This is a genomic window from Streptomyces sp. NPDC090994 (genome assembly GCF_044768905.1).
Lineage (GTDB): Bacteria > Actinomycetota > Actinomycetes > Streptomycetales > Streptomycetaceae > Streptomyces.
Map to the genome: position 1 here is coordinate 55278 of NZ_JBIVWS010000019.1, position 55755 is coordinate 111032.

The following is a 55755-nucleotide window of genomic DNA, read 5'->3' on the forward strand; positions in this document are numbered from 1 at the left end:
TGCCGGGCCAGCCCCAGGTAGTCGTTGCTCGCCAGGTCGAGGAGCGGGTCCCCGGCCGGGCGGGGACGCAGACTCCGCAGCAGCCCGGAGCGTCGGCGCAGTTCCCGCTGCGGGTCGATCCAGTCGAACGCCATGGGACCGTCCTTCCGGGTGATCTGCGAGCAGAGGTTTGTAGACAGTGAACAGACACTAGCGGCCCGGCAAGGGGCTCACGGTGTGGCAATCCCCACAGGTCGAACCGGACGTGTTGTGGAAACCCTCCTTTCGCCGGGGGCCGTTGATGGGCCAGGATCGCCTGCCATGGACCTGAGCGCATTGCTGAACACGCTGGTGGACAAAGGCCTGCGGCGCGAGCCGCCGACCCGCGAGGAGGCGCTGGCCGTCCTCGCCACGTCGGACGACGATCTGCTCGACGTGGTGGCCGCGGCCGGCAAGGTGCGCCGGCACTGGTTCGGCCGCCGGGTGAAGCTCAACTACCTCGTCAACCTCAAGTCGGGCCTGTGCCCCGAGGACTGCTCCTACTGCTCGCAGCGGCTCGGCTCGGGGGCGGAGATCCTCAAGTACACCTGGCTGAAGCCCGACCAGGCGTCCGAGGCCGCCGCCGCGGGGGTCGCCGGGGGCGCCAAGCGGGTGTGTCTGGTGGCGAGCGGGCGCGGGCCCGCCGACCGGGACGTGGACCGGGTCTCGGAGACCATCGCGGCCATCAAGGAGCGGCACCAGGACGTGGAGGTCTGCGCCTGCCTTGGCCTGCTCTCCGAGGGCCAGGCGGAGCGGCTGCGGGAGGCGGGCGCCGACGCCTACAACCACAACCTCAACACGTCCGAGGCGACGTACGGGGACATCACGACCACGCACACGTACGCCGACCGGGTGAACACGGTGCACAAGGCGCACGCCGCCGGTCTGTCGGCCTGCTCCGGGCTGATCGCGGGCATGGGCGAGAGCGACGAGGACCTGGTGGACGTGGTGTTCTCGCTGCGCGAGCTGGACCCGGACTCGGTGCCGGTGAACTTCCTGATCCCGATGGAGGGAACGCCGCTGGCCGCCGAGTGGCACCTGACTCCGCAGCGGTGCCTGCGCATCCTGGCGATGACGCGGTTCGTCTGCCCGGACGTGGAGGTGCGGGTCGCGGGCGGGCGCGAGGTCCATCTGCGCACCCTGCAGCCGCTCGCCCTGCACCTGGCCAACTCCGTCTTCCTCGGCGACTACCTCACCAGCGAGGGCCAGGCGGGACGGGCGGACCTGGAGATGATCGCGGACGCCGGGTTCGAGGTGGAGGGCGCCGGCGAGGCGACCCTGCCCGAGCACCGGGCGGGCGGTGAACGCACCGATCTGGTGGCCGTACGCCGTCGCGGTGCCGGGACGGACCTCGCGCCCAATGCCTGACCTGACGCTGGACGAACTGCTGGACCTCGACCGGCGGCACGTGTGGCATCCGTACGGTCCGATGCCCGGCCGGCGCGACCCGCTGGTCGTGGCGTCGGCGGACGGGGTGCGGCTGCGGCTCGCCGACGGCGGCGGTGAACTGGTCGACGGCATGTCCTCCTGGTGGTCGGCCGTGCACGGCTACAACCACCCGGTGCTGAACCGGGCGGCGCGCGAGCAGCTGGGGCGGATGAGCCACGTGATGTTCGGCGGGCTCACCCACGAACCCGCCGTACGGCTGGCGAAGCTGCTGGTCGACCTGGCGCCCGACGGTCTGGAACACGTCTTCCTCGCCGACTCCGGTTCGGTGTCGGTGGAGGTCGCGGTGAAGATGTGCCTCCAGTACTGGCGTTCGCTCGGCCGGCCGGCGAAGCGGCGGCTGCTGACCTGGCGCGGCGGCTATCACGGCGACACCTGGCAGCCGATGTCGGTGTGCGACCCCGAGGGCGGGATGCACGGGCTGTGGGCGGGGCTGCTGCCCCGCCAGGTCTTCGCGGACGCCCCGCCGGCGCAGTACGACGAGACGTACGCCGCCCGGCTGCGGGCGCTGGTCGAGCGGCACGCCGGCGAACTGGCGGCGGTGATCGTCGAGCCGGTGGTGCAGGGGGCGGGCGGGATGCGGTTCCACTCCCCCGCGTATCTGCGGGTGCTGCGCGAGGCGTGCGACGCGCACGGCGTGCTGCTGGTGTTCGACGAGATCGCGACCGGCTTCGGGCGTACGGGGACCATGTTCGCGGCGGAGCATGCGGGGGTGGCGCCGGATGTGATGTGCGTGGGCAAGGCCCTGACCGGCGGTTATCTGACGATGGCGGCCACGCTGTGCACCTCCCGGGTGGCCGAGGGCATCTCGCGCGGCGAGGTGCCCGTACTGGCCCACGGGCCGACGTTCATGGGCAATCCGCTGGCGGCGGCCGTGGCCTGCGCCTCGATCGGGCTGCTGCTCGGGCAGGACTGGCGCGCCGAGGTCGGGCGGATCGAGACGGGGCTGCGGGACGGGCTGGCGCCGGCCGCGTCGCTGCCGGGGGTGCGGGACGTACGGGTGCTCGGCGCGATCGGCGTGGTCCAGCTCGACCACGAGGTCGACATGGCGGCGGCGACGGCTGCGGCCGTGCGCGAGGGCGTGTGGCTGCGGCCGTTCCGCGACCTCGTCTACACGATGCCGCCGTACGTCACGGACGACGCGGACGTGGCCCGGATCGGCCGCGCGGTGTGCGCGGCGGCGCGGGAGGGGTGACGTGGCCGGACGAGGCAGACCCGGCGGCGCCGGCGGACAGGAGGACGACATGACCGTGCTCATGATCACGGGGACCGGCACGGAGGTCGGGAAGACGGTGGTGACCGCCGCCGTCGCCGCGGCGGCGGTGGCGGCCGGCCGGTCGGTGGCGGTGCTGAAGGCCGCGCAGACGGGGGTGGCGCCCGGTGAGCCCGGGGACGCCGAGGAGGCCGGGCGGCTGGCGGGTCCGGTCACCATCGCGGAGCTGGCCCGCTATCCCGAACCCCTGGCGCCCGCGACGGCCGCGCGGCGGGCCGGGCTGGCTCCCGTGCGGCCGGACGACGTGGCCGACGCCGCGGAGAAGCTGGCCGCCTCCCACGACCTGGTGCTGGTGGAGGGGGCGGGCGGGCTGCTCGTACGGTTCGACGCGGCGGGCGGCACGCTGGCGGACGCCGCCGGGACGCTGGGCGCCCCGGTGCTGATCGTGGCGCCGGCCGGTCTCGGCACCCTGAACGCGACGGAGCTGACGGCCCGTGAACTGCGCGCGCGGGGGCTGGTGCCGCTGGGCGTGGTGATCGGCAGCTGGCCCGCGCGTCCGGACCTCGCCGCGCGCTGCAACGTCACGGACCTGCCGGACGTCGCCGGCGCACCACTGCTGGGCGCGGTGCCCGCGGGGGCCGCCGCCCGCGCCCCGGCCGGTTTCCGGACGGCGGCACGGAGCTGGCTGGCACCGGAGGTGGGCGGCACCTGGGACGCGGAGGAGTTCCGGAGGCGGGAGGGGGCCTGAGCGGGTGTGCGGTGTGCTGGTCGCGACGGCCCGCGGCATCCGTCCGTCGGCACCGGGACCGCCCGCGCGGCCCGGGCGAAGAGACGGCCTGGGCAGGGGTGCGGGGCGCCGGTACGGGGGACAATCGCGGTAACGCGTCCGCGTCCCTCGGCGAGGGAGGTCCCATGCCGTTCTGTTCCGCCCGCGACCCGGCCAGGCCACGGGACGCCGTGCACCACCCGTGGTTCGCGCGCCGCTACGCCCGGCTCAGCGTGACCGCCGAGACCCGGATGGGCATGGGGCCGATCCGCGACCGGCTGCTCACCGGACTCTCCGGGCGGGTGATCGAGATCGGCGCGGGCAACGGCCTCAACTTCGCTCATTACCCGCGTACCGTCTCCGAGGTCGTCGCCATCGAGCCGGAGCGGGTGCTGCGGCAGCTGGCGGTGGAGGCGGCGCTGCGCGCGGAGACCCCCGTCGACGTGGTGCCGGGCACCGCCGAGGCGCTGCCGGTCAAGAGCGAGGGGTTCGACGCGGCCGTGGTCTCCCTGGTGCTGTGCAGCGTCCGTGACGTGCCCCGGGCGCTGGCGGAGCTGCGGCGGGTGCTGCGGCCCGGCGGCGAGGTGCGGTTCTTCGAGCACGGGCGGGGCGGCGGCCGGCTGATGACCCTCACCCAGCGTGCCCTGGACCGGACGGTGTGGCCGCCGCTGGCCGGCGGCTGCCATGTGTCGCGGGACCCGCTCGCCGCGCTGCGCGAGGCCGGGTTCACGCTGGGCCCCTACCGGCGGACCCTGATGCCGGAGAGGGGCCCGCGGCTGCCCACGTCGTACTGCGTACTGGGCACCGCCTGGCGGGCGGGGACCGGCCCGTCGGCACCGCGCTGAGCGGCGGGACGCCGTACGGCCGCGAAGACGTCGCCCCGTGCAGCCGTACGGTCAGGGCACGCCCCGGGCGCCGCCGCCCGTGCCGGCCTGGCGCTCTGCCCGGGGCACCCGGGGCGCACCCGGCGGTGTGACGAGCCCCGCGGGGCGTCGCGGACGGACGTCCTGGCCGTCGCCGGGACCGGATGATTGACTCGGCACAATCTCAAGTCGCCGAGTAATCAGGAGAGTTCATGTCGCGTCCGTTCCGTTTCGGTGTCAACCTGACCGTGCCGGCCCCGGCCGGGGAGTGGCGTGACAAGTGCCGCCGGGCTGAGGAGCTGGGGTACGACGTGCTGCTGGTCCCCGACCACCTGGGCATGGTGGCGCCGTTCCCGGCGCTGGTCGCGGCGGCGCAGGCCACCGAGCGGCCACGGCTGGGCACGTTCGTGCTGAACGCGGGTTTCTGGAACCCGGCGCTGCTGGCCCGCGAGGCGGCGACCACCGACGCGCTGACCGGCGGCCGGCTGGAGCTGGGGATCGGGGCGGGGTACGTGCGGGCGGAGCACGACACGGCCGGGCTGCCGTTCGGCTCGCCGGGTGAGCGGGTGGACCGTGTGCGGCACACGGTGCGGGAGCTGAAGCGGCTGCTGGAGTCCGCCGACCACCAGCCGCGTCCCGCGCGGCAGCGGGTGCCGCTGCTGATCGGCGCGGGCGGTCCGCGCATGCTGGAACTGGCCGCCGAGCACGCCGACATCGCGGCGTTCACCGGGGCGCGTGCGGTGCCGGGGAGCACAACGGGGCAACTGGTGCCGAGCACCGCCGAGGAACTGGACGCGAGCGTGGCCGACTACCGCGCGCGGGCGGCGGACGCGGCGGCCACGGAGCTGAACCTGCTCATCCAGGTGGTGCTGGTCACCGAGGACCGCGAGGCCGCCGTCCGCCCGTTCGCGGAGCACGTACCGCACCTGACCACCGCGCAGACGCTGGAACTGCCCACCCTGCTGGCCGGAACCGTCGAGGAGATCACGGATCAGGTGCGGGCGCAGCGCGAGCGGTACGGCTTCTCGTACCTGACCGTGCTGGAGCCGTACATGGAGGCCTTCGCCCCGGTGGTGCGGGCGCTGCGCGGACAGTGACCGCCGCCGTCCACATACCGGAAACCGCTGGTCACCCGGCTGCGCGGCTGATGGGATCGGTTCATGATCGACCTTCATGTACGGGCCGCCGGACCCGAGGACCTGGACACCGTGCTGGCCTTCTGGAAGGTGGCCGCCGAGGGCACCAGCATCAGCGACGACCGGGCGGGCGTCGAACGCCTGGTCGCCCGCGACCCCGAGGCACTGGTCCTGGGCGAGATCGACGGCGAGCTGGCCGGCACGGTGATCGCCGGCTTCGACGGCTGGCGGTGCCATCTGTACCGGCTCGCGGTGCACCCGGACCGGCGCCGCCAGGGCGTCGCCACGGCGCTGCTGACCGCCGCCGAGGCACGCTTCGTCGCCCTCGGCGGGCGGCGCGGGGACGCGATGGTGCTGGTGCGCAACGAGCGGGCGCAGCACGCGTGGCGGTCCGCCGGTTACAAGCCCGAGGAGCAGTGGCGGCGCTGGGTGAAGCACCTCGCCTCCTGAGGGGCCTCGGCTGCTCGGCTCCCCGGCCTCATCCGGCCCGGGGCGGGCACTCGCGCGACCATGACGGACTCCGAGTACCTGTCCACGGACCCGCCGCCCGGCGTGCGACAGCGCGCGGGCCGCCCCGCGCTGCCCGATCATGGGACGACAGACGATCACGTCACGACGGGCGATCGCGGGACGGAGGTGAACCGGTGACCGAAGTGCTCCTGCTGCTGGTGGCCGTCCTGCTCGCGCTGGCCTGTGGCGCCTTCGTCGCGGCCGAGTTCTCCCTGACCACCGTCGAACGCGGTGCGCTGGAACGGGCCGCGGCACGCGGGGAGCGCGGCGCGGCGGGCGCTCTGAAGGCCGTACGGAATCTGACGTTCCAGCTGTCGGGCGCGCAGCTCGGCATCACAGTGACCAATCTGGTGGTCGGCATGCTGGCCGAGCCGTCGATCGCCGCGCTGCTGGCGGGCCCGCTGCGGGACCTGGGCGCCGCGCCGTCGACCGCCTCGTCGATCGCGCTGGTGATCGGTACGGCGCTGTCCACGGTGGTGCTGATGGTGGTCGGCGAGCTGGTCCCGAAGAACTGGGCGATCTCGTCGCCGGCCGCCGTGGCCAAGCGGGTGGCGACCCCGCAGCGCTGGTTCAGCGCCGCTTTCCGGCCCTTCATCACCCATCTGAACAACACGGCCAACCGTCTCGTACGGCGTCTCGGTGTGGAGCCCGCCGAGGAGCTGGCGTCCGCGCGCGGGCCGCAGGAGCTGGCGGCGCTCGCCCGGCACTCGGCCAGGGAGGGCTCGCTGGAGGCGGACACCGCCGAACTGTTCGTGCGGACACTGAACCTCGCCGACCTCACCGCGGAGCACGTGATGACGCCGCGCGTCCAGGTGATCGCCCTGGAGGCCGGCGCGAGCTGCGCGGACGTGGCGAACGCGACGCGGGCGACCGGGCTGTCCCGGTTCCCCGTCTACCGGGACACCCTGGACGCGGTGGTGGGCACCGCGCACATCAAGGACGTCCTGGCGGTGCCCGCCGAGCGGCGGTCCGAGGTGCCGGTCTCCGAGCTGATGCGCGATCCGCTGCTGGTGCCGGCCACGCTCACCGTCGACCGGCTCCTGGACCGGCTCTCCGGGCGGCGCACCATGGCCGTGGTGATCGACGAGTACGGCGGCACGGCGGGCGTGGCGACGCTGGAGGACATCGTGGAGGAGGTCGTCGGCGAGGTGCGGGACGAGCACGACCCGCACGAGACGCCCGAGCTGGCCCCGGCCGGGACGGACGAGCACGGGCACCCGCTGTTCCGGGCGGACGGCTCGGCCCGGGTGGACCGGCTGACGCGGGTCGGGCTGCGGGTGCCGGAGGGGCCGTACGAGACGGTGGCCGGGCTGGTCGCGGCCGAGCTGGGCCGTATCCCGGCGGTCGGCGACCGGGTGGAGGTGGCGGGCTGGCGCCTCGACGTCGTGGACGCCACGGGCCGCCGGGCCGCCGTCGTCCTGCTGCGCGCACCGCTCACGGACGAGCGGACCGGAAACGCCGGTTCCGGTCCAGGGAACGAGGAGGCCGGGCGGTGACCGTCGTACAGCTGCTGATCGGTCTGCTGACGCTGGTCGTCAACGCCTTCTTCGTGGGCGCGGAGTTCGCGCTGATCTCGGTGCGCCGCAGCCAGGTGGAGCCGCACGCCGAGGCGGGCGACCGGCGGGCGGAGCGCGTGCTGTGGGGGCTGGAACACGTGTCGGCGCTGATGGCGGCGGCCCAGCTCGGCATCACGCTGTGCACGCTGGTCCTCGGCATCGTCGCGGAACCCGCCATCGCTCATCTGCTGGAACCGGTGTTCCACGCGATGGGGGTGCCGTCCGGGGCCGGGCACCTGGTCTCCTTCGTGCTGGCGCTGGCCCTGGCGACGTATCTGCACATGCTGCTGGGCGAGATGGTGCCGAAGAACATCGCGCTGGCGGAGCCGGTGCGCAGCGCGCTGCTGCTCGGTCCGCCGCTGGTGGCCCTGTCCCGGGCGCTGCGTCCGGTGATCTTCACGGTCAACGCGTTCGCCAACGCGCTGCTCAAGCTGTTGCGGGTCGAGGCGCGGGACGAGGTGTCGGCGTCCTTCACCGACACCGAGCTGGCCGAGATCGTGAAGGACGCGAGCGAGGCGGGGCTCATCGACGACCGCGCCCAGGAGCGGCTGCACGACGCGCTGGAACTGGGCCGGCGGCCGGTGCGCGACGTGGTGCTCCCCTTGGAGCGGGTGGTGCACGCGCGCGTGGGCGTCACCCCCGAGCAGTTGGAGCGGCTGTCGGCCGAGTCCGGGTTCTCCCGGTTCCCGGTGGTGGACGACGGGCGGCGGATCGTCGGTTACCTGCATGTGAAGGACGCCCTGGACGCCTCCCCGCGCGGCGCGGCGTTCCGCCCGGGTGACATGCGTCCCATCGCCCGGGTACGGGAGAGCACTCCGCTGGACGACGTACTGACGGCGATGCGCGCGAGCCGCACCCATCTGGCGGCCGTCCTGGAGGCCGACGGACGGCTGGCCGGGCTGGTGACCATGGAGGACGTCCTGCGGGAGCTGTTCGGGCAGCGGACGTGACGACGCCGGCCGGCGGATGCCGGGCAGCCGGTGGTGAGCGCCGGGCACCGACGGGTGGGCGTCAGGCGCCCGCCGGCAGGTTCAGGCACCGACCGGCGGGTATGCCGTTGGGTGCCTCGGGATACCATTTCCGTCGCCATGCAGACGAACCCCACCTTCACCAGCCTGGTCGCGGTCGGCGACTCCTTCACCGAGGGCATGTCGGATCTGCTGCCCGACGGCTCCTACCGGGGCTGGGCCGATCTCCTGGCCGCCCGGATGGCGGCCCGCACCCCCGGCTTCCGCTACGCCAACCTCGCCGTGCGCGGCAAGCTGATCGGACAGATCGTCGACGAGCAGGTGGACGTCGCCGCCGCGATGGGCGCCGACGTGATCACGCTGGTCGGCGGGCTCAACGACACCCTGCGCCCCAAGTGCGACATGGGGCGGGTGCGGGACCTGCTGACGGAGGCGGTGGAGCGGCTGGCCCCGAACTGCAAGCAACTGGTGCTGATGCGCAGCCCCGGCCGCCAGGGCCCGGTCCTGGAACGGTTCCGCCCGCGCATGGAGGCGCTCTTCACCGTCGTCGACGACCTCGCCGCCCGGCACGGTGCCGTGGTCGTCGACCTGTACGGGGCGCCCTCGCTGGCCGACCCGCGACTGTGGGACGTGGACCGGCTGCACCTGACCGCCGAGGGGCACCGCAGGGTCGCCGAGGCGGTGTGGCAGACGCTCGGGTACGAGGCCGAGGACCCCGAGTGGCGCTCGCCGCTGCCGACGACGCCGCCGCTCGGCTGGATGCTGCGGCGGGGCGCCGACCTGCGGTTCGCCCGGATGCACCTGCTGCCGTGGATCGGCCGCCGGCTGACCGGCCGCTCCTCCGGGGACGGCCGGACCGGCGCCCAGTTCAGCGCTGAGCTGGGCAAAGCCTTCTGGGTCACCCCTGCGGACCACACGAACCCCGGCCCTGTGACGGACTGGCTGCGGGTGGAGCACTGACCCGGAGCCCCGCCCGGCTGTGCTGCGTCCATTCGACCGGATCGCCGCGTACCGGCCCTCGATGGAAATGCCTCGGTCAGGAAAGGGGGTTCTCTCAGTACCTGTATCGGCAGAGTCTCCCTTCCGGCCACGTGGCCTGCTTAACCTGTGGTCGGTTCCCGGCTGAACGCAGGGAATGCAATGGGCCAGGTTAATTTCTCGAAGGGGCGTCTCTGGTGCAGAAGCGCATACTTGGACAGCAACTCGAAGTTTCAGCTCTGGGGCTCGGCTGCATGGGCATGAGCTTTTTCTACGGCGCAGCCCCGGACCCCGCCGAGATGACGAAGCTGCTGCGTTCGGCAGTAGACCGCGGCGTGACTTTCTTCGACACCGCGGAAGTCTATGGCCCTTTCACCAATGAAGAACTGGTCGGTCAGGCACTGGCGCCGGTGCGCGACCAGGTGGTGATAGCCACCAAGTTCGGCATCAGGTACGGCGAACACGGGCCGACCCCGATGTCGGGGGTCGACAGCCGACCCGAGCAGATCCGCCGGGCGACCGAGGCCTCACTCCGGCGTCTTCGAACCGATCACATCGACCTGCTCTATCAGCACCGCGTCGATCCCGACGTGCCCATTGAAGATGTGGCCGGCACGGTGAAGGAGCTGATTTCCGAAGGCAAGGTCAAGTACTTCGGTCTGTCGGAGGCCGGCGCGACGACGATCAGCCGCGCCCACGCTGTGCACCCTGTGGCGGCGCTGCAAAGCGAGTACTCGCTCTGGATGCGAGAGCACGAGACCGAGATCATTCCGACCTTGGAGAAGCTGGGCATTGGTCTGGTGCCCTACAGTCCGCTCGGGAAGGGCTATCTGACCGGCACCATCGATTCCAGCACGTCACTGGCCGACGGCGATCTGCGCCGCTCCCTGCCGCGCTTCACGCCCGAAGCGCGACAGGCCAATCAGGCGCTGGTCGAGTCGCTCCAGCAGATCGCCGACGACAAGGGAGCCACGCCGGCCCAGATCGCCCTCGCTTGGGTGCTGGCGCAGAAGCCGTGGTTCGTGCCGATCCCCGGCACCACCAAGCCGCACCGCCTGGAAGAGAACCTGGGCGCACTCGACGTCGAGCTGACGCCCGGTGACCTGCGGCGCATCGAGGAGACCGCGGCCCGCATCCCTGTCCAGGGCGGGCGCGTTCCCGAGCAGCTGGAGTCACTGTTCGGCCGCTGATCCGCTCGCATCCTGTACCGGCTTCCGCGACAGAGGGGACGGAGACCAATGACGGCCGGCCAATTCACCACTCACGCAGACCTTTTCGATCTGAGCGGGAAGTACGCCCTTGTCACCGGCGGCACCAGCGGCATCGGGATGATGATGGCGCGCGGCCTTCTCCAGGCGGGCGCCCGCGTCGTCATCAGCTCACGAAAGGAAGACACCTGCGCGCGGGCCCAGCGCCTGCTGTCCGCATTCGGCGACGTTCGCGCGATCCCCGCCGACCTGTCCAGGCACGACGAATGTCAGCGCCTCGCTGATCTCGTCACGGTCGACTCGGAACGCCTGGACATCCTGGTCAACAACGCGGGAGCGATGTGGCGCGAGCCGCTGGCGACGTTCCCGGACGAGGCCTGGGACACCGTGCTCGACCTCAACCTCAAGTCGCCGTTCTGGCTGGTGCAGGCGCTGCTCCCGGCACTGCGCAGGGCGGGCACCGCCGATGATCCCGCGCGGATCATCAACATCGGCAGCATCGCCGCCATCCACGTCGCCCGGTCGCCCAACTACTCGTACGCCGGCAGCAAGGCGGCACTCCACCAACTCACCAGAGTGCTCGCCAGAGAGCTGGGCCCCCAGCACGTCACGGTGAACGCGGTGGCACCGGGAGTGTTCCCGTCGCAGATGATGGCGTCCACGCTCGACGCCATCGGCGACACGATCGCGGCGGCGGCCCCGCTGCGCCGGCTCGGCCGCGCCGACGACATGGCGGGTGTCGCCGTGTTCCTCGCCGGCCGGGCTGGTTCCTACCTCACGGGCGCCGTCGTCCCGGTGGACGGCGGCATCGCGACGACCGCATCCGGTACCCCCTAGACTGCGGGACGGGCTTACGGCGAGGGGACGGCCACGGTGGATCCACGCACCGAGATCCGCGAGTTTCTCAGCTCGCGTCGCGCCCGCATCGCACCCGATCAGGCGGGCCTGCCCGCTTACGGCGGCAACCGTCGGGTCAAAGGTCTGCGCCGCGAGGAGGTGGCGCTGCTGGCGGGGGTGTCGGTCGACTACTACGTGCGCATGGAGCGCGGCAACCTCGCCGGGGCCTCCGACGGCGTGCTCGACGCGTTGGCCTCGGCCTTGCAACTCGACGAGGCCGAGCGCGACCACCTGTTCCACCTCGCGCGCCGGTCCAGGGCGCCCAGCGGTCCTCGTCGGCGCAGGTCTGCCGTGACAGTGCGCTCGACGCTGCAGCAGGTGCTCGACGCGATCTCCGGTGCGCCGGCCTGGATCGGCAACGGCCGTTATGACGTGCTCGCCATGAACCAACTCGCTCGCGCGCTGTACTCACCCGTGCTGGCCGACCCGCGACGGCCCGCGAACACAGCGCGGTTCGTCTATCTGCACCCCGAGGCGGCCGGCGATTTCTTCGTCGACTACGACCAGGTCACCAGTGCCGCGGCCGCGAAGCTGCGCATGGAAGCCGGCCGCGATCCGCACGACGAGGAGCTGATCGCCCTGGTCGGCGAACTGTCCACGTGCAGTGAGCTGTTCCGGCAGCGGTGGGCGTCGCAGGACGTGCGACTGCACCGGTCCGGGCGCAAGCGCATGCGCCATCCGATCGTGGGCCGGCTCGACCTGGACGTCGAGTCCCTGGCCCTGCCCGCCGAGCCCGGCCTGCACCTGAACGTCTACACCGCACCCACGGGCACACCGACCGCTGACAAGCTGGCGCTCCTGGCGTCGTGGGCGGCCACCCAGCAGACGCCGGCGACCGAGTTCGAGGCACCCGACGGATAGTGCGACCCCTTCAGCCGTCCGTGTTGGCGGTCCATGACGTGGGGGCGCGCGCTGACGCACGCTGACAACGCCGCCTCGGCCCGCGGCACGGAAACGGTCCGCCGACTCCGTCGGCGGACCGTCACGAAACATCGAGGCTGGACACAGTTCGCACATCAGTCCAAGCACAGGCCGAGACCGAGAGGTGACACCGCTCAGATGGTCGGGGTGTCGTCGACGATCGGCCGGTGAATCTCGACGACCGGCTTCCACCCCGCGGAGAACTCGATGAAGTCCGCACGGGTGGGGTAGGTGTCGATCGCGCGACGGTCGCGCTTGGGACTGTCGCTCGCCTTGCGCCCCCGGGGAATCTGCTCCTCGAAGATGTCGACCTTCACGTCGGGAACCTCCTTGAGGCCCTGGCGCCAGATCTGCACGACATCGGCGCCGAACGCCTGCCGGGCCGCGGCGTAAAGGGCGCTCAGGGCCCCCTTGTCCCCGCCGGGGACGAACAGCGCCAGGTCCAGCACGACACCGGCGGACTGGAGGACCTCGATGGTCACCGGACCGTTCTCGTCGGCCACGTAGATTCCGGCTTCGTTCTCGTCGTCAGGAAGGCAGGAAACCTCTTCCTGGAACACGGTCCTCGCCGTGATCGAGCCGCCCTCGAAATCCTCACCGGACTTGGTCAGAAAAGCAGGGACATAGCAGTCGGGAAGCTTGAGTTCTGCCGTGTCGGCGGAAACGAAGACCTTGTCCTTCACGCCGAGCTTCGTCACCTCTTCCAGCGAGAGGCGGCGAGCGGCGATCTTCTCCGTGTTCACGATTTCCCTTTCAGGTTGCACTGTCCCTCCGAACAAGGACGCTACCACGAAAACTTGAGGTCAACTGCCCAGTAATCTCTGGGTAAATGGCCTCCGACGGCCTGCACGGGAGGACACCGAAGCGAGTGCCGCTCGGCCGGGAACAGGCATCCGCCAGACAGTGTCCCTCGCCATGGTATTGAAGATCAACTGGCGGTTGCATTTCGGTGCGTTGGGTAGCGCGAGGAACCAAAACTGAGTTTACGGTGAATATCACCCATACTGCCTTCGGGGAGGCGGCGACAGGGTAAGGCGATCCATTCGTCGCGCATCTCGAAGAACGCAGCGGAAACCAGCCGGAAGTCGGGCCGGCGACGCACTGCCGACGAGCATCGCGGCAACCCCGCACGGCCTCGGCGTCACCTACCCGACGGACCAGCTGCGCCTTGCTCCGCCCGCAACCCTCCGCGTTGCGGTGATCACGTTCGGTGGCACTGTAGGTTCCTCCAGTCGCCCCCTCGGCGCCGGCCTGCACGAATCGCCAGTAGAATCCGGTTACGTGACTTCCGCTCCCGCCAAGCCCCGCATCCCCAACGTCCTCGCCGGACGCTACGCCTCCGCCGAGCTCGCCACGCTCTGGTCGCCCGAGCAGAAGGTGAGGCTGGAGCGACAGCTCTGGCTCGCCGTGCTGCGGGCGCAGAAGGACCTCGGCATCGAGGTGCCCGACGAGGCGATCGCCGCCTATGAGCGCGTGCTCGACCAGGTGGACCTGGCTTCGATCGCCGAGCGCGAGAAGGTCACCCGGCACGACGTGAAGGCGCGGATCGAGGAGTTCAACGATCTCGCCGGGCACGAGCAGGTGCACAAGGGCATGACCTCCCGGGACCTGACGGAGAACGTCGAGCAGCTGCAGATCCGGCTGTCGCTGGAGCTGGTGCGGGACCGGACCGTGGCCGTCCTGGCGCGGCTGGGCAAGCTGGCCGGCGAGTACGGGGAACTGGTGCTGGCCGGGCGCTCGCACAACGTGGCGGCGCAGGCCACGACGCTGGGCAAGCGGTTCGCCACCGCCGCCGACGAGCTGCTCGTCGCTCACGGCCGGGTGGAGGAGCTGCTCGGCCGCTACCCGCTGCGCGGCATCAAGGGCCCGGTCGGCACCGCCCAGGACATGCTGGACCTGCTCGGCGGTGACGCGGGCAAGCTCGCGGAGCTGGAGCAGCGGATCGCCGGGCACCTCGGTTTCGCACAGGCGTTCACCTCGGTCGGCCAGGTCTATCCGCGCTCGCTGGACTACGAGGTCGTCACCGCGCTGGTGCAGCTCGCCGCGGCTCCGTCGTCGCTGGCCAAGACGGTCCGGCTGATGGCCGGACACGAACTGGTCACCGAGGGCTTCAAGCCGGGCCAGGTCGGCTCGTCCGCGATGCCGCACAAGATGAACACCCGCTCCTGCGAGCGCGTCAACGGCCTGATGGTGATCCTGCGCGGCTACGCCTCGATGACCGGCGAGCTGGCGGGCGACCAGTGGAACGAGGGCGACGTGTCCTGCTCGGTGGTGCGCCGGGTGGCCCTGCCCGACGCGTTCTTCGCGCTGGACGGGCTGCTGGAGACGTTCCTGACCGTGCTGGACGAGTTCGGGGCGTTCCCGGCCGTCGTGGCCCGGGAGCTGGACCGCTACCTGCCGTTCCTCGCGACCACCAAGGTCCTGATGGGCGCCGTGCGCGCCGGTGTCGGCCGTGAGGTCGCGCACGAGGCGATCAAGGAGAACGCCGTCGCGACCGCGCTGGCCATGCGCGAGCAGGGCGCCGAGCGCAACGACCTGCTCGACAAGCTCGCCGCCGACGAGCGGCTGCCGCTGGACCGGGAACAGCTCACCGCGCTGATGGCCGACAAGCTGTCCTTCACGGGCGCCGCCGCCGACCAGGTGGCCGCCGTCGTGGCCCGGGTCGAGGAGATCGTCAAGCAGCACCCCGAGGCGGCCGGCTACACGCCCGGCGCGATTCTCTGAGGCGCGCGCGGACATGCCCCGCTTCACCCCGGCGGAGCTGGAGGCCGCCCGCGACCGTCTCGTACCGGACGTCGTCGCGGACGGTCTCCAGGTGCTGTTCTGCGGTATCAACCCCGGCCTGATGACCACCGCGACGGGCCACCACTTCGCCCGCCCCGGCAACCGGTTCTGGCCGGTACTGCATCTGTCCGGGTTCACCCCGAGGCTGCTCAAGCCCGCCGAGCAGGAGGAACTCCTCTCGTACGGGCTCGGCATCACCAACGTGGTCGCGCGGGCGAGCGCCCGGGCCGACGAGCTGACCGCCGAGGAGTACCGGGAGGGCGGCCGGGAGCTGGCCCTCAAGGTGGCGCGGCTGCGGCCGCGCTGGCTGGCCGTGGTCGGCGTCACCGCGTACCGGGCCGCCTTCGACGACCGGAAGGCCCAGGTGGGGCCGCAGGAACGGGTGATCGGGGACACCCGGGTGTGGGTGCTGCCCAACCCGAGCGGACTGAACGCGCACTGGACGGCGCAGACGATGGCGGAGGAGTTCGCACGGCTGCGGGTCGCGGCGCAGACACAGACGCAGACATAGACATAGACATAGACGTAGACGTAGATGCAGGCCCGGGCGGCGTTGCGGGCGTGGGCGCAGAAGCAGGCGTGGGCGTGGTTCATGGCGGGGCTTCCTCCGTGACGGCGGCCAGCAACTGCACCTCGTCCGTCGCGTCCCGGTCGGCGACGGCGAGCGCGACCCAGCGGCCGGTGCCCGCCACCTCCCAGAGGTAGGCGAGCCGGGCGCGGGCGCTCAGCTCGGTCCACGGCTCGGGTATCTCCTCCGCCCGCTCGGTGCGCAGCAGGACCGTGAGCAGGTTGAGGATCTCCGACTCGCCCCAGCGCTCGGTCAGGCGGGCGTCGACGGCGTCCCGCTCCTTCTCGTACTGGTCGACGGTCGCCGCACGCTCGGCCGGGTCGCCGCCGCGCAGGCCGTGGCTGCCGCTCAGCACCACGAGGTGGTGGCCGTGCTCCGCCGGGAAGGGGCGGAAGCACAGCTCGTCGATGAGGGCGATGTGCCGCGCGATGTCCATGGCTCCAGTAAAGCGGGCACCACTGACAACTGGCGGTCCGTCAGGCGTCCCGGCGGCGCAGCCGCCACCCGCCCGCCAGCACGGCGGCGGCCGTCCACAGCGCCGTCACGACAAGTCCCGTCCAGGGTCCGACACTTCCGTCGTACGTCTCGTACAGGACCACCTGCCCCGCCTTGTCCGGCAGGAAGTCGGTGGCGCCGCCGGCCGCGTCGCCGATCACGAAGGAGACGATGAGGATGAACGGGATCATGACCGAGAGGGTGGCGGTGCCGCTGCGGAACAGCGTGGTGAGGCCGGCCGCGAACAGCGTCATCAGCATGAGGTAGACGCCGCAGCCCACGACGCCGCGCGCCTGCTCGGCCGTGCCGAGTCCGCTCGCGGCCGGCCCCAGCCCCGCCCGCGCGGCCAGGAGGGCGGCGAGGGCGGTGACGAGACCCACGGCGAGGGAGAGGGCCGCGATCGTCGTCAGTTTGGCCGCGTACCACCGCCCGCGGCGCGGCACCGCGGCCAGGGTCAGCCGGATGGCGTTGCCGTGGTACTCGGCCGACACGGCCAGGGCACCGAAGGCGATGGCGGCTATCTGGCCGGGCAGGACGCCGGACAGTGCCATGAACAGGGCGTCGAAGTCCGGATCGGAGGTGTCGGAGACACCGGCCAGCGCGGAGAACGCCGTGGTGGCGGCGGCCACCGCCAGCAGCGTGCCGTACGACGACCGCAGGGTGCGGACCTTGAGGAACTCGGAACGCAGGACGGGTGCGTGTGTCATGTCAGGCCTCCTGGGGCTGGGCGGTGAACTCGGCCTCGGTGGCCGTCAGGTCGAGGTAGGCCTGTTCCAAGGTGCCTTCCTCGGCGGAGAGTTCGAGGATCGGCACCCCGGCCGCCGACACGACGCGGCCGATGTCCTCCACGCGCGCGTCGGAGACGGTCCAGTGCCCCGCCTCGTGCCGTACGGCCTCGTGGCCGTGGCGGGCGAGGACGCCGGCGAGGGCGGTGGGGTCCGAGGTGCGGACGCGGACGCGCGGCCGTACGCGCGCGTGGATGAACTCCCGCATGGGTGTGTCGGCCAGCAGCCGGCCCCGGCCCAGGACCACGAGGTGGTCGGCGAAGGACGCGGTCTCGTTCATGAGGTGGCTGGAGACCAGGACCGTGCGGCCCTCGGCCGCGAGCCGGCGCAGCAGTTCCCGGATCCAGATGATGCCTTCCGGGTCGAGGCCGTTGGAGGGCTCGTCCAGCATCACCACCTCCGGGTCGCCGAGCAGGGCGGCGGCGATGCCGAGCCGCTGGCGCATGCCCAGGGAGTACGTCCGCACCCGGCGCCGGGCCACCGACGCGATGCCCGTCTCCTCCAGCACCTCGTCCACCCGGCGTTCGGGCAGCCGGTTGCTCACCGCCAGGACGCGCAGATGGTCCCGGGCGGTGCGCGAGCCGTGCGCGGCGTGCGCGTCGAGGAGGGCGCCGACGTGCCGCAGCGGTTCGTCGAGCGCGGCGTAGGCCCGTCCGCCGAGGGTGGCGGTGCCGGAGGTGGGCCGGTCCAGACCGAGGACGAGGCGCATGGTGGTGGACTTCCCGGCGCCGTTGGGGCCGAGGAAGCCGGTGACGCGGCCGGGGTGGACGGTGCAGGTCAGGTCGTCGACGGCGCGTCGGGTGCCGTACTCCTTGGTGAGGGCCCGCAGTTCGATGCTGGTCATGACCACAGCGTGGCCGGTCGTGCCCGGTCCGGGCCTCCCCCGCCGGTGGAGTCCGCCTCCCCCGTGCGGGGGAGGGCCGGTGTCAGTGGCGGCTGGCACGATGACGCCATGGTCCGCTTGCTGCGCCCGCTGGTGCGGGGGACGACGTACACCCGGCTGCTGCACCTGTGGGTGCCGATGCTGGTCATGAGCCTGTGGATCCTCATCGACGACACACGGATGTGGGTACCGGCGGTGGCGCTGGCTCCGCTGGGGCTGATCGCGGGGGTACGCGGGGGCGAGCGGCTCCAGGCGCAGTGGCTCCTGCTGCCCGCGGAGGAGGGCGCCGGTTTCTCCCCGGGCCCCTCGGTGACCTGGGCGGACCGGCTGCGCACGGTGGTGTGGCTGGAAGTACGGGTGGCGCTGGGCCTGCTGGTATCGGGCGCCTGTGTCTGGCTGCCCATCACCGCGTACTGGCTGATACGGCTCGCCTCGGGCCACGGAATCGACACGTTCGCCGGCACGATCGCCCCGCACTGGGCGTACGCGCTGCTCGTGCCGGTCCCCCTGGTCGCGCTGTACGGAGCGGTGGTGGGCCTCGGTGCTCTGGTCACCGCGGCCGCCCGTGCGCTGCTCGGCCCCTCCCCGGCCGAGCGCCTGGCCACGCTGGAGGAGCGCACCGAACAACTGCTGGAGCGCAATCGCATCGCCCGCGAACTGCACGATTCCATCGGGCACGCGCTGACCGTCGCCGTCGTGCAGGCGGGCGCCGCGCGGGCGGCCGGTGACCCGGACTTCACCGACCGGGCGCTGTCGGCCATCGAGGACACCGGGCGGGCTGCTCTGGAGGACCTGGAACGGGTCCTGGGGGTGCTGCGGGAGGAGCGGCGGCCGGTGAGCGCCCGGCCGACGCTGGCGGACGCGGACCGGCTGCTGGAGTCCGCGCGGTCCTCCGGGGCGAAGCTCGACACGGAGGTGACCGGGCCGTTGGAGACCGTGCCCGGGCCGGTGTCCAGAGAGGGGTACCGCATTCTCCAGGAGGCGCTGACCAATGTGCTGCGGCACGCGGGTGCCGTGCCCGTCCGGGTCCGCATCCGGGTGGAGGACAGCACTCTCGGCCTGGAGATACGCAGCCCGCTCGCGGCCGCCGCGCCCGGTCCGGGCCGGGGCAGCGGACTGCGCGGCATACGGGAGCGCGCCGCGCTCCTCGGCGGTCACGCCAGCACGGGCCCCGACGCCGGTGACTGGCAGGTCCATGTCGTGCTGCCGGTGCGCTGATCTAATCTGGCCGGATGCCGGTCACCGTTCTCCTCGTCGACGATGAACCCCTGGTCCGCGCCGGCCTGCGGGCGGTGCTGGAGGCGCAGCCCGACATCGAGGTGGTCGGGGAGGCGGCCGACGGGGCGGCGGTGATCCCGCTGGTGCGGCAGCTGCGGCCGGACGTGGTCGCCATGGACGTCCGCATGCCGCTGCTGGACGGCATCGAGGCCACCCGCGCCGTGCTGCGGACGGTGACCGACCCGCCGAAGATCCTGGTGATCACCACCTTCGAGAACGACGAGTACGTGTACGAGGCGCTGCGCGCCGGGGCCGACGGGTTCCTGCTGAAGCGGGCCCGGCCCGCGGAGATCGTGCACGCGGTACGGCTGGTGGCGGAGGGCGAGTCGCTGCTCTTCCCGGCGTCGGTGCGGCAGTTGGCGGCGGAGTACGGCGACGGCCCCGGGAACCGCGCGGCCCGCGCGGCGATGGACCGCGCCCAACTGACCGAGCGGGAGGGCGAGGTGCTGCGGCTGATGGCGCGCGGGCTGTCGAACGCGGAGATCGCCGCCAAGCTGGTCGTCGGGGCGGAGACGGTGAAGTCGCACGTGAGCGCCGTGCTGGGGAAGCTGGGGGCGCGGGACCGCACGCAGGCGGTGATCGCGGCGTACGAGTCGGGGTTCGTCGCGCCGGGCTGAGCCGTGCGGGACCGGGCGGACCGGCCCTCGCCGGGGCCCGGTGTGCCGAGTACGATCCGGCCAACACGCGCACGAGCTGGGAGGACGGACCGTGGGGCGGCTGACCGGCGGGGACCCCTCGCTGCTGCGGAGGATCAACTCCGCGGTGGTGCTGCACGCGCTGCGCTCGACGGACTGCGCGACGCTGACCGAGATCACCCGGGTGACGGGGCTGTCCCGGCCGACCGTGGAGGGCGTGGTCGACGGGCTGATCGAGGCCGGGCTGGTCGTCGAGACGGCGGCCGAGGAGGGCTCGGCCCGGCGGCAGGGGCGGCCTGCCCGGCGGTTCCGGTTCCGGGCGGAGGCGGGGCATCTGCTGGGACTGGAGATCGGCCCGCACCGGGTGTCCGCGCTCCTGGCCGACCTGGACGGCACGGTGCTCGGCGCGCAGGCCAAGGACGTCGACGAGAACGCCTCGGCCGACGAGCGGCTGGAGCGGCTGCGGGGCGCCGTCGCCGAGCTGCTGCGCCGGGCCGGGGTGGCGCGCGGCTCGCTGCGGGCGGTGGGGGCGGCGACGCCGGGGATCGTCGAGGCGGACGGCACGGTGCGGCTGGGCACGGCGCTGCCGGGGTGGACGGGGCTGCGGCTGGGTGAGCGGCTGAGCCGTTCCTTCAAGTGCCCGGTCCTGGTCGAGAACGACGCCAACGCGGCGGCGGTCGCCGAGCACTGGCAGGGTGCCGCCACCGGTTCGGACGACGTGGTGTTCGTACTGGCCGGGCTGAGCCCGGGGGCGGGCGCGCTGATCGGCGGGCGGCTGCACCGGGGCTTCGGCGGGGCGGCCGGGGAGATCGGGGCGCTGCATCTGCTGGGCCGTGAGGTGACGCCCGAGACGCTGCTGTCCACCACCGACGAGCCGCTGCACCCGCTCGACGAGCAGGCGGTCGCGAAGGTGTTCGCCCAGGCCAGGGACGGTGACCAGCGGGCTCGCGCGGCCGTCGACCGGTTCATCCGGCGCCTGGTGCACGACGTGGCGGCGCTGGTGCTGGCCCTCGACCCGGAGCTGGTGGTGATCGGCGGCTGGGCGGCCGGACTCGACGGCGTCCTGGAACCGCTGCGCCGCGAGCTGTCCCGCTACTGCCTGCGTCCCCCGCGGGTCGCCCTGTCCCTGCTGGGCGAGGCCGCCGTACCGACGGGCGCGCTGCGGCTGGCCCTGGACCACGTGGAGGAACAGCTCTTCGCGGTGGAGGGCACGACAGCCCGACGGTGACCGTCCGCGCGGTGGTCCGCTGATCGGGGGCGGGCGTTCACGGGCGCGGACACGGGCGTCGGCCGACCGGGGCTGGTTGGCATGGGGGGACGGTACGGGCGCGCCGTTCGGCCGGGGGGAGCGGGGCGCCGTGGGGTCGCCGGCCGGTCACGACTGGGCCAGGGCGGAACACCTACGGTCGCGGCCGGCCACCGCACGGTCGGAGCTGGTCGCCACATGGACGCCGGCCGGTCACCACCCCGCCGAGGCGCATCGCCGTGAAGTCGCCGGCCGGTCACCACTCGGCCAACGCGGATCGCCGCACGGCCGCCAACCGCGGTCACCTCGGCCGGAACGGGTCACCGCATGGCCGAGGCGCGTCGCCGCACAGCCGCCGGCCGGTCACCACCCCGCCGGAACCGGCTCCCCCACGCCCCTGACCGCTCCCCCGGTCGTCCGGGGCCGGCCGCCGCTTGCGTTCTCCAGGGGCCGAGGGCTGAGCCATGCCGTTTCCGGCGGTCACGCAACACGCCCCGGACCGCTTCCTCGTCGACCGGCCACCGCCCGCCCGCCTCGCCTCAGCCGACCCCGCTCGTCACCTCGTCGTGGACCCGCACGTCCCCCGCGTCGCCGAACGTCAGCCGGCAGGTGTCCGCGCGGTAGGTGGCGACGCTGACCGCCGCCGTGCCGGTCTCGGTGAGGTAGCGGGTGGTGACCACCAGGACGGGGGCGCCCGGGAGGCGGTCCAGTTCCCTGGCCTCCTCGGCCCGGGCGGAGCCCAGTTCCACGGAGCTCTCCTGGTGTGCCAGCTCCAGACGGTGCAGTTCGCGCAGGACCGCACGCGCGCGTGCCGCTCCGGCAGGGGCGTCACCGAGGCCGGGGACGGACGCCTGCGGGACGTGCAGCAGTTCCGCGGCCACCGGCCGGCCGTGCGAGACGCGGGAGCGGCGCACGGTGTGCACGGGCGCGTCGCGGTCGGTGCCCAGGGCGTCGGCGACGGCCGCGGGCGGCGTCGCCAGCGTGCTGTCGAGCGGCTGCCAGGAGTCGTCGGCCACGCCGGGCCAGACCTGCTCCCGGGTGCCGACGGCGACACCCACGCGCGGCGGCGCCACCGTCGTGCCGACGCCGCGGCGGCGCTGGAGCCGGCCCTCCAGTTCGAGCTGCTCCAGAGCCTGGCGGAGTGTGGCGCGGGCGACGCCGAAACGGGCGGCGAGATCACGCTCGTTCGGCAGGATCTCGCCGACCGAGAACTCCGAGTCCAGCGCCTCGCTGAGTACCGTCCTCAAGTGCCAGTACTTCGGTTCCTGTACCGGTTCCAGCTGCGTGGTCCCCACCCTGTCCTCCGCACTCGCCGTGGTCCGGCGGCGTTTTAACGCCCTTGTTTATTAAAGGTTGTTGCACTTCTCTGCGACCATAGGACGGCCCTCACCCTTGGTCAAGACCAATACCGGATGCGTGCCGCGGGTCTACCCGCCGGTAGCTTTTGCTGACACTCTGTCTACGCACGTTCCCCAGACGCGCCACGACCAGGAGTGCCCATGTCCGCAACCGTCTCCTTCCCGGTCCCCGCCCCGCACGGCCCGCGCCCCGTCACCGTGTCCTACGCGCGCGTGGGCAGCGGCGAACCGCTGCTCCTGCTGCACGGCATCGGCCACCACCGCCAGGCCTGGGACCCGGTGCTGCGCATCCTGGCGGCGGAGCGCGACGTGATCGCCCTCGACCTGCCCGGGTTCGGCGCCTCCCCGGCGCTGCCGGACGGCCTGCCGCACGACCTGCCGACGACGGCCGCCGTGCTCACCGCGTTCTGCGCGGAACTGGGCCTGGACCGGCCGCACGTGGCGGGCAACTCGCTGGGCGGCCTGCTGGCCCTGGAACTCGGCCGCGAGAACCGCGTACGGTCGGTCACGGCCCTGTCCCCGGCGGGCTTCTGGACCGAGGCCGAACGGCGCTACGCCTTCGGTGTGCTGGCCGGCATGCGGGCGAGCGCCCGGCGTCTGCCGCTCCCGCTGGTCGAGCGGCTGTCCCGCACCGCGGCCGGCCGCACCGCCCTGACCAGCACGATATACGCCCGCCCCGGGCGCCGTTCCCCGGCAGCCGTGGTCGCCGAGACACGCGCGCTGGCCCATGCCGAGGGCTTCGCCGCGACGCTGCGGGCCGGCCGCGAGGTCCGCTTCACCGACGACGTCCCCGGCATACCGGTCACCGTCGCCTGGGGCACCCGGGACCGGCTGCTCATACCCCGGCAGGGCGTCCGCGCCAAGGCGGTGATCCCGCGGGCCCGGCTGGTCCGGCTGCCCGGCTGCGGCCATGTGCCGATGAACGACGACCCCGCACTGGTGGCCCGCGTCCTCCTCGACGGCAGCCGGCGTCAGGACTCCAGGGCCGCGAGCACCTCGCTCAGCACCGTCGGGTTGTAGGGCATGCTCACGTGCGGCGTCCGGTCGTCCGGGTCGATGTCCTGGAGGACGATGTTGCGGACGTACCGGCCCTCGCTCTCCGCCAGGGCGCAGGAGGTGTACGGGGTGACCACGTCGTCGTAGGCGGTGGCGATGACGGTGTGCCGGACGCCGTCGGTGGTCTCGCCCAGCTCGGCGAGTTCGCGCTGGAAGGCGTGGTCGTGCTGGAGCTGCGGCCAGGCCGGGACGGTCATGGCGACCACGCCCTGTTCGACCAGCTGGACCGCGCCGGGGATCTGCCGGGCGAGGTTCATCAGTCCCTGCGCGGTGATGCCGTGGTTGCTGGGGCTGATGCCGACGAAGTTGTGCACCTTCGGGCCACCGCCGAGCTTGTTGAGGTAGTAGCGCGGCATCATGCCGCCCTGGGAGAAGCCGACGATGTCGACCTGCTGGGCGCCGGTGCGCCGCAGTACCTCGTCGACGAAGTCCCGCAACTGCTCCGCCGACTTCCTGATGTCGCCGAGGCCGAAGATCACCGGGTTGAGGTGCTTGCCGTAGTCGGGGCGGAAGACACGGTAGCCGCGCTCCCGCAGCACCGGGGCCGCCGTGGACCAGGTGTAGCCGCGGTTGCCGAACGTGCCGTGCACGAGCACCACCGGGCGGGGGTGCTCGGCGGTCAGCGGCAGGTCCCAGTCGTCCTCGCCGGCCTCGACGTCGACGGTGGCGATGACCGCCGCGCCGGCGACCTCGGTGAGGGCGGTCACCCGGTGCGGCAGTTCGGTGATGTCCTTGGTGAGGTCGTCGGTGTTGAGCCCGGGGATGCGGGGGGTGGAAAAGCCCACGGCGCTTGTCCGATCCTGAGAAGGAGCCCGGCGATTTTCTCCGGCGGCTTCCCAGTCTCGCGTCCAGGGATAAGCCGTACGATCCCTCGTCCGGGGGAAAGAATTCCCCCGGACGTGTATATAGGGCTCACCTCTTCGGGTGCGTATTGAGTGCCTGATAAGGACCGGCGGCCAGGTGCGGGGCGAGACGGGCGGTCACCGCGCGGAGCAGTCGGACGTACCGGCTCCACCGGACGGGGCGGGCCACGTTTCCGGTCAGGGCGCGTTCGGCGCGGTCCAGGCACTCCCGGAAGACGGTGTCGTGCAGCGGACGGAAGAACAGCGCCCAGACCGGCCACAGCGGGGCCCGTGGACGCATGACCAGGGTGTGGCGCAGTACGGACCGCCGGCCGTCCAGGCGCTCGACGCCGAACTCGTGGAAGCCCTCGAAACCCCGGGGGCCGGTGAACCGGAACCGCACCCACTGGCCGGGAACGTAGTGGCTCACCACATAGCGCACCGGGCCGTGGCCGCCCGGGACGCCGACGGCCAGCGGCCCCTCGAAGCGGATGGGGGGCCAGTCGGGGGGCCAGAGGCGGTCGTCCCGGGAGCCCAGGGTGTCGATGAGCGTTCCCACGGTTCCCGGCGCGGCGGGCAGCGCGCGTTCGTGGACATTGAGCACGGCGATCACGGAAGCAGAATGCCCGGAATTCGGGTCCGGCGCTAATTCACCAAGAAGGAGCCGGAAAGCGAGCCGGAACGCACGCCGGAGCGTGCGGGGGCGCCGTGCGCGCCGCTGTTTTCACTCCCGGTTCCGGTGAATGGCCGGATTCCGCCACCGTGCCGGAACGGTCGACGGGTGTCCGCCGTGCCCGACCCGCTTGCGGTGGCCGCCTGTTGGGCGGGACGGACCCGCGTTCGACGGTCGAGGGGCGAAGACCGGCCAAAGGCCGGGAGAACGCGGGAGCGGGCGGAACCCGAGCGTAAAGAAAGGTGAGGAAGGCATCAGCGGGGCCGCAGGCAAAGGAGGTTGGTCATGGCCACACGTCCCGACGTCCCCGGTTCCGGCCGTCGGGCGGCCGGCTCACCGCCGCTGCCGCGGGCGTGGCAGCCGCTGCTCGGCCGGCCGGCCCTGGCGGACCTGCTCGGCGATCCGCTGGCGGACGCCGCCCTGCGGGAGGCGTCCCGGTTGCTGCCGGCCGGCGTGGCGCTGCACTCCCTGCGGACGTTCCTGCTGGCCGACGCCCGGGCCCGGGCCGCCGGGACCGGCTACGACCGGGCCGGGCTGCTGGCGGCCGCCGTGTTCCACGACACCGGGCTGGTGGGCCGCGCGCCGCTCGGCCGGGGCGGATTCACCGCCCGCAGCGCCGAGTTGCTCGACCGGTTCCTGGCCGGGCGGCAGGTGGACGGCGAACGTCGCCGGGCGCTGACCCGGGCGGTGCGCGAGCACCTGCGGCCGTTCCCCGCGCCGGACGCGGGGCCCGAGGCCCGGCTGCTGCACTTCGGTGCCTGGCTCGACGTGACCGGGCGCGGCGACCGGCGGGCGCCCGGGGAGCGGCGGCTGCTCGCCGGGCTGGCTCCGACCCCCTGGTTCGCCCTCTCCTTCTGCGCCCGGGTGGCGGCCTGCGGGCCGCGCCGGGTGCTGCCGGCCCGGCATGCCGCCCCGCGGTGACCGCCGGCCGGGCCACTCGCTCCTCCCGTCGCGAAAGGACCGTATACATGCAAGAGGACCAGCGGGATTTCGATGTCGCCATCGTCGGTGGCGGCATCGGCGGGACGATGCTCGGGGCGATCCTCGCCCGGCACGGTGTGCGCACCCTGCTGCTGGAGGGCAGCGGGCACCCCCGGTTCGCCATCGGGGAGTCCACCGTCCCCGAGACCACCTTCGGGCTGCGGGTCCTGGCCCGCCGCTACGGCGTCCCCGAGATCGAGCACCTGGCGACCCACGGGGCGCTGCGCCGGCACATCTCGTCCAACTGCGGGGTCAAGCGCAACTTCAGCTTCGTCTACCACCGGGAGGGCGAGCCCACCCGGGCCGAGGAGTGCACCCAGTACCCCACCTGGGGCCCGCCGCTCGGCCCCGACTCGCACTTCTTCCGCCAGGACGTGGACGCCTACATGTTCCACGTCGCCGTGTCCTACGGCGTCACCGCGCACACCCACACCATGGTCGAGGACGTCAAGTTCGAGGACGACCACGCCACTCTCGTCACCCGGGACAAGGGCAGCTTCCGCGCCTCCTACGTGGTGGACGCCGGCGGGATGCGGGCGATGCTCCCCGAACGGCTGGGGCTGCGGCAGGAGCCGCCGTACCGCACCCGGTCGCGCACGATCTTCACGCACATGGTGGACGTGCGGCCCTTCGACACCGTGGCGCCGCCGCGCGAACAGCACGGCATGCCCAGCCCGTTCAGCCAGGGCACGCTGCACCACATGTTCCAGGGCGGCTGGCTCTGGGTCATCCCGTTCGACAACCACACCGCCGGCACCAGCGGGCTGTGCAGTGTCGGGATCAACCTCGACCTCGACGCGTACCCGCGGCCCGAAGGGGTCACCGCCGAGGAGGAGTTCTGGCAGCACGTGGGCCGGTTCCCCAGCGTGGCACAGCAGTTCGAGCGGGCGCGGCCGGTGCGGCCGTACGTGTCGACGGACCGGACGCAGTTCTCCTCGCAGCAGGTGGTCGGCGACCGGTGGTGCCTGCTGCCGCACGCCAGTGACTTCATCGACCCGCTGTTCTCCAGCGGGCTGGCGGTGACGGTGATGTCCCTCAACGCGCTCGGTCACCGGCTCATCGACGCGGTCCGCCAGGACGACTTCGACACCGCCCGGTTCCAGTACCTGGAGCACTGGACCAAGCGCATGTTCCGGTTCTACGACGACCTGGTGTCGTGCAGTTACATCTCCTTCGACGACTTCGACCTGTGGAACGCCTGGAACCGGGTGTGGACCATCACCACGCTGTACGGCACCAACGCGCAGAACCAGGCCGCCGTCACCTTCGAGAAGACCCACGACACCGCCTGCTTCGACGCGCTCGAACTGCCGCCCTACCGAGGGCTCCAGGGCGTCGACAACCCGTGGGTGGAGCGGTTGTTCGAGCAGTCCAGGGACGCCGTACTGGCCTACCGGGACGGCGAGTGGACCAAGGAGCGGACCATCGACCGCATCTACGAGCTGCTGCGCCAGAGCGGGCTGTGCCCTCAGGTGTGGGGCACGCTCGACCCTCAGAACCGGTGCCCTGCCGGGGTGTTCACGCTCTGGCCGTTGATGAGGATCCTGCTGTGGGGCAAGTTCCGCTCGCCGCGGCACGTGCGGGGCTCGTACTTCACCGGGGGCGCGCGGATGGTCGGCAAGGAGGCCGCCCAGACGTACGCCACCGAACTGCGCTCGGGCGCCACCCAGGTGCACCAGACCCTGCGGGACATGTGGTTCAACTGGAACCGGGACTGGAACCGGCGGCCCGCTCCCCGCTCGGCGGCCGGCCGGTCTCCCGGGAGGGCTCCGGCGCGGGACTGAGGCCGGACCGAGGGGCGGCCTGCGCGCGGTACCGAGCGCGGTGCTGAGCGCCGTACTGAGCGCGGAAAATCATTTCTGCGGAACACCCGAACAGCGCATCCACACCATTGGTTTGCCGCCCGGAACGCTCGGGTAGGAAAGGCGCGTGGCCGCCGGACGAGAAACCCGGCCGCCGATTTCCCTGCCTAAATCCGAGAGACAACGGGCTGCAATCCACAATGGCACCACATTCCACTTGCCAATCGCCCGCTGCATGCTCCTGGGAAGACATCTTCCAGCATCAGGACCGCCTCATGCGGTTGGTTCGACGCCGACTGCCGAGTTTTCAGGATGCCGAGGACTGTGTTCAGGAAACCATGGCCAGAGCAGCCGCGCATGCCACGCTGGACAGAGATAGGCTGGGACCCTTTCTGACGTCCGTGGCACTTCGGCTCTGTATCGACTTCTACCGCGACATGGAGCGCCGCAGCAGGTTGTTGCAGCGCGCGGCGCTCCTGGACTTCCCGGAAACCACTGAGGAAGACGTCTGCGACGAGGATTTCGGCAGATGGCTGCTGAGCCAGGCGGAAAAACTGCGCGGCCGGGAGCAGGAGGTCATACTCGCCCGCGCCGCGGGAATCTCCACAGCGGAATTCGCCCGCATACACAATATTTCCGTGAAAGCGGCGGAAGCCGCGTTCACCCGAGGTCGAGCACGCCTGAAGACGGCGTGCGCCAGGGCCCTGGAGGGCTGCGCACGATAACTGTCCCACGCTCCGGAAAACATCCGCCGCCGTGGGCCCGCCATCCCATCTGCGTACACCGCGGAAAAGGAAAGGAAGCTCCTCTCATGTCCAAGAGCATCCAGGACATCATCAAGGACCTCATCGGCGATATGGCCGACAGCGGGAAGGAAGCGTTCGACGACCTCCTCGACCGGGACGACAAGTCGGGCCGCTCCGGCAACCCGGTCGACGCGCTGGCCGGGCTGCCGGCGAGCGCCCTGGGCGCCCTGGCGAACCCCTTCGCCCTGGCGGGCAGCGCGCACAACCCCCTGGCGGCGCTCACCGGGGCCGCGGGCGCCGGCCAGAATCCCCTCGCCGCGCTCACCGGGGGCGCGGGCGCCGCGCACAACCCGCTGGCCGCGCTCACCGGCGTCGCGGGCGCCGCCCAGAATCCGCTCGCGGCACTCGCCGGGGCCCAGTCCGCCAACCCGTTGGGTGCCCTCGCCGGCCTGGGGCAACTGGCCGGCGGGGCCGGGCACGCCGCGGCCGGCGCGGGCGACCTGATGTCGTCGATGGCCTCGCTGCCCGGCCAGCTCACCCAGCTGGGTCAGATGATCACACAGCTCGTTCAGGTCCTGCAGAACAACCCCGTCGGCCAGCTGGCCTCGACGGCCGGTCAGGCGGCGTCCGTGGCGACCGGCGCGGCCAAGGCGGCGGGAGACGTCGCCAAGGGCGTCACCGGGGCCACGAACCTCCCGGGGGCCACGGCGGTCACGGGGGCGGCCTCCGGAGTCACCGGAGCCGCCGGTCTCGCCGGAACCACTGGTCTCGCCGGAGCCTCGGGAATCCCGGGCTTCCGGGGCGGTGGTTCCCCCAACGCCTGACCCGGCCGCCCCCACCGTCCCGCTCCACCGTCCCGCTCCGCCGTCCCGCTCCGTCGGTCACACCGGACCCTCCGGCTGACGGTCGTCGCCTCCACCGTGCCGATCCCACCGTGCCGATCCCGCCGTGCCGATCCACCGTGCCGATCGAGGAGGAACACGCACCATGCCGTCCGCCGTCGGAGACCGCCTGCGTCTCGTGGTCAGGGTCCTGGGGAGTCTCGTCGCCGACGAGGTCGGCCAGGCGACCCGGCTCAGACGCCGGAAGCAGGACACCCACCCCCCGGTGGCGTCCGCCGAAGCCCTTCAGGGGGCGCCGGAGGACCCCGCCGGGGGCGAACAACGGCGCGCCAAGGCGGTGCGCCAGGCCCTGGAGAGCCTCGGCCCCTTCTACGTGAAGCTGGGCCAGATGCTCTCCACCCGGCCCGACATGGTCCCCCAGTCCATCCGTGACGAACTGCAGAACCTGCACGACCAGGTCGACGTCCAGCCGTTCTCCGAGTTCGAACCGGTCCTCGCGCGGGACCTGGGCCCGGACTGGAAGCTGCGCTTCGACGACATCGACACCGTCAAGCCGCTCGGCGCCGCCTCCCTCGCCCAGGTCTACCGGGTGACGCTGCCCGGCGGCCGGCCGGCCGTGGTGAAGATCCAGCGGCCCGGCATCCGCGAGGGCGTCCTCGCCGACATGGCGCTGATGCGCAAGGCGGCCAGGATCGTCGCCCGCGTCGCGCCCCGCTTCAACGAGGTCATCGACGTCGAGGCGATGCTCGGCTCGGTCTTCGACGCGATGGAACCGGAACTGGACTTCACCGGCGAGGCCCGCAACATGGACGAGGCCCGCGAGCACGTCCGGGCCTTCCGCACCCTGGAGGTGCCCCGGGTGCTGCACGCCGGTCCGAAGGTCCTGGTCCAGTCGCTGGCCGCCGGCGTCTCGGTGCGCCATCTCGACCCGTCGCACTTCGCCGACGACGAACGCGTCGAGATCGGCAAGGACCTGCTGCGCTTCATGTACCACGGGTACTTCGTGCACCGCTTCTTCCACGCCGATCCGCACGCGGGCAACGTCTTCGCCGCGCCCGGGGCCCCCGCGACGCTGATCGACTGGGGCATGGTGGGCCGCCTGGACCGCCGTACCAGCCTGCGGCTGCTGCCGCTGTTCATGACGCTGGCGCAGAACGACGGCGCGGGGCTCGCCCAGCACTGGGCGGAGATGGGCCGGATGACTGCCTGGGCCGACATGCCGGCGTTCGCCGCGGACATGGCCGCCTTCGTGCCCAAGGTCTCCCATCTCTCGCTGGAGGAGATGAACTTCGGGATGGCGCTGACCACGGTGCTGGCCAAGGCGTCCCGGCGGGGCATCGGGTCGCCGCCGGCGGTGTCGCTGCTCGGCAAGTCCTTCGCCAACCTGGACGGGTCGGTGCGTCATCTGGCCCCCGAGATCACCCTGCCGGAGGTGTTCCAGGGGGAGGTGCCGAGCATCCTGCTCGCGCTGGGCCGGGAGTTCCTCGGCCGCCACCAGTTCGCCCGGAACTCGATGGAGCTGCTGCTCACCGCGGTCACCAGCCCCGAGCAGGTGCGCGGGGTGCTCGCCGATGTCGCCAACCGCCAGTTCGCGTTGAACGTGCACGAGCCGCGGACTCCCACGGCGATGGGCGGCCGGCGTCCCGTCCGCCCCTCCGGCGGCCTGCTGGCGCTGGGCGCGATGGCCTATCTGCTGGGCCGCAGCCACTCCCGCTGAACACCGGCCGCTCCCCTGACTCCCGTACACCCGTCCCGTACACCCGCCTCGGACACCCGTCCCGTACACCCGCCTCGGACACCCGTCCCTTGCACCCGCTGATCCCTCGCACCCACCGATCCCTCGCACCCACCGATTCGGAGGTATCCATGACGGACACCGCACGGCCCACGTTCCCCGCGGGTCTGCCGCTGCCCGAGGGGCTGTCCAAGGTCGCCGTGTGGACGGCGGCGGCCCACGCCGCGGAGTACGGGCGGCCGGCGCCGTACGTCCGTGATCCGTGGGCCGGTGACTTCCTGCGGGCGGCCGGGTTCCCGCCGGGCGGGCCGCCGGGCGACGGCCCGTTGCAGCGGCTGCTGCCCGACTGGGCCGTGGTGCGCAGCCGCTTCTTCGACGAGCACCTGATGGCCGCCGCCCGTTCGGGATGCCGCCAGGTGGTGCTGCTGGGCGCCGGTCTGGACACCCGGGCGTTCCGGCTGGACTGGCCGCGCGGCGTGCACGTCTTCGAGGTGGAGGACCCGGCGCTGCTGTCCTTCAAGGAGCAGGTGCTCGACTCGGCCCCGCCGTCCTGCGGCCGGCGCGGCGCCGTGGGCGTGGACCCCGCCGGGGCGTGGGCCGGGGACCTGGTCGCCGCGGGCTTCGACCCCGGGCGGCCCACCGCCTGGCTGGCCGAGACGCTCCTCTACCACCTGCCGCCGCGCGACGCGGAGTCCGTGGTCACCACCATGACGGAACTCTCCGCGCCGGGTTCGGCCTTCGGCGCGGAGTGCGTCAACGCCGAGGCCGCCGCCTCCTCGTCCGTGGCACCGTTCCAGGAGGCCCTGGCCACCACCGGGATCGCCTGGCGGTGGCAGCTCACCGAGCCGGAGCGCTGGTGGGCGGAGCACGGCTGGGAGGCGGCGGTGGCGGACCTGTTCACCCTGCCCTACGCGGTACGGCGGCTGTCCCCGTATCTGCCGCTGCTCGGCGAGGCCGCCGCGCGGACGGTCTTCCTGACCACCGGTACGCTCGCCGCGCCGAAGTGAGTCATGCCCGCTCCAGTTCGAGCAGCGACGCGAGCCACAGGTCGGGCAGCTGGTCGGCGGTGGGCAGGTTCTCGTCGTGCACGACGGTCAGGCAGGCGGTGTCGTGCTGGCTGGTCAGGGTCACCAGGCAGCGGATGCCGGAGGCCAGCCCGGAGTAGACGGCCGCCCACCGCGACCGCGCCCCCTGGTGGCACAGCGGGGCGCCGAAGCCGACGCTGCTGGCGGGGCCGGCCACGACCGAGCCGTTGACCAGGCGCAGTCCGATCCGGGCGCCGGCCGCCCTGGGGGTCGCGGCCAGCAGCACCCGGAAGGCGTCCCGCCGGCGGCTCTCCTTCAGGCGCCGGGTGCGCGCGGCCACCCGGCGGACCGCATCCGCCGGCGTGGGCGCGTCGCAGGGCAGCAGCAGCCGGGCGGTGACCATCCGGTTTCCGGGGGCGTGCTCCTCCCCCGGCGCCCGCACCGACATCGGCACCGCCACCGGCAGCGGCGGGTGGACCGTACCGGTGGCCTTCAGGTGCCAGGTGCGGACGGCGTGCGCGAGGGCCCCGAGGTACACGTCGTTGACGGTGGCGCCGTGCGCCCGGCCGAGGGTGCGCAGCCGGGCCAGCGGGACGGTGGCGTGGCAGACGCCGTTGCGGCCGCCGACCGGCCCGTCGAAGCCCGGCTTGGGGGTGGGGGCGCCGAAGCCGGCCGCGACGTCGCCGAGGACGCCGGCGAGGCCGCTCGGGGCCGGGCGGGCGCCGGGCCGCGCGGCGGGCTGGGCGCCGGGGCGGTCGTCGAGCAGGGCGCGGGCGGCGTGGACGGCGCCCACGCCGTCCTGGACGGTGTGGTCGGTGCGGTAGCACAGGGCGTGGCCGCCCGTCGCGCCGTGCACCAGCCACACGTCCCACAGCGGCCCGTCGCCGGTGGTCATGGGCCGCGACAGCAGCAGCCGCCCGGTCGCGGTGCCGTCGGTGTCGTCGGGCAGCCGCAGTTCCCGTACGTGCCGTTCGACCGCGAGGCCGCCGGTCCGCCGGAACACCCTGCCGCCGGCGGCGGGGCGGTAGTTGAGCGCGGGGATGCGCGGGGCGCGCTCGGCGACGCGGGCGCGGACCGAGTCCAGTGAGGGCGCGGGGCCGTCGAAGGCGAACACGAACGGCAGGGGCAGCGGGCGTCCGCGCGCGGCCAGGCGGTAGGCGAGGTCCACTGTCCCCAGGGGCAGGGTGGGGGGCAGGGGGCCGTCGGTGCCTCGGCCGGAACGCATCGGTCGCATCGTCAACCTTTCGGTGGGGGTACGGGAATCAGCCTGCCGTTGGCGGGCGGCGCTCAGCACGAGCGGCGCGTGACGCGGCCGCGCGTGTCGACGTAGGCGCGCAGCAGGCTCCGCAGGGGGCCGCGCACCGGGAGGCGGGGGGCCCGGGAGCGGTGCCAGGGCAGCGGGTCGCCGGGGTCCGGGTCGCCGAGCAGGGCGGCGGCCACGTGCGCGCCGTGCGCGACGGACAGGGCGAGGCCGTGTCCGCCGCAGCCGCCGATGTACCAGACGTCGGGGAAGCCGTCGACCGGCCCGACCACCGGCAGGTCGTCGCCGGTCATGCCGATCCGGCCGGACCAGCGGTGGGTGACGCGGACCCGGGCCAGCTCGGGGTGGAGGGAGCGCAGCCACCCCTCCAGCCAGGTCCAGGCGCGCTCCCGGGCCGTCCGCAGCCGGGGTGCGCCGAGCCCGGTGGGGACGGTCACGGTGCCGCCGCCGGCCACCAGGCCGCGGTCGGGGAGCAGCCGGTAGTACGGCGCCATGGGCACGGCGTCGACGACGGCGTACCCCGCGCCCCCGCCCAGTGCCTCGTACGCGGGGGCGCTCAGCGGCGCGGTGGCGACGGCGTACACCTCCAGCGGGAGGACGGTGCCGACCGGCAGGCCCACCGACCGGGCGGCGGAGTTGACCGCGAGGACGGCCTGGCCGGCGTAGAGGCGGCCGTACGGGAAGATCAGTTCGGGGCCGACCAGTTCGCCGGGGCGGACCGTCAGCAGCGGGCTGTCACCGTAGAACCGGACGCCCTTGGCGGCGCAGGCGCGGGCCAGGGCGCAGGTCAGGGCGGCCGGGTCGAGGGTGGCGGCGGGGCGGTGCAGCAGTCCGGCGGGGTAGGGGACGCCGACCCGGTCGCGGATGCCGGCGGCGGACAGTACGGGGACGTCCAGTCCGATCCGCCGGCAGGCGCGGGCCTGGCGGGCGAGTGCCACGAGGCCGGCCGGTGAGCGGGCGGCCATGATCTGCTCGCCGGGCCGCAGTCCGCAGGGCACGTCGAGGCGGGCGCACAGGTCGAGGACGTCGCGGACCGCGCGGACGCTGGCCTGGTGCATCCGGCGCGCGGTGTCCGGTCCGAAGCGGCGCACCGCGCGGTCGACGGCCGGGCCGGCGCGGGGGCCGAGCAGGCCGGTGCCCCGGCCGCTGGCCCCGGCGGCCGGGCCGTGCGCGTCGACCACGGCGATGTCCAGGCCGGGGGCGCGTTCGGCGAGGTGGTAGGCGCAGGACAGCCCGGCGAGACCGGCGCCGACCACGGCCACGTCCGCGGTGACGACGCCGTGCAGCGGGAACTGCGGCGGCAGTTCGGCCGGGTCCCAGCAGGGGGTGCCGGCCGGGGGTCCGGCCGTCCGGTGCCGGTCCTCCGGGGCGCCGGCCGCGGACGCGTTCACGCGCTCGTTCATACGGCGTCGTCCGGCGCCGGTTCGGTCAGAGCGCCGAACCGGCGGTCGTGCCACAGCAGCGGCCGGCCGCCGCCGACGTGCACGGCCGCGACCCGGCCGACGACGAGGTGGTGGTCGCCGTAGCGGCGTACGTCCTCGGTCAGGCACACCGACCAGGCGAGCGCGCCGGCCAGGACGGGCACGCCGAGCACCTGCCGGGTGCCGGTGCCCGCGAACCGTTCGGCGGCCGTGGTGGTGGGGGACGCGAACCGGCCGGCCAGTTCCCGCTGTTCCTCGCGCAGCAGGTGTACGGCGAAGGCGCGGCGGGAGCGGACGGCGGCGAGGGTGCGGGAGCCGTCGCGCAGACAGGCCAGGAGCAGCGGGGGCCGGGCGGAGAGCGAGGTGACGGCGGAGACGGTCATGCCCAGCGGCCCGTCCTCGCCGCGCGCGGTCACCACGGTGACCCCGGCGGCCAGCTTGGCGTACAGCCCCAGGCAGCGGGCGGCGCCCGGGCCCGGTTCCTCGCACAGCGGCTCGGCGTCGGGCGGGAACGGGGGCGGGGGCGGGGGCGGGGCCGCCCGGTCAGCCACGGGAGGCGTCGGCGCTCTCATCGGTCACCTCCGCCCCGAGCAGGCCCTTGACGATCTCGCCGATGAGGTGGCGCAGGGTGGACGCGGCGACCGGGTCGAGGATCTCGGCGAGGGTGGGGATGCCCAGGTCGAAGGAGGCGGTGAAGACGACGCGCGTGCCGGGGCCGTGCGGCTCGCAGCGCCAGCTTCCCGAGAAGCTCTGGAAGTCGCCGGTGATCTGCTCGAAGGCGAGGCTGTGGGTGTCCGGGGCGTAGGTGTCGCGCTCGCGCCAGCGCATCAGGCCGCCGCGGAACAGGACGCTCCAGTCGGAGAGAGTGGAGCCGTCGGGCAGCGGCGGCTCCACGCTCACCTCACGGACGGTGTCGGTGAACTCGGGGTAGCGGCGGAAGTCGCTGATGCGGCGGTAGGCCTCGGCCGGGTCCACCGCGTCGGCGAGCGCGTGCAGTACCACATGGGGCATGGGGGGTGGGGTCCTTCCCGTCTTTCCGGACTGCTGCGGTGGTGGTCACCCGGCCATCCGGGCGAAGGTGCTGCCGAGGGCGTCGGCGAAGGTGGTGAGGAACAGGTCGAGCGCGGTGTCGTCCACCACGGCGGGCGGGGTCAGGCGCAGCACCCGGGTGGAGTTGAGGGAGTGGTTGACGAGGACGCCGCGGGCGATCATCTCCAGCAGGAGTTCACCGACCGCCTGTTCCTCGGCGAACTCGATGCCGATCAGCAGGCCCCGGCCGCGCACCTCGCGCACCCTGCCGTCCTGGTAGGGGGCGCAGACCTCGCGTACGCCGGCCAGGAGGCGTACGCCGAGGGCGTCCGCGCGGGCCACGGTGTGTTCCTGTTCCATCGCGGTCACGGTGGCGAGGGCGGCGGCGCAGGCGATCGGTGAGGCGCCGAAGGTGGAGGTGTGCAGATAGGGGTCGCGGCTGAACGGGCCGTAGGTCTCGGCGGTGGCGACCATGGCGGCGACGGGCACGACGCCGCCGCTGAGGCCCTTGCCGACCAGCATGATGTCCGGGCGGACCTGCTCGGCGTCGACGCCCCACCAGGTGCCCAGCCGGCCCATGCCGGTCTGGATCTCGTCGACGACGAGCAGGGCGCCGTAGGTCCGGCACAGTTCCGCGACGCGGGTGAGGTAGCCGGGGCGCGGGATGCGGACGCCGCCCTCGCCCTGGACGGGTTCGACGACGACGCAGGCGGTGTCGCGGCGGGCGGCCAGGGCCTGTTCGAGGTCGGCGGCGTCGTCGTAGGCGACCTGGGTGACGTCGGGGAGCAGCGGCTGGAACGGCGACTGGTAGGTGTCGTTGGCGGTGACGCTGAGGGCACCGAGGGTCTTGCCGTGGAAGCCCTTGCGGGTGGTGATGACGGAGGTGCGGCCGTTGGCGCGGGCGAGTTTGAGGGCGGCCTCGGTGGCCTCGGCGCCGGAGTTGACGAAGTGGACGTGGTCGAGTCCGGGCGGGGTGTGGGCGGCGAGGGCGCGGGCCGCGCGGGCGGCGACCGGTTCCAGGAAGACCCGGCTGGCCAGCGGGTGGGTGTCGATCTGCCGGTGGACGGCCTCGACGACGGCGGGGTGGCGGTGGCCGAGCAGGAAGACGCCGTAGCCGCCGAAGTTCAGGAAGCGGCGGCCGTCGTCGGCGTGGATCCAGGGGCCCTCGGAGCTGATCTCGGCCATGCCGCCCATGACCCGGCCCATGACGGCGCGGCCGGAGCCGATGTGTTTGAGATACAGGGCGACGACGTCCTCTTCGGTGTCCGCGTGGGCGGCGGCGGGCGCGGTGCCGGGCGCCGGGGGCGATACGGTCATGACGCCACCTCCGTGGGGGTCTGCGCGGCGGGGCGGCGCCGCGGGGCGGGCCGGTCCTCGGACCAGCTCTCCAGGTTGCGGACGAGTGCGGTGCGGATGTCGGCGTGGGTCGGGCGGGTGCCGCAGTGCGGTGCGCCGAGGGAGCTGTCGAAGGGCAGTGCGCGCTGGAAGACCAGCAGGAGTTCCGCGTAGTACCGGAAGCGCTGGCGGACCGCGCCGGAGAGCGCGGTGCCCTCCAGCATCGGCAGCAGCAGCCGGTGCACCGCCTCGACCGGGATCAGCCGGGGGCGCGGCGGCCGGGGCAGCCCGATGCGCACGGCGAAGTCGGCGCAGATGTCGGCGATCTCCCGCAGTTCGACCGCCTCCTTGCCGGCCGTGAGCCAGTACTCGCCGCTGCCGACGCCGCCGCGGACGAGGCCGCCGATGGCACGGGAGACGTAGTCCTGCGGCACCATGTCGATCCGTGCCTCGGGGGCGCCGGGCAGGACGGGCACCTGGCCGAGGACCATCGCGCCGATCGTCTTGGTCAGGCCCTGCTGTCCGGCGATCCGGCCGGTGGCGGAGTCGCCCATGACGACCGAGGGGCGGACGATGGCGCCGGGTACGCCGGAGTCGCGCGCCAGCTGTTCGGCGCGGGCCTTGGAGTCGAGGTAGGCGGCGGCGCCCGGGAAGCGCTCCCGGTCCTCGTCGGACGGCGTGTTGGCGACGAACGCGGTGCTCACCAGGTAGAGCGGCGCGTCGGCGCGGGCGGCGAGGTCGAGCACGGTGTCCGTGCCGGCGGTGTTGGTGCGGGCGATCTCCTCGGGCGGGACGTGCCAGTTGGTGGCGGCGGCCGAGTGGACCACCACGTCGACGCGGAGGGCGAGTTCGTACCAGGCGCGGGGGGTGAGGCCCAGCCGCGGGGCGAGCAGGTCGCCCTCGATCTCGCGGACCCGCGGATCGCCCAGGGGGCGGCTGCGGCGCAGGCAGAGCAGGTCGTGGTCGGGGGCGAGTTCGTCGATCAGGGCCCGGCCGAGCACCCCGGAGCCGCCGGTGAGCAGCAGGGTGGGGCGGGCGCCGGGACGGGGGGCGGGGCTGAGGGCGGCGGGGCCGGGCGTGGGCGGTGCGGTGGGACGCGAGAGGTCTCGCGGCATGGTCGGCTCCAGGGTCGGCTGTCTCGGGGGCTCTTGTACGTCCGACCGCCGGTCAGGCGATCGTCAGCGGCCCGTCCGCGAGGTACGCGGCGAACGGGCCGGTCATCCGGGTACGGGACGGCGGGTGCAGGGACAGGCCGTTGGCGGTGGCGGCCAGGTACCCCACCTCGTCGGAGGTCATGAAGTTGAGGCCGCCGAGCAGTTCGACCGCGCGCGGGACGATCCGGCCGAGGGCGTCCTGGACGCCGTAGCGGGTGCAGAGCGCCTGGGCGAGCGCGGACTCGCCGAGGTCTCCGGAGTCCACCCGGCGGGCGATGCCTTCGGCGGCGGCCGTCGCGGCCTCGGTCTCGGCGTACAGGCGGACCCGTTCGTGCTCGGGGATGCGGTCGTTGAGCAGCACCCGCTCCACCAGCGCGCCGGCCACGCCCAGGTAGCTGCCGGTCATCAGCACCTGGAACCAGAGGAGCCCCGCGGTCTGGAGCTCGTCCAGCCGGTCGCCGGAGGCGGTGGCGGTGCCGGTGCGCAGCACGAGGTCCGGCGGGACGAGGACGTCGGTGAGGGTGACCTGTTCGCTCTCGGCGCCGGCCAGGAAGGTGCTGGACCAGAAGCCGCTGACGGACAGGCCTTCGCTGTCGGCGGGCACCAGCGCGACGGCGAGTTCGTCGCCCTGTCCGTCCTCGCGCGGGACGAGGACGCTGGCGGTGAGGACGTCCATCGAGCGGGCCAGGCTGCACGGGCGTTTGACGCCGTTGATCCGGATGCCGTCCCCGGTGACCTCGGCGGTCATCGACGGGTCCAGGATGCCGGTGCCGCTGCGGCCCTCGGCGAACCCGGAGGCGATGATCCGGTTGCCGGCGGCGACGCCCTCGACGAGCATCCCCTGCGGGCCGTCGCCGAGGCCGCCGAGGCCGGCCAGCGTGGCCATGGAGAAGTGGTGCATGGTGGTCGCCACGGCCAGCGAGGGTGAGCGGCTGCCGATGGCCCGCTGGACGCGCAGCGCGTCCAGCGCGGTGGCGCCGCGTCCCTGGTGGGACTCGGGGACCAGCAGTCCGGGGCCGCCGCTGTCCCGGAACAGCCGGATGCCCGGGCTGCCGGGCCGCTCCAGCTCCGTCAGCGGGATCTCGCGCAGCGCCGGGTCGAGGCCGGGGAGCAGTTTGGCGAGGGTGGTGCGTTCACATTCCAGGAATCGCATAAATGTGCGGTCCTCCAGGGTCTTTTCCGGGATCGGCGGACGCGGCTCAGACGGCGTTGGTGACGCGCAGCAGTTGCCAGACCGCGCCGGGGCGGGGCCGGCCGAGGAAGGCGATGTACTCCGGGAGGACCTCGTGCGGGGCCCACTTCTGCTTGTACTCCAGCTGGGAGGCGGCCGGGTAGACGGCCTCGCCGTGCTCCGCCAGCCAGTGCGCGAAGCGGGTGAACAGGCGCCCGGCGCCCGGCAGTTCGTGCCGGGGGTCCAGTCCGGTGAACGGGGTGAACCCGAAGTGGAGCCAGCCGGCGCCCTCGGCGACCAGCCGTTCCATGACCGTGGCGTTGAGCGCCTCCATCACGCCGGGCGGCGCGTCCGGCCGCCGTCTGCTGAGGTCGTGCAGCCAGCCGGGGCGGCTGCCGTAGACCGGGGAGTAGTTGATGTAGCCGACCGCCTCGCCCCCGATCCGGCCGGCGAAGAGCCTGCGGTGGCGTTGCAGGCCGCCGGTGCGCTGGCCGACGAGGAACCGCAGCTCCTTCACGCGCCGGCCCTTCTGCCGCAGCCAGGTCCCGTCGATCAGGTCCAGTTCGGCGCAGTCGTCGCCGGCCCGGACCTCGACGACCTCCAGACCCGCGCGCCGGGCCCGGGAGATCTTGTTCCGCAGCCGTACGAACCGCGAGCCGCGCAGCGTGAAGCGGGAGAGGTCGACGGCGTAGGAGGCCCCGATCTGGTTGACCGTGAAGCCGTGCGCCGCGTACAGCTCGGCGTCCGCCCGCTGCAACTGGACGGCGACCAGACGCCGTCCGGCGTGCGCCACGAAGGCGTCCAGCAGCGGGGCCCGGTGTTCCTCCGCCGTGAAGGGCCCGCCGAACTGGAGGACGTAACGCCCCGAGATCCGATAGGCACAGGTGCCGTCGAACCGGTCGTCGTGGAAATACTCGTTGCCGCTGTTGAGGGCGAGGAAGGAACTCGGGTTGTCACTGTGCGCGGCGAGGGTTTCAAGCACGGACGGCATGTGTTCCCTCCGCGGACGTGGGTTCGGACGGGTGGCCGGGGAACACCGGGGGACACCGTTTCTCGAATTCCGCGAAATCCGGATCGGCGGCCGGTTCGAAGGCGACGCCGAAGGGTTTCAGGGAGTTCCCGAAAAGGGCGCGGTCGCCCATCAGGTGGATCGGCAGGGCGAGCAGGGCCCACTCGGGCCGGACGAACAGCGCCCAGGCCCCGGCGATGGCGCCCGCGGTGACCAGGCTGTGCATCGTGTTGTAGGCGACGTAGTAACCGCGTGCGATCCGCCGGTCGGGGCTGCGCCGGTAGGCGATCGCCCCGGGCAGATAGCCGATCACATCGATCACCGTGAACAGCAGTACGAACACGCCCCATCTGATGTCCGTGCGGTGCTGGAAGGCGAGGACGAGCGAGACTGCCAGAAAGGCCAGCCATTCGAGTCGGGAGAGGGCGAAGGTGGTTCTCGTCTCGAACCGGTTCTTGGCGTCCACGGGCGCTCCAGGATTGCGCGTAGCCGGGGCGTACGGATTCCGGGGCCCGGCATCAGCCTGCCCCCTCGCTGTGGTCTGTCACTTCTGTTTACGCCTCGCCGGGCCCAACCCCTCATACGGCAATGGCGACTTGGGCCGGAGGCCCGGTGCGCGTGCGGCGGTTGTTCACTTGGGGTTCGTGTGCGCGACTTCGCCCCCCAGTAGGTGTGGCGTGCCGACCGGCCGGTGCCCACCGGCCGGAACCCAGCCGGCCGGTACCTGCTTGGCCGGCTCACGTCCCTTTCGCCTGGAGGCCGCATCCATGTCACACCGTCCGCTTCCCGGCCGTCGCAGCGTGCTGCGCGGTTCCCTCGCCGCCTCGGCGGCGCTCACCCTGCCCACCGCCCTCGGCGCGGCACCGGCCTTCGCCCGCTCCGGGCGGCCGGGCGCCGGCTGGGGTGTGCAGGCGGGGGACGTGACCGCGCACTCGGGCCTGGTCTGGGTACGGTCCGACCGGCCGGCCCGCATGATCGTCGAGACGTCCGCGACCGAGTCCTTCCGCAACCCGCGCAGATGGCGCGGCCCGCTGCTGGGCTCCGGCACCGACTTCACCGGCACCACCCGGCTGAGCGGGCTGCCCGCCGGTGAGCAGATCCACTACCGGGTGGTGCTGGCCGACCCGGACGACCCGCGCCGCACCGGCGAGCCGGTCACCGGCACCTTCCGGACCGCCTCCGGCAGCCGCCGCGACGGGGTGCGGTTCGTGTGGTCCGGCGACCAGGCGGGGCAGGGCTGGGGCATCAACCCGGACATCGGCGGCTACCGCATCTACGACGCCATGGGCAAGCTGGACCCCGACTTCTTCCTGTGCAGCGGCGACAACATCTACGCCGACGGACCCATAGCCTCCACCCAGGCCCTGCCCGACGGCAGCGCCTACCGGAACATCACCACCGAGGAGAAGTCCAAGGTGGCCGAGACGCTGAACGAGTTCCGCGGCGCCTTCCGCTACAACCTGCTCGACGACAACCTGCGGCGGTTCAACGCCCAGGTCCCGTCGATCATCCAGTGGGACGACCACGAGGTGCGCAACAACTGGTACCCGGGGCAGGTCATCACGGACAGCAGGTACACGGTCCAGGACGCGGACGTCCTGGCCGCGCGGGCACGGCGCGCGTTCTCCGAGTACTTCCCCGTCTCCACCCTGAGGCCGGGCGCCCGCGAGGGCCGCGTCCACCGGGTGCTGCGCCAGGGCCCGCTCCTGGACGTGTTCGTCCTGGACATGCGGACCTACCGCAACGCCAATTCCCCCGACGACCAGACCACCGACCCGCAGGGCATCCTGGGCCGCGAGCAGCTGGAGTGGCTCAAGCGGGAGCTGTCCCGCTCCCGCGCGGTGTGGAAGGTGATCGCCGCCGACATGCCGATCGGCCTGGTGGTGCCGGACGCCACCGAGGGCAAGGCCAACTTCGAGGCGATCGCGCAGGGCGACCCGGGGGCCCCGCTCGGCCGGGAGCTGCAGATCGCGGAGCTGCTCCGGTTCATCAAGCACCGGCGGATCACCGGCACGGTCTGGCTGACCGCCGACGTGCACCACACCTCGGCCCAGCACTACCAGCCGTCGAAGGCCGCGTTCACCGACTTCGAGCCGTTCTGGGAGTTCGTCTCCGGGCCGCTGAACGCGGGCGCGTTCCCGGCCAGCGCGCTGGACGGCACCTTCGGTCCGGAGCGGGTCTTCGTGAAGGCGCCGACCGCGTCGAACGTCTCGCCCGCCGAGGGCTACCAGTTCTTCGGCGAGGTCGACATCGACGGCGACAGCGCGGAAATGACGGTCCGGCTGCGCGAGCAGGACGGCACCGTACTGTTCACCAAGGTGCTCCAGCCGGGGCGCGTGGGCCAGTAACCCGGCAACTCCCGTACGCTGTAGGGGTGTCGCGCACTGGAGTCATCCCCCGGTGCGCGACCCCGGCAAGCGAGGCGGAGGCAAGAGGGCGGCCCGCAAAAACAGGGCAAAAGCACTCTTTACCCATCGGACACAAGGCGTTCGTGATCACGCAACACCGTTCCTTCACAGTGGCTGCATGAGTCGAGACATGTCGCACGCGGCACACCGCACCGAGCAGAACCGTCCCGCGCCCCGCCGTCAAGCGGTGGCGAACCTGTGGACACGCTGGACACGACGCCACGGTCACGCACCGCCGACGGACGATACCGGCGCCCGGCCGCCGTCCGGTGCCGACGCCGGTGCCGGTGCCGGGAGGGCGCCCGGGATCGAGGACAGCGCACTGTGGCGGATGCGGACCACGGTGCGGGACGAGCCGGGCTCGCTGGCCGCGCTCTGCACCGCCCTCGCCGAGCTGCGGGTGGACATCCTCAGCCTCCAGACGCACCCGCTGGCCGACGGCACGGTGGACGAGTTCCTGCTGCGCGTGCCGGGCCCGCTGACCGGGGCGGAGCTGAGCGGGGCGGTGACGGCCGCGGGCGGCAGCGCCACCTGGTGCGAGCGGGCCGACGCCCACGACCTGGTCGACGCCCCCACCCGGGTCCTGGGCCTGGCCACCCGTACCGCCGCGGACTCCGCGGAACTCCCCCTCGCCCTGCGGCAGTTGCTGGGCCGCTGCACGATCCGCTCGCTGCCCGCCCCGACGGCGCCCGGCGCCGGAGGCGGCCCCGAGGACGTGCCGGTGGAGGGCGTCCTGGAGGAGACCGCGATGCGGCTGCGCGCCCCCGAGGGCGGCCTGATCAGCATCGAGCGGCCGTATCTGCCGTTCACCCCGACGGAGTTCGCCCGGGCGCGGGCCCTGGTCGAGCTGGACGCCCGGCTCGGCCCCCGGGTGCCGCGCGGCCAGGACGTGCTGTCCCTGACCGAGGGCGGACTGACGCTCTCCGAGAGCGGTGACATCACCGTCGGCCGCGCCGACACCGGCGACCTGGAAGCGGCGAAGGCGATGCACGACCGGTGCTCCGCGCGCACCCTCGGACTGCGCTACCACGGACCGGTCCGGGACGCGGACCGCTACCTCAACCACCTCCTGAGCCCCCGCTACGGCCGCACCCTCGCCGTGCGCACCGCCTCGGGCCGCATCGTGGGCCTCGGCCACCTGCTGTGGGACGGCGACGAGACCGAGGTCGCCCTGCTCGTCGAGGACGCCTGGCAGCGCCGGGGCATCGGCACCGAACTCCTCGGCCGGCTCGTGACGATGGCCGCCGAGACCGGCTGCGAGCACGTCTACGCCGTGACGCAGGCGTCCAACACCGGCATGGTCGCCACCATGCGCGGCCTGGGCCTGCCCCTCGACTACCAGATCGAGGAGGGCACCCTGGTCATCACGGCCCGCCTGGACCCGGCGGCGGTGGCGGCGCCGCGGGCGTACGGGGAGCGGATCGGGCGGGAGTAGCAGCCGGGCACCCGGGCACCGGCGTACGGTCGCCGCTCAGCCGCCCGGCAGCCACCGGCGCCACCACGGCCTGCGCTCCCGCTCCCGCTCCCGCCATGAGCGCAGCAGGTCCGCCGCGGTGCGGGTGGCGGGGTGGTCGGGGCCCCGTTCCCGCGAGAGATCGGTCACCAGCGCCTGGAGGAGGGTGATCGCCACCGTGCGGCGTCCCGCGTTCCAGTGGTCCAGGGCCGCTTCGGTGCGGGCGGCCGGGCTGTCGAAGGGGCCCTGGGCAGGGGCGTGGCTTCCCTGCGGCACTGCCCACGGCACCCGCCGCTCCCTGTCGGCCTCCGGCGGCTGTCCGGCGCGGCCGGGGCGCCCCGGCCCCTCGTCCCCGGGGACCGGGCCGCGGCGCTCGGTCCCGAGGCCCAGCGAGCCGATCTCCTCCAGCAGTTCGACCGCGGTGGGGCGCAGGCCCGGCTGCTCGGCCATGCAGCGGTCGAGGAGCCGGCCCAGGACCCGGCGCAGCTCCGGGTCGCCCGGTCCCGGGACGGCGCCGCCGGGCGGTGTGCGCCGGCGGCGGGGCAGTTCGTGGGCGACGATGGCGCCCAGGCCGTAGATGTCGAAGGACGCGTCGAGGGGCCGTCTGCTGGAATACCCCTCGGGCGGCAGGAACCGCTCGCGCGGCGGCCGGTACCGGGCGTAGGGGTGGGGCACGCCGTCGTACTGTGCGTACATCCAGCTGATGAGGACCACGCTGTCGGGCACCAGGAGGACGGCGTGGGGCGAGAGGTTGCCGTGCACGAGGCCGCGGGAGTGCGCCCGGTCCAGCGCCTCGGCCAGCCGGCGGACGAGGTACAGCAGGGCGACCGGGTCGTCGGGACGTCCGTTCTCGGCCCAGGGGCGGTGGTTGAGGTTCAGGGCCGCGTGTCCCGACACCGACCGGACCAGTTCCATGGCGAGCCACGGCTCGTCCGCGCGGGGGCCGGCGCCGAGCAGCCGCGGCGCGTACGTGCCCGCCATCCGCCGCAGCGCCTCGGCCTCGGTCTCCACCAGTTCCCGGAAGAGGTCCAGCTGCCGTCTGTCGGAGTCGGTCGGCGGGATCTTCACGGCCGCGTCGCGCCCGTGGTCGTCCAGGCCGAGGAAGACCTCGGAGAAGTCCGCCGAGGTGAGGTACTGGCCCAGCCGGTAGGGGCCGAACAGCCGACGGCCCGAGGGGACGGCCGGGGCGGACGGGGAGGCCGGGGCGGACGGGGCGGACGGGTCCGGACGGTGAGCGGGACGGGGGCGGGACGGGCCGCGGGGCACGGCGGGGCCGGACAGTCCCGCGCGGGCGAGGGCGTCCGCGCGGAGCCGGGCCCAGGGCAGGCCGTCCTCCGGCAGGCCCGCGCGGCCCCGCGCGTCCGGGACCAGGCCGGTGACCCGGCCCGGCGCGCCGGCGGCACTGCGTTCGAGCAGGCCCGAGGTCTCCCGCAGGACGGTGTCCACCTCGTGCGCGCGCAGCCCCGCCAGGAGTTCGGCGCGCAGCCCGGGGAGGAAGTCGTAGGGCCGCTCCTCGACGGGCCCGTCCCGGTCCGGCCCGCTCGGCACGAGGAGACCGCTGAAGAGGACCTCCGCCAGGAGCGAGGGAGCGCTGCCCGGCAGCATCGCGGCCTGGACGACACGCATGACGGACACGGTCAGCGGCACCGCCGCCAGGCAGGTCAGCAGCCGGAACGCCGCGGGCGTCGCCACGGCCTGGAAGTCCCGGAGCCGCTGCCCCGGCGGCCGGGAGTCGGGGGCGCGGCCCGCGCGGACGGCTTCGCCCAGGAGCAGGACGGCGGCATCGGCCCCGCCGTCGCCCGCCCCCGCCACCAGCCGGGCCCATGGTGCGAACCACCGGGGGGCCAGTTCCAGGACGGGGACGGGGGTGCTGCCGGGCGGCAGGACCCGGGTGCGGCGGCGGTGTCCGGTGTAGACCAGGTCGGCGTTGGCCGCGGAGCGTTCCGGGCGGCGGAGGGTGGCCGGGACGGTGGGCAGGGACGTCTGCGGCCACAGCCGCTCCGGAAGGGCCTGGAGAACCGCGACCGGACCGGCGGCGGCCCACTGCCGGACCGCCTCGTGCACGCGGGGGTGGCCCCAGCCGGGAGCCACCGCGTCGGTGAGGACGAGCACGAGGCGCCGGCCCGAGGGGTCGCGGAGTTCGGACGTGCCGCGCAACGGCCCCTCCCCGGCGCCGGGTTCGGTGCTCACGCCGAGCGGCCCGTCGGGCCCGAGGTGCAGGTACCGTACGCGCACCTGGCGGAAGGCCCCCGACCGGACGAGGAGCCGGTGCACGTCGTCGGTGAGGGGGGCCCACAGCATCCGGCTGGTCTCGTGGCTGTCCACGACCAGGACGACGTCCAGCCAGCGTTCCTGCGCCGGCCGCACCACGGGGACCAGGCCGCCCCGGCCGCGGGCGGCGAAGTGGCGGGCGCCGCGCTCGGCGGTCGCCTCCTCGTCCAGTTCGCTGAAGGCGCGTGAGGGCACCAGGCGTTTGAGCGGCCGCAGGGTACGCAGCAGGGGCAGCTCGGGCACGGGCGAGCCGACCGCCAGCCGTACCGGGCGGCCGGCCGGGGCGTCCGGTGCCGGGGCGGTGCCGGGCACCGTCGCCGTGTGGACGGGGACGCGTGGCGGGGCCTCCGGGGCCGTTCCGTCCTCCGTCTCCGGCCCGGGCGGGGCGCCGGTGCGGTGCTCGGGCGGCTGCCGGGTGTCCCCCGGCGCGGCGGCGGGGGCCGCGCCGGGGGGCAGCTGGGCCGCCAGCCACAGGATCTCGGCCAGCTCCCGGGGCGTGGGTTCGAGGCCCAGCGAGGTCAGGACCGACCGGAACCGCCCGACGCTCATCAGTGGGCCCGGTTGAGGTACTGCAGCACCAGGTCCGCGACGTGCTCGCGGCCGGCGTCGGTGGCACCGGCCGCGTGCCGGGCGAGGTAGACGGCCTGGAGGAGCTGGTCGGTGGCGAGTTCGCCCGTGCCGCGCCGGTCGAGGAAGCGCGCGATGAGGGCCTCCGCGTGGCCGGCCGCGTCCGGTCCCAGGTGGGCGTGGACGATGGCGCGCAGCCGCTCCTCGTCGGGTGCGGGAAGGTGCAGGCGTACGCAGCGGCGCAGGAAGGCGGGCGGGAAGTCCCGTTCCCCGTTGCTGGTGAGGACGGTGAACGGGAAGGCCCGGCAGCGGACCCGGCCGCCGGTGACCCGCACCCGGGCACCGTCGTCCGCGGGCCGTACGCCGACGGTGTCGACGACGTCGGCGAGGCGCGCGAGTTCGGGGATCTCGTAGGTGCCCTCCTCGAAGACGTCCAGCAGGTCGTTGGGGAGGTCGAGGTCGCCCTTGTCGATCTCGTCGACCAGCAGCACCCGGGGGAGTTCGTAGGGGGCCAGGGCGGTGCCGAGCGGGCCGAGCCGCAGGTACTGGCCGATGCGGTCCGGGGCCGGCTCCGCGCCGCTGTTGACCTCTTCCAGACGGCCGATCGCGTCGTACCGGTACAGGCCGTCCTTCAGTGTGCTGCGGCTGGTGATCGGCCAGCGCAGGACGGAGCCGAGGCGCAGTTCACGGGCGACCGCGTAGGCCAGGCTCGACTTGCCCACCCCCGGGTCGCCGGTGACGAGCAGGGGACGGCGCAGGTAGAGGGCGGTGTTCACCATCTCCAGCGTCTGCTCGTCGGGCCGGTAGGCGGCGGCCCGCAGCGGCCAGCGCCGGGACAGGCCGTGGTCGGCGTCCCGGTCGAAGGGGGTCGGCTCGTCGTCGTAGAAGGCACGCCAGGGCGGGGGTTCCGGCAGCCGTGCCACGCCCTCGTGGGGCTCCTCGCCGCCCCGGTAGATCATCCAGTCGTTCACCGAGCCTGACCTCATTTCGCGTAGCGCAGGGGTGCGTCGGGAAGCTGCCGTCCGGGGTCGTCCCACAGCAGGACCAGGTCCTGGGCGTGCTGCTCGTCGGCCTCGCCGGCCACCGCCTCGTTGCGCAGCTGCCGGATCCGGTCGGGCCACTGGTCCGGCCGGGCCTGCCCGAGGGCCCGGCGCAGTTCGGCGAAGCCCTGCGCCGACGGGCAGTGCTCCCGCGCACGGCACCCGAAGCAGGAGGACGGGTCGGGCGGGGCGCCGGCGCAGTCGTCCTCCCGGGAGCGCTGCCACAGCACCACGGGCACTCCGCAGGACAGCGCCACCTCCAGGGCCGCCGTGGAGGGCGCCAGGCGGATCGAGCCGGCCAGCACCAGGGCGGCGAGGTCGGGGCGGCTCTCCAGCCAGCCTTCGAGCACCTCGTGGTCCCCCCGGTGCCCGTTGCACGCCAGGGTCGGCTCCGGGGTGCGGCCGGTGAGGCGGCTCCATCTCCGGCGCCACGGGGGATGCAGTTCCTCGTCCTCGAACCGCTCCAGGTCCCGCACGATCACGGGATGCTTGCGGCCCAGGCGCGACCAGGCGCGGCGGGGCCACGGCCGCCACCCGTCGTACTCCTCCTCCAGGAGTGCCTGGGGGACGATGAACTCCACCAGCGCCTTGTCGTCACCGGTGCGTCCGAGCCGGGCGAGTTCCCCGGGGACCCGGGTGCGCGCCAGGTCGAGCGCCTCCTGGAGCGGCAGGGCGTCGGTCTCCGGGACGGCCGGGAAGACCGCGTCCGGGCCCTCGTAGCGCCACATCGCCAGGTGGTAGCGGTCCCGGTCGACGGCGGAGGGCCGCACCCGGACCATGACCGACCGCCGTACGGCCGGGGCCGACGGGTGCGGCTCGTCCGGCTCGGCCAGGTCCTCGGGGTCGAACGCGAGCACTCCGCTCAGCAGCTCGGTCCAGGTGCGCAGGCGAACGCCGAGGTCGCCGGTGTACGCGCGGCCGAGGTCCGCCACGTACCGCACGGCCCGGGGTACCGGCCCCTGGGCGACCAGCGCCGCCAACTCGGTCACCACGTCCCGGTGTTCGTGCAGGGGCAGGTCGGGGGCGGCGGCGAAGCGGCCGGCGGCCCGGTGGAAACCGGCGGTCAGGTCCTCGGGGGCGGGTGCGGGCGAGGAGGCGAGCATGCCGAACAGGTGGCACTGGGTCCGTCGGGGAAGGCCGGCCGGCCAGTCCGCGGCGGCCTGCGACGGCGGGCCGGCGGGCCAGCGGCGGTCCCGGGCGTGGAACAGGTCGTGCGCGCGGATCAGGGCGCGGTAGGCCGCCGGTTCCAGCAGGCGCAGCGCGCCGACGGGGGTCGCCAGGCCCCCCATGTCGGTGTCGGGGAAGCGGGTGGCCTTGACCACCGCGCAGACCCCGCCGGCGTCCAGGTCGAGGACCGGTCCTCCCGACATGCCGCCGGTGACCTCGTCCTGTTTCAGCCGCAGCATCCGCCCGCCGTCGAGCGTCTGGTCGCCCTGGTAGGCGAAGGCGGAGGTGAGCGGCTCGGCCACGGTCCGGTAGGTGTCGGAGTACCCGACCGCCGTCAGCGGACTGCCGCCGAGCGGGTACCGGTCGGCCAGCCAGGCACAGGGGTGACCGGCCGGCGGATCCGTCAGCCGGACGATCGCCAGGTCAGGGTAGGGCCACAGGCCGCCCCGTGCGGGGGGCGGGGAGGCGGCGACGACCTTGCCGGCCAGTTCGGTCGTGCCCCAGTGCACCTTGACGGCGGCTCCGGCCTCCGAGCCGGCCACGTGCGCGCAGGTGACGACGTAGCCGGGGGCGGCGAAGAAGCCGCTGCCCGGTCTCCGACCGTCCACTCTGACCAGGCATTTCTGTGCCCAGTGGGTCAGTTGTCCCGCAGCCGCCATCCCTGTTCTCCGGTCCGGACGGATCTGACCGCCGCCCTGGCCGGGTCCGGGCGGCGTGACCGTCGTCATGCTCAGGTCCCGGGCGCCTGCGGCCCGCCGTCCCAGGTCAGGGTCACCTTGACCGCCGCCTTGCCGCTGGTACCGGCGAGGGCGGCCACCAGGCCCTCCCTGCCCACCGCCAGTTCGACTCCGAACTCCACGCTCACCCCGTCCGGGGCCGCGTCCGCGACGGCCCGGCGGACGTTGGCGGCCACCGACCGCAGGGTGTGGTCGAAGCCCCGCAGCGCCTGTACGCCGCTGTCGAGGAGACCCGAGTCCTGTGGTCCCGACGGCGGTTCGACGTGGGCCCAGACCACGTCGCCGTCCGGCAGTCGCACTTCCACCAGCTGTCGCATCGTCCCCCCGTCCGCACCCGACCACGCACGAGGCGTCGTCCGTCGCTCCTCACACCATAGCGTCGGGCGGCACGCGGGCGCAGGGCTTCCGGCGGCGGCCCGGCCTGGTACATCGGGCTGACGCGGCACCGGCATCCGTACGAGGATGTCCGCATGTCAGAGACCAAGAGCCCGCTGCCCCGCGAGGTCGCCGACGCCTACGTCGACGAACTCATCGCCCTCGACCCGGTCACCGGTACGTATCTGGGCGTACCGGAGAGCTCCGGCCGCCTGCCCGACCTCTCGCCCGCCGGGCAGGAGGCCCTCGCCGAACTGGCGCGGGCCACGCTCGCCCGGCTCGACGAGGCGGAGCGGCGGCCCGGCGGGGACAGTGACGTGGAGCGTCGCTGCGCCCGGCTGCTGCGCGAGCGGCTGACCGCCGAACTGGCCGTGCACGAGGCCGACGAGGGGCTGCGCGCGGTCGGCAACATGGGTACGTCCGCGCACAGCGTGCGGGAGGTGTTCACCGTCACGCCGGCCGACACGGAGGAGGACTGGGCGCGGATCGCCGAGCGGCTGCGCGCGGTGCCCGGGGCGCTGGCCGGCTACCGCGCGTCGCTCGCCCTGGGCCTGGAGCGCAAGCTGTTCGCGGCGCCGCGGCCGACCGCCACCTTCGTCGGGCAGCTCGGCGAGTGGGCGGACACCGGTGAGGGCCGGGGCTGGTTCGAGGACTTCGCGTCCGCCGGGCCCGAGGCGCTGCGCGCGGAGCTGGACGAGGCGGCCCGGGGCGCGACCGCGGCCGTGGTGGAGCTGCGGGACTGGATGCGCGACGTGTACGCGCCGGCGATCGACGGCGCCCCGGACACGGTGGGCCGCGAGCGCTACGCCCGCTGGTCGCGCTACTACAACGGCACCGACCTGGACCTGGACGAGGCGTACGCGTACGGCTGGGCCGAGTACCACCGGCTGCTGGGCGAGATGCGGCGGGAGGCGGAGAAGATCCTGCCGGGCGCCGCGACGCCGTGGGTGGCGCTGGCCCACCTCGACGAGCACGGCCGGCACATCGAGGGCGTCGACGAGGTCCGCGACTGGCTGCAGGGCCTGATGGACCAGGCGATCGAGTCGCTGGACGGCACCCACTTCGAACTCGCCGAGCGGGTACGGAAGGTGGAGTCGTGCATCGCCCCGCCGGGCAGCGCGGCGGCGCCGTACTACACCGAGCCGTCGCTGGACTTCTCCCGGCCGGGCCGCACCTGGCTGCCGACGATGGGACAGACCCGCTTCCCGGTGTACGACCTGGTCTCCACCTGGTACCACGAGGGCGTTCCCGGTCACCATCTCCAGCTCGCGCAGTGGGCGCACGTGGCGGGCGACCTCTCCCGCTACCAGGCGTCGGTGGGCATGGTCAGCGCCAACGCCGAGGGCTGGGCGCTGTACGCGGAGCGGCTGATGGACGAGCTGGGTTTCCTCACCGACGCCGAGACACGGCTCGGGTACCTGGACGCGCAGATGATGCGGGCGGCCCGGGTCATCGTCGACATCGGCATGCACCTGGAGCTGGAGATCCCCGCGGACTCGCCGTTCCACCCGGGTGAGCGGTGGACGCCGGAGCTGGCGCAGGAGTTCTTCGGGGCGCACAGCAGCCGGCCCGCGGACTACGTGGAGAGCGAGCTGACCCGGTACCTGTCGATCCCGGGCCAGGCGATCGGTTACAAGCTCGGGGAGCGGGCCTGGCTGCTGGGCCGGGAGAAGGCGCGCGAGCGGCACGGTGCCGCCTTCGACCTGAAGGCGTGGCACATGGCCGCGCTGTCGCAGGGCTCGCTGGGCCTGGACGACCTGGTGGACGAACTGGCCGGGCTGTAGGTCCGTTCCGTTCGGCGCGGGTCGACGACCTGCCCGCTGCCCCTGTCCCGGCTCTCGACTCCGTCCGAGCCGGGGAGGGAGCCCCCCGTCGGGCCGGGGCGTCGGGCATCGCCCGGCGTCCGGCGGGGAAGCGGGCGGCGGCGGCGTCGTAGGCGTCGCCGGTCGGACGGCCGGTGGCGACGGGGCCGGGGGCGACCGTGTTCGCCCGGGCCGGTCAGTCCGGCAGCGGGCTCAGCCGCACCAGCCCGAGCCAGGTCTCCGGGCCGGGCTGGGCGTGGGCCGTGCGGACGGTGTAGCGGCCGGGTTCCAGGGGGATGCGGACGTGGTCGGTGCCCTCGCAGGCGCCGCCCGGCCAGGCCGCGTCGAACAGCACCACCGGGCCGGGGACCCGCCAGACCGTCTCGGGGCCCCATTCGGCGGTGCGGAGCGCGGCGGGCACGCTCGCCAGGAGGTCGCGTTCGTCGTCGCCCGCGTACCAGCGGACGAAGGTGCCGTGCTCGGGGAGGAACGCGGTCGCGGCGGGTTCGTCGCCGAGGACCAGCGCCGCCGCGTCACCGACCGGGAGGAGCCCGGCCTGGCCGTCGACCTCGCAGGCCCGGTCGTAGTCGGAGGCGGTCTCCTCGCCGTCGGCTCCGGCCCAGAACGGCAGGACCGTCTCCGGTACCGCTATGAGCGGTCCGCCGCCCGACTCGACCCAGTCCACCGTCCCCGCCGTGCCCGGCTCCGCGTATCGCACCATGCGGCAGAACCTACACGTCCCTCAACAGCCGCAGTCCGCCGCGTCGGTGGGAACGGTCAGCCCGTCGGCGGCCCGGCGTTCGGTGCCCCGCCAGGTCTCGTACGCGAGGCCCTCGCGCACCCAGTACTCGAAGCCGCCGAGCATCTCCTTGACCCGGTAGCCGAGTTCGGCGAGGGCGAGGGCGGAGCGGGTGGCGCCGTCGCAGCCGGGCCCCCAGCAGTAGGTGACCACCGGTACGTCCCGGTCGAGGAGCCGGGCGGCCTGGTCGGGGACCAGCGCGGTCGGCAGGTGGACGGCGCCCGGCAGGTGGCCCTGGTCCCAGGCGGCGGTGGACCGGGAGTCGACGACGGCGAACCCCGGATCGCCGCCGGCCGCGAGCGCGGCGCCCACGTCGGCCACGTCGGTGTGGAAGGCGAGGCGCGCGCGGAAGTAGGCTGCGGCCTCGGCGGGCGGGGCGGGGGCGGGGGCGGTACGCGGGACGGCGGGGGTGACGGTCATGATCCGGCCTCTTCTCGATTGGGTTCCTGGCCGGAAATCTACGGTCGCGAGGCCGCGTCCAGAAGGCACGATCCCCGGCGTCCGGCTTGCCCGGCCGGGGAATCCCCTGCTATTCCTCCGGGATGACCGTGTATTCCCCGGACGCCACCGACTGGCGCATCCTCGACGTCCTCCAGCGGGAGGGCCGGACCGGTTTCGCCGAGCTGGCCCGTGCCGTGTCCATGTCCGCGAGCGCGGTGACCGAGCGGGTGCGCCGCATGGAGGAGGCGGGGGTCATCCAGGGGTACGCGGCCGTCGTCGACCCCGAACGGCTGGGCCTGCCGATCCTGGCCTTCGTCCGGCTGCGCTACCCGCACGGCAACTACAAGCCGTTCCACGACCTGGTCGCCGCCACTCCCGAGATCCTGGAGGCGCACCACGTCACGGGCGACGACTGCTTCGTCATCAAGGTCGCCGCCCGTTCGATGCGGCACTTGGAGGAGGTGTCGGGGCGGATCGGCTCGCTCGGCTCGGTCACCACCAGCGTCGTCTACTCCTCGCCCCTCCCCCGGCGCCCGGTGGGCCGCTGACCGCGCCGCCCGTCAGCCGTCCCGCTGCCGCAGCACGGACCCCGTCCGCCCCTTGACGACCTCCAGCTGGGCGTGGACGCGCCGTCTGAGGTCGGCGACATGGCTGACGATGCCGACGCTGCGGTCCCGTTCGCGCAGCGCGTCCAGTACGTCCAGGACCTCGTCGAGGGTCTGGTCGTCGAGGCTGCCGAAGCCCTCGTCGATGAAGAGGGTGTCGAGACGGACCCCGCCGGTCTCGTCGGTGACGACGTCGGCGAGGCCGAGCGCGAGGGCGAGGGAGGCGAAGAAGGTCTCGCCGCCCGACAGCGTCGCCGTGTCCCGCTCCCGGCCCGTCCAGGCGTCGACGACGTGCAGTCCGAGGCCGCTGCGTCCGCGTCCGGCGCGGTCGTCGGAGTGGACGAGGGTGTAGCGCCCGGAGGACATGCGCCGCAGCCGTACGGTCGCGGCGGCGGCGACCTGCTCCAGGCGGGCCGCCAGGACGTACGCCTCCAGGCGCATCCGGCGTCCGTTGTCCGCGGAGGTGCCCGCGGTCAGGGCGGAGAGCCGGGCGACCCGCTCGTACTCCTCGCGCAGCGGGGCCAGCCGGCGGGCGGCGTCGGTGGCCCGCGCGGAGAGCCGGTCGAGTTCGACGCAGCGCCGGGCGGCGGCGTCCCGCGCGGAGGCCGCCTCCCGCAGCCGCCGGGCCGCCGCCTCGGCCGCCGCCTCGGCCGCGGTGACGTCGGCGGGCGGCAGGTGCGCGGCGGCGGCCGTGTCCTGTTCGGCGAGCACCGCCCGTACGGCGGCCTCCTCGTCCTGCCAGGCGTCGAGCCGCCGTTGCAGTTCCCGGTGGGCGGCGTCGTCGAGCAGGGCGCCGGCCGCGGCGGCCGGGGTGTCGAATCCGGCGCGGAAGGCCGCGTCGGCGAGGCGTGCGTCGGCATCCTTCAGCCGCTGCGCGGAGTCCTCGGCGGCCCGGGCGGCGTCGGCTGCGTCGGTGAGGAGGGCGGCCTGCCGCTCCCAGTGGGCGGCGCGCGCGGCCACGCTGTCGGCGGTGCCGCGGACCCGGGCCACCTCCTCCTCCAGTACCGCCCGTTCGCGCTCCAGGCGCTCCCGGCGGCCGACGCGGGCGGCGCCGCGGACGGCGGCCTCGCGCTGCGCGGTGATCCGCTGCTCGCGTTCCCCCTCCGCGCGGCGCAGTTCCTCCTGCGCGGCGTGCAGCGCGGAGGCGGCGGCCCGGGCCTGCGCGTACTCCCGTTCGAGGGCGTCGGCCTCCTCGGCCAGCCGCTCGGTGGGGGCGTCGCCCGCCTCGGCGGTGGCGGCGGCGAGCGCCTCCCGTACGGTGCCCAGGCGCCGCTCGGCCTCGGTGCGCTCCTCCTCGGCCCGCTGGTAGGCGGCGAGGGCGCGTTCCTCGGCGGCCCGGTCGACGTGTCCGGCGTCCTTGCGGGCGGGGGCGGGGTGCTCGGTGGCGCCGCAGACGGCGCAGGGGGCGCCGTCGGTGAGGTGGGCGGCGAGTTCGGCGGCGATGCCGTCGAGGCGCTGTTCCTTCAGGTCGAGCCAGTGGGCGCGGGCCGCGGTGG

General features: G+C 73.7%; 52 protein-coding genes (2 of these 52 running past the window's edge). 28 read left to right on the top strand and 24 right to left on the bottom strand.

Features of this window, described 5'->3' with window-relative positions; genetic code table 11:
- Positions 1–134, bottom strand: partial view of an 8-amino-7-oxononanoate synthase gene (locus ACIQR3_RS29590; RefSeq protein WP_403543702.1) — the beginning only. Its footprint begins 1093 nt before the window's first position; the window shows 134 of its 1227 coding nt (coding positions 1–134); its start codon is at positions 132–134; its stop codon lies beyond the left edge, outside the window.
- A 166-nt stretch (positions 135–300) separates the two neighbouring features.
- Between ACIQR3_RS29590 and bioB the strand changes: the two genes are divergently transcribed.
- From bioB to ACIQR3_RS29650, 12 genes are all read left to right on the top strand, one after another.
- On the top strand, positions 301–1386 hold the full coding sequence (gene bioB, locus ACIQR3_RS29595; protein ID WP_403543703.1) for a biotin synthase BioB: 1086 nt from the start codon (positions 301–303) through the stop codon (positions 1384–1386).
- On the top strand, positions 1379–2659 hold the full coding sequence (locus tag ACIQR3_RS29600) for an adenosylmethionine--8-amino-7-oxononanoate transaminase (protein ID WP_403543704.1): 1281 nt from the start codon (positions 1379–1381) through the stop codon (positions 2657–2659). Before bioB ends, ACIQR3_RS29600 begins: the two co-directional genes overlap by 8 nt.
- A gap of 49 nt (positions 2660–2708) precedes the next feature.
- Positions 2709–3425 carry a dethiobiotin synthase gene (gene bioD, locus ACIQR3_RS29605; protein ID WP_403543705.1) on the top strand — a complete coding sequence of 239 codons (717 nt, stop codon included), beginning with the start codon at positions 2709–2711 and terminating at the stop codon, positions 3423–3425.
- 164 nt (positions 3426–3589) lie between these two features.
- A complete protein-coding gene (locus tag ACIQR3_RS29610) occupies positions 3590–4288 on the top strand; it encodes a class I SAM-dependent methyltransferase (protein ID WP_403543706.1) in 699 nt (232 codons plus the stop codon).
- 230 nt (positions 4289–4518) lie between these two features.
- Positions 4519–5403 (top strand): LLM class F420-dependent oxidoreductase, encoded by an 885-nt coding sequence (locus tag ACIQR3_RS29615; RefSeq protein ID WP_403543707.1) that lies wholly within the window; start codon positions 4519–4521, stop codon positions 5401–5403.
- Between the two features lie 63 nt (positions 5404–5466).
- The gene (locus ACIQR3_RS29620; protein ID WP_403543708.1) at positions 5467–5892 is read left to right on the top strand and encodes a GNAT family N-acetyltransferase; all 426 of its coding nucleotides are present in this window, start codon (positions 5467–5469) and stop codon (positions 5890–5892) included.
- Positions 5893–6086: 194 nt separating this feature from the next.
- The gene (locus tag ACIQR3_RS29625) at positions 6087–7448 is read left to right on the top strand and encodes a hemolysin family protein (RefSeq protein WP_403543709.1); all 1362 of its coding nucleotides are present in this window, start codon (positions 6087–6089) and stop codon (positions 7446–7448) included.
- Positions 7445–8458, top strand: a complete 1014-nt coding sequence (locus tag ACIQR3_RS29630; RefSeq protein WP_403543710.1) for a hemolysin family protein — start codon at positions 7445–7447, stop codon at positions 8456–8458. The genes ACIQR3_RS29625 and ACIQR3_RS29630 overlap by 4 nt, the downstream gene beginning before the upstream one ends.
- Before the next feature lie 138 nt (positions 8459–8596).
- Entirely contained in the window at positions 8597–9436 is an 840-nt protein-coding gene (locus ACIQR3_RS29635) for an SGNH/GDSL hydrolase family protein (protein ID WP_403543711.1), read from the top strand.
- A gap of 215 nt (positions 9437–9651) precedes the next feature.
- Positions 9652–10644, top strand: coding sequence for an aldo/keto reductase (locus tag ACIQR3_RS29640; protein ID WP_403543712.1), 993 nt, complete (start codon positions 9652–9654; stop codon positions 10642–10644).
- Positions 10645–10692: 48 nt separating this feature from the next.
- Positions 10693–11499: an SDR family oxidoreductase gene (locus ACIQR3_RS29645; protein WP_403543713.1), complete on the top strand. Its 807-nt coding sequence runs from the start codon at positions 10693–10695 to the stop codon at positions 11497–11499.
- Positions 11500–11535: 36 nt separating this feature from the next.
- Complete coding sequence (locus tag ACIQR3_RS29650; protein ID WP_403543714.1) at positions 11536–12420, top strand: helix-turn-helix transcriptional regulator; 885 nt, start codon at positions 11536–11538, stop codon at positions 12418–12420.
- Between the two features lie 194 nt (positions 12421–12614).
- On the opposite strand, the gene ACIQR3_RS29655 is transcribed toward ACIQR3_RS29650, so the two are convergent.
- Positions 12615–13223, bottom strand: a complete 609-nt coding sequence (locus tag ACIQR3_RS29655; RefSeq protein WP_403543715.1) for a hypothetical protein — start codon at positions 13221–13223, stop codon at positions 12615–12617.
- 538 nt (positions 13224–13761) lie between these two features.
- Here ACIQR3_RS29655 and purB point away from each other — a divergent pair.
- Together purB and mug are read left to right on the top strand one after the other, a co-directional pair.
- Positions 13762–15204: an adenylosuccinate lyase gene (gene purB / locus ACIQR3_RS29660; protein WP_403543716.1), complete on the top strand. Its 1443-nt coding sequence runs from the start codon at positions 13762–13764 to the stop codon at positions 15202–15204.
- Between the two features lie 13 nt (positions 15205–15217).
- Positions 15218–15775, top strand: a complete 558-nt coding sequence (mug, locus tag ACIQR3_RS29665) for a G/U mismatch-specific DNA glycosylase (protein WP_403543717.1) — start codon at positions 15218–15220, stop codon at positions 15773–15775.
- 79 nt (positions 15776–15854) lie between these two features.
- Here mug and ACIQR3_RS29670 read toward each other — a convergent pair whose 3' ends face one another.
- Genes ACIQR3_RS29670 through ACIQR3_RS29680 form a run of 3 tightly spaced genes read right to left on the bottom strand, consistent with a single transcriptional unit; the run spans position 15855 to position 17956 of the window.
- On the bottom strand, positions 15855–16268 hold the full coding sequence (locus ACIQR3_RS29670) for a hypothetical protein (RefSeq protein WP_403543718.1): 414 nt from the start codon (positions 16266–16268) through the stop codon (positions 15855–15857).
- Positions 16269–16308: 40 nt separating this feature from the next.
- The gene (locus tag ACIQR3_RS29675; protein WP_403543719.1) at positions 16309–17034 is read right to left on the bottom strand and encodes an ABC transporter permease; all 726 of its coding nucleotides are present in this window, start codon (positions 17032–17034) and stop codon (positions 16309–16311) included.
- A gap of 1 nt (position 17035) precedes the next feature.
- On the bottom strand, positions 17036–17956 hold the full coding sequence (locus tag ACIQR3_RS29680) for an ABC transporter ATP-binding protein (protein WP_403543720.1): 921 nt from the start codon (positions 17954–17956) through the stop codon (positions 17036–17038).
- A gap of 108 nt (positions 17957–18064) precedes the next feature.
- Here ACIQR3_RS29680 and ACIQR3_RS29685 point away from each other — a divergent pair, with 108 nt between their 5' ends.
- The 3 genes from ACIQR3_RS29685 to ACIQR3_RS29695 all read left to right on the top strand — a co-directional run bounded on the left by ACIQR3_RS29685 (position 18065) and on the right by ACIQR3_RS29695 (position 21136).
- Entirely contained in the window at positions 18065–19213 is a 1149-nt protein-coding gene (locus ACIQR3_RS29685; protein ID WP_403543721.1) for a sensor histidine kinase, read from the top strand.
- A gap of 14 nt (positions 19214–19227) precedes the next feature.
- Positions 19228–19890, top strand: a complete 663-nt coding sequence (locus tag ACIQR3_RS29690; RefSeq protein WP_403543722.1) for a response regulator — start codon at positions 19228–19230, stop codon at positions 19888–19890.
- A 91-nt stretch (positions 19891–19981) separates the two neighbouring features.
- Positions 19982–21136: an ROK family transcriptional regulator gene (locus tag ACIQR3_RS29695; RefSeq protein ID WP_403543723.1), complete on the top strand. Its 1155-nt coding sequence runs from the start codon at positions 19982–19984 to the stop codon at positions 21134–21136.
- A 557-nt stretch (positions 21137–21693) separates the two neighbouring features.
- On the opposite strand, the gene ACIQR3_RS29700 is transcribed toward ACIQR3_RS29695, so the two are convergent.
- Positions 21694–22449 (bottom strand): GntR family transcriptional regulator, encoded by a 756-nt coding sequence (locus ACIQR3_RS29700; RefSeq protein ID WP_403543724.1) that lies wholly within the window; start codon positions 22447–22449, stop codon positions 21694–21696.
- 204 nt (positions 22450–22653) lie between these two features.
- Here ACIQR3_RS29700 and ACIQR3_RS29705 point away from each other — a divergent pair, with 204 nt between their 5' ends.
- A complete protein-coding gene (locus ACIQR3_RS29705) occupies positions 22654–23532 on the top strand; it encodes an alpha/beta fold hydrolase (RefSeq protein ID WP_403543725.1) in 879 nt (292 codons plus the stop codon).
- Here ACIQR3_RS29705 and ACIQR3_RS29710 read toward each other — a convergent pair.
- Positions 23484–24353, bottom strand: coding sequence for an esterase/lipase family protein (locus tag ACIQR3_RS29710; RefSeq protein WP_403543726.1), 870 nt, complete (start codon positions 24351–24353; stop codon positions 23484–23486). The genes ACIQR3_RS29705 and ACIQR3_RS29710 overlap by 49 nt on opposite strands.
- A 127-nt stretch (positions 24354–24480) precedes the next feature.
- Positions 24481–25020 carry an SRPBCC family protein gene (locus ACIQR3_RS29715; RefSeq protein WP_403543761.1) on the bottom strand — a complete coding sequence of 180 codons (540 nt, stop codon included), beginning with the start codon at positions 25018–25020 and terminating at the stop codon, positions 24481–24483.
- A 348-nt stretch (positions 25021–25368) separates the two neighbouring features.
- Here ACIQR3_RS29715 and ACIQR3_RS29720 point away from each other — a divergent pair, with 348 nt between their 5' ends.
- The 6 genes from ACIQR3_RS29720 (at position 25369) to ACIQR3_RS29745 (ending at position 32196) form a co-directional block, all read left to right on the top strand.
- On the top strand, positions 25369–26004 hold the full coding sequence (locus ACIQR3_RS29720) for a hypothetical protein (protein ID WP_403543727.1): 636 nt from the start codon (positions 25369–25371) through the stop codon (positions 26002–26004).
- Between the two features lie 47 nt (positions 26005–26051).
- Entirely contained in the window at positions 26052–27848 is a 1797-nt protein-coding gene (locus ACIQR3_RS29725) for an NAD(P)/FAD-dependent oxidoreductase (RefSeq protein WP_403543728.1), read from the top strand.
- A 293-nt stretch (positions 27849–28141) separates the two neighbouring features.
- Complete coding sequence (locus ACIQR3_RS29730) at positions 28142–28591, top strand: RNA polymerase sigma factor (protein WP_403543729.1); 450 nt, start codon at positions 28142–28144, stop codon at positions 28589–28591.
- A gap of 86 nt (positions 28592–28677) precedes the next feature.
- Positions 28678–29436 carry a hypothetical protein gene (locus tag ACIQR3_RS29735; protein ID WP_403543730.1) on the top strand — a complete coding sequence of 253 codons (759 nt, stop codon included), beginning with the start codon at positions 28678–28680 and terminating at the stop codon, positions 29434–29436.
- Positions 29437–29599: 163 nt separating this feature from the next.
- A complete protein-coding gene (locus ACIQR3_RS29740) occupies positions 29600–31171 on the top strand; it encodes an ABC1 kinase family protein (RefSeq protein WP_403543731.1) in 1572 nt (523 codons plus the stop codon).
- Positions 31172–31320: 149 nt separating this feature from the next.
- Positions 31321–32196: an SAM-dependent methyltransferase gene (locus ACIQR3_RS29745; RefSeq protein ID WP_403543732.1), complete on the top strand. Its 876-nt coding sequence runs from the start codon at positions 31321–31323 to the stop codon at positions 32194–32196.
- A 1-nt stretch (position 32197) separates the two neighbouring features.
- On the opposite strand, the gene ACIQR3_RS29750 is transcribed toward ACIQR3_RS29745, so the two are convergent.
- The 9 genes from ACIQR3_RS29750 to ACIQR3_RS29790 form a co-directional block, all read right to left on the bottom strand.
- Positions 32198–33439 (bottom strand): wax ester/triacylglycerol synthase domain-containing protein, encoded by a 1242-nt coding sequence (locus ACIQR3_RS29750; RefSeq protein ID WP_403543733.1) that lies wholly within the window; start codon positions 33437–33439, stop codon positions 32198–32200.
- A gap of 62 nt (positions 33440–33501) precedes the next feature.
- A complete protein-coding gene (locus tag ACIQR3_RS29755; protein ID WP_403543734.1) occupies positions 33502–34866 on the bottom strand; it encodes an NAD(P)/FAD-dependent oxidoreductase in 1365 nt (454 codons plus the stop codon).
- Positions 34867–34874: 8 nt separating this feature from the next.
- Positions 34875–35447, bottom strand: a complete 573-nt coding sequence (locus tag ACIQR3_RS29760) for a flavin reductase family protein (protein ID WP_403543735.1) — start codon at positions 35445–35447, stop codon at positions 34875–34877.
- On the bottom strand, positions 35440–35907 hold the full coding sequence (locus ACIQR3_RS29765) for an aromatase/cyclase (RefSeq protein ID WP_403543736.1): 468 nt from the start codon (positions 35905–35907) through the stop codon (positions 35440–35442). The genes ACIQR3_RS29760 and ACIQR3_RS29765 overlap by 8 nt, the downstream gene beginning before the upstream one ends.
- Before the next feature lie 45 nt (positions 35908–35952).
- The gene (locus ACIQR3_RS29770) at positions 35953–37242 is read right to left on the bottom strand and encodes an aspartate aminotransferase family protein (RefSeq protein WP_403543737.1); all 1290 of its coding nucleotides are present in this window, start codon (positions 37240–37242) and stop codon (positions 35953–35955) included.
- The gene (locus tag ACIQR3_RS29775; RefSeq protein ID WP_403543738.1) at positions 37239–38375 is read right to left on the bottom strand and encodes an SDR family oxidoreductase; all 1137 of its coding nucleotides are present in this window, start codon (positions 38373–38375) and stop codon (positions 37239–37241) included. Before ACIQR3_RS29775 ends, ACIQR3_RS29770 begins: the two co-directional genes overlap by 4 nt.
- A gap of 52 nt (positions 38376–38427) precedes the next feature.
- Complete coding sequence (locus ACIQR3_RS29780) at positions 38428–39567, bottom strand: acyl-CoA dehydrogenase (RefSeq protein WP_403543739.1); 1140 nt, start codon at positions 39565–39567, stop codon at positions 38428–38430.
- Between the two features lie 46 nt (positions 39568–39613).
- Positions 39614–40576 (bottom strand): bifunctional lysylphosphatidylglycerol flippase/synthetase MprF, encoded by a 963-nt coding sequence (locus ACIQR3_RS29785; RefSeq protein ID WP_403543740.1) that lies wholly within the window; start codon positions 40574–40576, stop codon positions 39614–39616.
- Complete coding sequence (locus ACIQR3_RS29790; RefSeq protein ID WP_403543741.1) at positions 40560–41060, bottom strand: hypothetical protein; 501 nt, start codon at positions 41058–41060, stop codon at positions 40560–40562. The genes ACIQR3_RS29785 and ACIQR3_RS29790 overlap by 17 nt, the downstream gene beginning before the upstream one ends.
- A gap of 301 nt (positions 41061–41361) precedes the next feature.
- Between ACIQR3_RS29790 and ACIQR3_RS29795 the strand changes: the two genes are divergently transcribed.
- Together ACIQR3_RS29795 and ACIQR3_RS29800 are read left to right on the top strand one after the other, a co-directional pair.
- Positions 41362–42942 (top strand): alkaline phosphatase D family protein, encoded by a 1581-nt coding sequence (locus tag ACIQR3_RS29795; protein WP_403543742.1) that lies wholly within the window; start codon positions 41362–41364, stop codon positions 42940–42942.
- A 190-nt stretch (positions 42943–43132) separates the two neighbouring features.
- Positions 43133–44437, top strand: a complete 1305-nt coding sequence (locus ACIQR3_RS29800) for a GNAT family N-acetyltransferase (protein WP_403543762.1) — start codon at positions 43133–43135, stop codon at positions 44435–44437.
- Between the two features lie 36 nt (positions 44438–44473).
- On the opposite strand, the gene ACIQR3_RS29805 is transcribed toward ACIQR3_RS29800, so the two are convergent.
- The 4 genes from ACIQR3_RS29805 to ACIQR3_RS29820 all read right to left on the bottom strand — a co-directional run bounded on the left by ACIQR3_RS29805 (position 44474) and on the right by ACIQR3_RS29820 (position 50554).
- Positions 44474–47275 carry an SAV_2336 N-terminal domain-related protein gene (locus ACIQR3_RS29805; RefSeq protein WP_403543743.1) on the bottom strand — a complete coding sequence of 934 codons (2802 nt, stop codon included), beginning with the start codon at positions 47273–47275 and terminating at the stop codon, positions 44474–44476.
- Entirely contained in the window at positions 47275–48279 is a 1005-nt protein-coding gene (locus ACIQR3_RS29810; protein WP_251074624.1) for a MoxR family ATPase, read from the bottom strand. The genes ACIQR3_RS29805 and ACIQR3_RS29810 overlap by 1 nt, the downstream gene beginning before the upstream one ends.
- Positions 48276–50108, bottom strand: a complete 1833-nt coding sequence (locus ACIQR3_RS29815; RefSeq protein WP_403543744.1) for a trypsin-like peptidase domain-containing protein — start codon at positions 50106–50108, stop codon at positions 48276–48278. Before ACIQR3_RS29815 ends, ACIQR3_RS29810 begins: the two co-directional genes overlap by 4 nt.
- A gap of 122 nt (positions 50109–50230) precedes the next feature.
- A complete protein-coding gene (locus ACIQR3_RS29820; protein ID WP_251074622.1) occupies positions 50231–50554 on the bottom strand; it encodes a CU044_2847 family protein in 324 nt (107 codons plus the stop codon).
- Positions 50555–50707: 153 nt separating this feature from the next.
- Between ACIQR3_RS29820 and ACIQR3_RS29825 the strand changes: the two genes are divergently transcribed.
- Positions 50708–52396, top strand: coding sequence for a DUF885 domain-containing protein (locus ACIQR3_RS29825; RefSeq protein WP_403543745.1), 1689 nt, complete (start codon positions 50708–50710; stop codon positions 52394–52396).
- Between the two features lie 214 nt (positions 52397–52610).
- On the opposite strand, the gene ACIQR3_RS29830 is transcribed toward ACIQR3_RS29825, so the two are convergent.
- Positions 52611–53135: an immunity 21 family protein gene (locus ACIQR3_RS29830; RefSeq protein WP_403543746.1), complete on the bottom strand. Its 525-nt coding sequence runs from the start codon at positions 53133–53135 to the stop codon at positions 52611–52613.
- Positions 53136–53156: 21 nt separating this feature from the next.
- Positions 53157–53633 carry a rhodanese-like domain-containing protein gene (locus ACIQR3_RS29835; RefSeq protein WP_403543747.1) on the bottom strand — a complete coding sequence of 159 codons (477 nt, stop codon included), beginning with the start codon at positions 53631–53633 and terminating at the stop codon, positions 53157–53159.
- A gap of 122 nt (positions 53634–53755) precedes the next feature.
- On the opposite strand from ACIQR3_RS29835, the gene ACIQR3_RS29840 reads away from it, so the two are divergent.
- Positions 53756–54202, top strand: a complete 447-nt coding sequence (locus tag ACIQR3_RS29840; RefSeq protein WP_403543748.1) for an Lrp/AsnC family transcriptional regulator — start codon at positions 53756–53758, stop codon at positions 54200–54202.
- A gap of 12 nt (positions 54203–54214) precedes the next feature.
- On the opposite strand, the gene ACIQR3_RS29845 is transcribed toward ACIQR3_RS29840, so the two are convergent.
- On the bottom strand, positions 54215–55755 hold the 3' portion of the coding sequence (locus ACIQR3_RS29845; RefSeq protein ID WP_403543749.1) for an AAA family ATPase. It continues 1450 nt past the right edge of the window; 1541 of the gene's 2991 nt are visible here — the last part of the coding sequence; its start codon lies beyond the right edge, outside the window; the stop codon is at positions 54215–54217.

What these genes read in the sequence shown, in the direction of transcription:
- mug (WP_403543717.1), top strand. Translation starts at nt 15,218, where the DNA reads ATGCCCCGCTTCACCCCGGCGGAGCTGGAGGCCGCCCGCGACCGTCTC.
- ACIQR3_RS29635 (WP_403543711.1), top strand. Translation starts at nt 8,597, where the DNA reads ATGCAGACGAACCCCACCTTCACCAGCCTGGTCGCGGTCGGCGACTCC.
- bioD (WP_403543705.1), top strand. Translation starts at nt 2,709, where the DNA reads ATGACCGTGCTCATGATCACGGGGACCGGCACGGAGGTCGGGAAGACG.
- ACIQR3_RS29645 (WP_403543713.1), top strand. Translation starts at nt 10,693, where the DNA reads ATGACGGCCGGCCAATTCACCACTCACGCAGACCTTTTCGATCTGAGC.
- ACIQR3_RS29800 (WP_403543762.1), top strand. Translation starts at nt 43,133, where the DNA reads ATGTCGCACGCGGCACACCGCACCGAGCAGAACCGTCCCGCGCCCCGC.
- ACIQR3_RS29830 (WP_403543746.1), bottom strand. Translation starts at nt 53,135, where the DNA reads ATGGTGCGATACGCGGAGCCGGGCACGGCGGGGACGGTGGACTGGGTC.
- ACIQR3_RS29765 (WP_403543736.1), bottom strand. Translation starts at nt 35,907, where the DNA reads ATGCCCCATGTGGTACTGCACGCGCTCGCCGACGCGGTGGACCCGGCC.
- ACIQR3_RS29805 (WP_403543743.1), bottom strand. Translation starts at nt 47,275, where the DNA reads ATGAGCGTCGGGCGGTTCCGGTCGGTCCTGACCTCGCTGGGCCTCGAA.
- ACIQR3_RS29720 (WP_403543727.1), top strand. Translation starts at nt 25,369, where the DNA reads ATGGCCACACGTCCCGACGTCCCCGGTTCCGGCCGTCGGGCGGCCGGC.
- ACIQR3_RS29770 (WP_403543737.1), bottom strand. Translation starts at nt 37,242, where the DNA reads ATGACCGTATCGCCCCCGGCGCCCGGCACCGCGCCCGCCGCCGCCCAC.
- ACIQR3_RS29810 (WP_251074624.1), bottom strand. Translation starts at nt 48,279, where the DNA reads ATGAGGTCAGGCTCGGTGAACGACTGGATGATCTACCGGGGCGGCGAG.
- ACIQR3_RS29825 (WP_403543745.1), top strand. Translation starts at nt 50,708, where the DNA reads ATGTCAGAGACCAAGAGCCCGCTGCCCCGCGAGGTCGCCGACGCCTAC.
- ACIQR3_RS29690 (WP_403543722.1), top strand. Translation starts at nt 19,228, where the DNA reads ATGCCGGTCACCGTTCTCCTCGTCGACGATGAACCCCTGGTCCGCGCC.
- ACIQR3_RS29835 (WP_403543747.1), bottom strand. Translation starts at nt 53,633, where the DNA reads ATGACCGTCACCCCCGCCGTCCCGCGTACCGCCCCCGCCCCCGCCCCG.
- ACIQR3_RS29745 (WP_403543732.1), top strand. Translation starts at nt 31,321, where the DNA reads ATGACGGACACCGCACGGCCCACGTTCCCCGCGGGTCTGCCGCTGCCC.
- ACIQR3_RS29615 (WP_403543707.1), top strand. Translation starts at nt 4,519, where the DNA reads ATGTCGCGTCCGTTCCGTTTCGGTGTCAACCTGACCGTGCCGGCCCCG.
- bioB (WP_403543703.1), top strand. Translation starts at nt 301, where the DNA reads ATGGACCTGAGCGCATTGCTGAACACGCTGGTGGACAAAGGCCTGCGG.
- ACIQR3_RS29795 (WP_403543742.1), top strand. Translation starts at nt 41,362, where the DNA reads ATGTCACACCGTCCGCTTCCCGGCCGTCGCAGCGTGCTGCGCGGTTCC.
- ACIQR3_RS29600 (WP_403543704.1), top strand. Translation starts at nt 1,379, where the DNA reads ATGCCTGACCTGACGCTGGACGAACTGCTGGACCTCGACCGGCGGCAC.
- ACIQR3_RS29820 (WP_251074622.1), bottom strand. Translation starts at nt 50,554, where the DNA reads ATGCGACAGCTGGTGGAAGTGCGACTGCCGGACGGCGACGTGGTCTGG.
- ACIQR3_RS29670 (WP_403543718.1), bottom strand. Translation starts at nt 16,268, where the DNA reads ATGGACATCGCGCGGCACATCGCCCTCATCGACGAGCTGTGCTTCCGC.
- ACIQR3_RS29775 (WP_403543738.1), bottom strand. Translation starts at nt 38,375, where the DNA reads ATGCCGCGAGACCTCTCGCGTCCCACCGCACCGCCCACGCCCGGCCCC.
- ACIQR3_RS29610 (WP_403543706.1), top strand. Translation starts at nt 3,590, where the DNA reads ATGCCGTTCTGTTCCGCCCGCGACCCGGCCAGGCCACGGGACGCCGTG.
- ACIQR3_RS29840 (WP_403543748.1), top strand. Translation starts at nt 53,756, where the DNA reads ATGACCGTGTATTCCCCGGACGCCACCGACTGGCGCATCCTCGACGTC.
- ACIQR3_RS29785 (WP_403543740.1), bottom strand. Translation starts at nt 40,576, where the DNA reads ATGCCGTCCGTGCTTGAAACCCTCGCCGCGCACAGTGACAACCCGAGT.
- ACIQR3_RS29725 (WP_403543728.1), top strand. Translation starts at nt 26,052, where the DNA reads ATGCAAGAGGACCAGCGGGATTTCGATGTCGCCATCGTCGGTGGCGGC.
- ACIQR3_RS29730 (WP_403543729.1), top strand. Translation starts at nt 28,142, where the DNA reads ATGCGGTTGGTTCGACGCCGACTGCCGAGTTTTCAGGATGCCGAGGAC.
- ACIQR3_RS29685 (WP_403543721.1), top strand. Translation starts at nt 18,065, where the DNA reads ATGGTCCGCTTGCTGCGCCCGCTGGTGCGGGGGACGACGTACACCCGG.
- ACIQR3_RS29620 (WP_403543708.1), top strand. Translation starts at nt 5,467, where the DNA reads ATGATCGACCTTCATGTACGGGCCGCCGGACCCGAGGACCTGGACACC.
- ACIQR3_RS29735 (WP_403543730.1), top strand. Translation starts at nt 28,678, where the DNA reads ATGTCCAAGAGCATCCAGGACATCATCAAGGACCTCATCGGCGATATG.
- ACIQR3_RS29740 (WP_403543731.1), top strand. Translation starts at nt 29,600, where the DNA reads ATGCCGTCCGCCGTCGGAGACCGCCTGCGTCTCGTGGTCAGGGTCCTG.
- ACIQR3_RS29750 (WP_403543733.1), bottom strand. Translation starts at nt 33,439, where the DNA reads ATGCGTTCCGGCCGAGGCACCGACGGCCCCCTGCCCCCCACCCTGCCC.
- ACIQR3_RS29675 (WP_403543719.1), bottom strand. Translation starts at nt 17,034, where the DNA reads ATGACACACGCACCCGTCCTGCGTTCCGAGTTCCTCAAGGTCCGCACC.
- ACIQR3_RS29680 (WP_403543720.1), bottom strand. Translation starts at nt 17,956, where the DNA reads ATGACCAGCATCGAACTGCGGGCCCTCACCAAGGAGTACGGCACCCGA.
- ACIQR3_RS29705 (WP_403543725.1), top strand. Translation starts at nt 22,654, where the DNA reads ATGTCCGCAACCGTCTCCTTCCCGGTCCCCGCCCCGCACGGCCCGCGC.
- ACIQR3_RS29780 (WP_403543739.1), bottom strand. Translation starts at nt 39,567, where the DNA reads ATGCGATTCCTGGAATGTGAACGCACCACCCTCGCCAAACTGCTCCCC.